The sequence below is a fragment of the Nostoc sp. FACHB-133 genome (genome assembly GCF_014698055.1).
Taxonomy (GTDB): domain Bacteria; phylum Cyanobacteriota; class Cyanobacteriia; order Cyanobacteriales; family Nostocaceae; genus Nostoc.
Window position 1 is genome coordinate 1 of record NZ_JACJSH010000015.1, and the last position, 57671, is coordinate 57671.

The window sequence follows — 57671 nt, forward strand, 5'->3', positions numbered from 1 at the left end:
CAGAGAAGGGAAAATATAGTACACAGCGTATAAGATTTAACTCCAATTCTTCTGCTTAATTTTTTGTTACATACTTATAAATTTTTCCCACGGCTTACTTATCACACAAAATCATTGACAGAGGAGATTCCTCTTGGGCAAGATTAATCCACTGAGTATTGAGATAATCGTCAAAGCGACGACGATTAGCCAAATCAGTTAAGCCATCTACATTGGCAAGGTGCTGCAAAGCTTGGTTTGCTGCCTCTAATTGTTTGTATACTTGTGCTTGCTGTAGCAGTCGGCGCAATCGTTGACGCAATACAGGCCAGTGAATTGGCTTAGTAACATAATCAGTCGCTCCTGCATCAAAAGCACGGTTTACAGATTCCTCATCGTCCAAGCATGTGATCATCAATATGGGAGTGCGCTCCCATATTTTGGAGATGACAGTATTGTTAAGAGCCGAGTCAGTATCAAAGGTTGCAAGGGCTGAGATTAAATTATTCCTGGCAATTTGGAGCAATTGCTTACAGCAGGTAAAGCCATCCATCACAGGCATTACAGCATCTAGCAAAACTATATCCGGTTTGATAGTCTCGTAAGCATCTAAACATTGCTTACCATCATTGACCTCAACCACTCGATAACCTTCTTGTTCCATAGCTTTACGCAACAACACTCGGATAGTCTTGTCATCATCAGCCACTAGAATCAGTGGTGGTTGTTTAGAAACAGAAAATGAGCTTATGCCTGACATGAGTTGCCTTCCACTTGCAGGATTATTCTGAAAAAGGCTGTGCAACTCAATCGCATGGGAGCGATCGCTCTTTTCATCAATGCCAGAATTTGCGGCAAAGGTGTGTCTGGCTTCACAATCAACTGTTTTTTGACAATAGACTGCTCAATGTTCTTGAGCCAAGCAAGCGGTAGATAACTAAGTTGCATAGACAATCTATAATTGGAACGCGAAGGCAATTTTTACCTTTTTGTTCGGCTATGGTTATGGGAGGAAGTGTTGCTTTTATATTTCCCCATTGTTAAAGTTAAATTGCAATTCTTTTGAAAATTGCAAATACGCACCTTAATTAATTAGTTTATAAACTTAGCGAAATAGAGAAAAGCAGTTGTCAAAGTACGTTCAGAAAATATAGCAGCCCTAAATCATTCGTGAGAGATAAAATCCCTGAAAGGCTTTAAAATACGCATTTTTAATCTACGTATTTTCTTACGTTTAAATTTTGATTGCTATAGCTAATATTAAATACTAATATCACTTGACTTAAATGTCTTTAGTCTATTGGAAAGTGGGGATAAAAACTCAGTATAATTACATAAAATGAAGATTTAACTTAGTTCAAAATTTTATTGTCTAATCACTTTGAGTTAATAAATTAAGTAAAAATTCTTATTTCATCCGATTAACTATATTTAGTTAAGTTAAAAATCGATTTTTTATTCTAAAAAACAGTAATTTAGTAGTTAAGTTTATATATAGATATACTAAATTAAGCTGGATATCTTAAAGAGCTAAATCCTATGAGTACTGCACAGAAAGCAGGTAAAATAGATAGAATAGCCATTCTTTGACTACAAAAATAACCCGACGTTATTACAAAAAAACAAACCCATTTGTATTTACAAAATCTTTAAAATGCCAGATTCATTAATGTATCAGCAAGATCACTTTGTTCTTTTAGAAACAAATAAGCCAGAGCAATTTTTGACCCAATCAGAGTTATTAGAAAAGCTCAAAACGACTCTCCAGCAACTTATAATTCAAGATTTACCGCCTGACTTGCAAAAGTTTGATACTGTGGAAGCTCAAGCACAATATTTACTCGACACCGGCTGTGAATTAGATATTGGCCCTGGGCAATATTTACAATGGTATGCAGTTCGTTTAGAGAAGTAACTTTTTGGTTAGTGGTAAAAGAACGAGTCAATGCTGTATATAGCAATACAATTGACTTAATGATCATCCGTGGCAATTTTTAGGCGTGTAGAGACGCAAAGTTTCGCGTCTCTACTTAGGTTGATGCTATCCCCTGTGAAAGTGAAAATTTCAGTTAAATTAAGTACAGAGAGGGTTTCTTTGTCGAGAACTTAAGTAAAATTTGGGTAACGACCAGCCATAAAGTTTTGGTAACAATAAGTTTTGTCCCTGACTATTGACTACTGACTAGTGACTCTTTTGGAGTATTAATCAGCGCTAACTCAATTGTATTTTCAGATGGCTGTGTTATTTGAACCTCCAATCCCGGCCCAAAATAATTAGTCATTTTTTCCTGCTTTTTTTGCCATACATCAATTGGTATTAGCGGTGAATCAAATTCTAAAATTAGGGCATAGTTACCATTAACTTCTACTTCTCGTAACCCTGTGACTGTTGGTCTTTCCTGGTCTGTGGGACTCAAACCCAGAAAAGAAAGTGTTGTATCTAAATGAGCATCTTGACCGTAACAATATCGGGTGATATCTTTGCGAATTTTATTTTGAGTATCAGTTGCTTGCTGTTCCCGCAGTTTCAATGCTGACGGTGATGTATTTTGGGTAAAGGGTACTGGCTTAAGTTCATTAGCTTTTAGTGCCAGTCCTCCCAACAATAGAGGAATACCGTAAAAAAATCCAACAAGATTGAGTGTGGCATTATTACCAGCATAGGCGACGAAGCCCATAATGGTTAATATGCCACCGACAGTTAAACCGAGTGTTCCCAAAGAGATTTGGCGTAGCATGAGCTTAAATTAGTATAAATTCTTAATACCTCAGTTTTATTATCATCGGCTATGAGTAACAAATTAGGGAAGAACATCATCCCCAGAGATTAGTAATTCAACCAATTCAAAATTGCCAGGTTAAGACTCACACAAGGGGAAGTCAAGAGCTTCTGGCTTACTTGGTTTAAAATTTCTCATATCAGAGACGCTACACGTAGCCTGCTTTTGAGTAGGGGTACGGGAGACATGAGGAGTTTCTAGAGAGGACAGTTAGTGTAGTGGACTACTAAGAGTATAGTGCCCCAAAATGTTGGATTTTGAGTTAACTTAAAATTTAAAGGTAGTTAAAAATGGAAAAAAATAATGGATCTACAGACTATAAAAGAACGAATTGTTGCAGTTCAAAGTAAACGGGAGTACCTATTAGGACTGCTAGAGCAACCAAACCTGGGAACATTGAGAGTTGACGTAAATCAGGCTTTGGAAGAACTAGATGAATTAATTGATGAATTTAAACGCACTATTCCGGTAGAGTAGAAAATAGCACAAATGCGTCGGTTTAACTGTCAACTTCAGCTAATACCGACGCTCCGTAGTACTATAATATTCTCAAATCCCCAAAATTTAACTAAGCCTGAGCTGGCGAAGCAGCATAGTTGTATCATTTACCCTGCAACTGAATCATCTTTTGCACGCTGACCTAAGCGCTTAACTAAAGCAATCAGTTCGCTTGTCGGTACATCTTTCTTGCAAACGTCATCAAAGCTAGACATTGCCTTAGTTCCTTGAAAATTTACGTCTTCTACTGAGGAGTAAGCAAGGATCTGGGTGTTCGGAGATATAGCTTTAATTTGGCTAGACGCGCTCCAGCCATCCATGACTGGCATTTGTAAATCTAGAACAATTACGTCAGGATGACAACGTTTAACCATTTCTATAGCTTCTTCACCATTACTAGCTAAACCTACTACTTGAATATTCTCCTGACAAGAAAAAACCAATTGTAAGGTTAGACGAGTCAGTTCATGGTCATCAACTACTAGAACACGCAAGGTAGAAAGCTCACAGGATAACATTAACATTGAGGGGAAAGACAAATTTATTCAGAATAACCTCTCTAGTCTATGGGAACACGTGCCAGCACTAACTCTATCCAATGGGTGATTGAAGAAGAATTCAGAATTTATAAATCAGTAATCTTGATGCTCTTTACGAGACGCTTTTGCTAGGAAGATCGCCGCAGGGATAAGCGGACTCGCTATCCCTATGCTATCTGCTTTTTGATCGGAATTCATTCTGAATTTGGAATCCTGATTCATGAATTCTGTGTGAACCTATGACAAATAACTTAGATAACTTTTAAAAATTATCTAAGTTTAGATAGTTGTCAAAATTAAAGGAACTTATTTTTTAATCAATCAAGTTTGAAATTACACCAGTTGAGCGTAATGCCATATTCATAAGAATTTTTTGTGAATTGGCTTCTGGAGAATCATCATAAGGACGGCGTTGAATGTAAGTGCCATCGGCTTGTAATTCCCAAGCTTGGCGATTATCTGCGAGCATAATTCCCATAATTTCTTGCAAATCTTTGGCAATATCTGGGTCTTTTACTGGGGTAATTACTTCGACTCGACGATCTAGGTTGCGGCGCATCCAGTCGGCACTGCCAATAAAGATTTCTTCCTGTGTATTGTTATGAAAATAATAAATGCGAGAGTGTTCTAAAAAGCGACCGACGATGCTGATAATGCGAATATTTTCACTAATATCTTTGAGTCCTGGACGCAAACAGCAAACGCCCCTGATAATTAAGTCGATTTGCACACCGGCACGAGAAGCTTCATATAAAGTGGCGATAATTTGCGGATCGACTAGGGAATTCATTTTGGCAACAATGCGTCCAGAAAATCCATTTTGAACATTTTCAATTTCGCGGTTAATTAGTGCCAAAAAGCGATCGCGCATATTCACAGGTGCAACCAGCAATTCTCGATAAGACTTTTGCAGGGAGTATCCTGTCAAGAAATTAAATAAATCTGTGATATCAGCACCTAATTCTTCACGGCAACTAAACAATCCCAAATCTGTATACAGCCGTGCCGTTTTAGGATTATAATTACCAGTGCCAATATGTACGTAGCGGCGTATTCGATCTTTTTCCCGCCGTACCACCATGACGGTTTTACTGTGGGTTTTCAGCCCTACTAAACCATAGACAACATGAACTCCAACTCTTTCTAGTCGTTTTGCCCAGTAAATATTATTTTCCTCATCAAATCGCGCCTTTAATTCCACGAGTACAGATACCTGCTTATCATTTTCGGCCGCGGCAATTAGGGCATTGACTATGGGCGAGTCACCAGAAGTCCGGTAAAGGGTCATTTTGATGGCTAAAACATTCGGATCGTAGGCAGCATGGGTAATAAAGCGCACCACTGTAGCCGAAAAGGATTGATAGGGATGGTGTACTAGCAAATCCTTTTCCCGAATCACAGCAAAAAAGTCTTTTCCTTCGTCCGTTTCCAGCGTATCTGGATCTAAACTCGGTTCCCTCAGCCTTTGCAAGCGTAATGGTACAACAGATTGGCGTGGTGGATCTTTGAGTTCCGGCAATGGCAAGGACATAAAAGACATCAAATCCCGCAGTCCCAAAAGACCGTCTACTTCGTAGAGATCGCTTTCTGTTAATTCCAAATCATGCAATAATCGCGATCGCACTATTTCAGGAGTCTGGGATTGAATTTCTAGCCGCACTGGACTCCCGCCTAGCCGCCGTTTTCGTAATTCCTGTTCAATCGCTAACAACAAATCATCTGCTTCATCTTCTTCTAAGACCAAATCGGCATCACGGGTAATGCGGAACGGATGATATTCTTGAATATTCATCCCTGGAAATAGAGATTCCAGGTTATGAGCGATCGCTTGTTCTAAAGGTACTCCAGTCCAGTGAGCAGGTTTGTCGGTATTTTGTCCCAACTCAGGCGGTATCGGTAAAAATCGTGGGAGAACACTGGGAACTTTAACTCTGGCAAAGAATTCTTCTTCGGTGTCTGGGTTTTTGACCACAACAGCCAGATTCAGGCTGAGATTAGAAATAAAAGGAAAGGGATGACTAGGATCAACAGCCAGAGGAGTCAAGACTGGAAAGACTTGTTCCTCAAAATAATTGTTGAGATGAGTTCGCTGTTTTTGATTCAAATCTATGTAATCCAGAATATGGATGCCATGATTTACTAATAGAGGACGAAGTACTTGTTCAAAATGTTGATGCTCTTTTTTTACATGAGGAATCAGGGTAGACCTAATATCGTCTAACTGTTGTTGTGGTGTCCGACCATCGGGAGTTAACAGGCTGACTTTCGCCTCTACTTGTTGCTTTAAACCAGCAACACGCACCATGAAAAACTCATCCAAATTAGAGTTGAAGATTGCTAAAAACTTGAGGCGTTCGAGAAGAGGCGTGCGATCGTCACAAGCTTCATGTAATACCCTGGCATTAAATTGTAGCCAGCTTAACTCTCGGTTAAGATAATATTGTGGATCGTTTAAGTTGATGGGATTGGCGCTTTTCTTCGATTTTGCCATAACGATCTTAGGGTAGCCAGATGTAGCCCATACAGATGGAGAACAATACACATAGTAAATTAAATTGGGCATCCAAGTGAAGCGGTTTGTCCCTAATTGTCGCTTTTAGAAAAATCCTAAAAACTTATTTTTCTTGAGTTTCTTTTTTCTCCTGAGTTTCCTTAGCGGCTGCGGCAATCGGTAATTGCAGATTTTGGTCGTATATAAACTCTTTATTAATTGCTATTTCTAATTTTGGTAAAGTGTTGCTGCTGGCGATGCCATCTTGAACAGGAACGCGCAATGTATAGTTACCAACGGGAACAGCATCTAGACGGTAAAGACCAAATTGATCAGTCACAGATGACACTACTCGTTTGCCTTGAGCATCAACTAGTTCTACTTCCACATTTGGTATTGGCTGACCTGCCACATCAGTAATTTTACCTGCCATGCCATATTCTAATCTAACGGGGAAATCTAATTGAGTTATAGCAGAGTTTGCCACTTCAGCAACTACGGTCGTTTTTGGCAGGGAAAGTTCCACAGGTAGCTGTTCTGGATCAAGTTCAACTATATATACACCTTCGGGCAAATTGCCGACAAAGAAATTACCTTGAGAGTCAGTTCTCGCGCCGCCTAAAAACTGGTTACGCTTATTGAATACTTGAACAACGGAGCCACTTAAGTCAAAGTTTTGTCTTCCTCCTTCTACGACAATTCGCCCACCAATCCCACCACGTTCTTTACCAACTGAGCTATATTGAGCAGGGGATACTCTACCGCCAGCAAATGATAAATCTGAGACTAAGGATATTGTCAGGCGATCGTCGCCAAAGCCGCCAAAAATACTTCTAGTTCTAGAGGGAATACCTTGATATTCAACTCTAGCAAATAGACCTGGAACTAGCTGCATACTAGCACCTACAACCGGCCCAACCTCTCCATCACTATAGGCCATTCCTAAGCGCCAACTCAGACCAGAAAGACTACGGGCGCTTCGATTGAGTGTCACAGTGTAGCGACTGGCTAAATCACCGCCAAATTCAGTCCCTAAAGATAGTTGATACTCTCGATTGAAATTATAACCAAAATCTGTTGTATAGATATCACCAAAAGTGTTAAAAGATAGCCTACTTTGCGGTGATACTTGGTAGAAAGCATTGAATAAATAGCGTCCTTGAAAATCCGGTCTACCGCTTAAAGATAGACTGGAAAAAGGACGGAATGAAAAGGTAGGAGAAATGTAATCATTTCCACTTCTTTGATCCTGGCGGCTACGAGCGACAACTCCTAAGTTAAAACTGTCACTGAACTTATATTTAAATTCCAAACTGTGATTGAAGCGATCGCGTGATTGACTACTAGATAGATACTGCGATGGATATAATTCAGAATTACCAATAACTTGTAAGCGATCTAACTGAACATCTAAATCTGCTGTATAGCCAATTTCACCACGAGAACTACCAACACTAGCAGCTAGAATTGCGGGAGATGCCAAGCGCCAAACAAAACCTGCTTGTGCTTGCGTTGTATCAGGTAATAATTGTACTGCCCCTTCTAATGTTAAATCATTGGAAATACCTTGACGTACCTGATAAAATCCAGCCAGTCTACCCGACTCACTGGAAGTCCCTATATCGTTAAATAAAGCATCTTGAATAAAGTTACCAGTCAATCCTAGACCCGCTAACTGAATACTTCCACCAGATGGTAGTAATAACTCAGAAGTATTGAACCTTAAAGAACGAATTTCTATTGGTGTATTCGGGTTGTTACGATCAAAAACCAATAGCTCAATATCATTACTTTGACCAGGAGGCAAATTGATATCAAGAAACTCGTATTCTCCAGTTAGTCCTACCTGCTGCTGGGCAATTACAATCCCACTAACTCTTAACTGCACAAAACTGGCTGGCGGAACTACACCCCGAAATGTTTGTAGAGGTTGCGAACGTCTGGGTAAAAGTTCATTTGCGCCGTAACTATAACTGTTACTAAACTTCTCTGGGGAAAGATTAGTATAACCAAATTGCGCTCCAGTTAAATTAATACCCGTCAATAAGGGATGTAACGCAATTTGTTGCCGACCTACTTGATAGAGAGATGGACCTGAACGCTTAAAGAAAAAGTATTCAGTCACATCTGGTTGGTTGACAAAGTTATTGTCTAGGCGCAGCCGCCAAGATCCACCTGCTAAACGTCCTCCTAAAAGAGTAGAACTACGCCAAAACGTATCTCTAGAAGAATTAGTAAACTGTAGCTCTTGCCGAAGATTTGACAATCCACTACTCGGAGGCCGAACTTCTGGTTGGAGTTCAGCTACTGGCGAACTAGCTTTTCCACTACCTCTACGCCAAGGCAAGTCAACAATCAAAGTTAAATCTGTAGAATTTAACTGAATATTTGTTGCTAATTTTTTTAGTAACAAAGTATCACTAATATAAGCAATGCCGTTAATTTGCTGAAGTTCATCTGCGGCAAGTATAACAGTTCCAGCCGGTGTCTTAAGCTGGTTTTTTTCGCCTATATTCTCAACTGTAAAGCCAGCAATTTGTGCAAAGTTTAATAATGGAATTAATAAAGTATTTCCTTCTTGTACAATATCTAAACTACCAACTTCTCGGTCATTAATAATAACCCCAAGTAATAAATTTTTTGCTGCTGCTATGGTACTTTCAGTAGCATCACTTGAGGAAGTATTGCTTATATTGACAGATTCTGCTACAGGTTGTACAGGAATAGAAACATTACTTGTATTGACAGATTCTGCTACAGGTTGTGCAGGAATAGAAGTATTACTTGTGTTAACAGATTCTGCTACAGGTTGTGTAGGAATAGAAGCATTGCTTGTATTGACAGATTCTGCTACAGGTTGTGCAGAATTAGTGGAGGTAGACTCTTGAGAGGGTGCTATTACTTCTGTACTTTGGGCAATTACCTGTTGATCTAATTGTCCTTGGTTACAGGTAGGCCGCAACCCATTTGTAGAAAATTCAGCTGGTAAAGTTTCTGGTGGAGCCAGAGATGCGATCGCTGCTGCAACTGCCTTACTTTTTTTGCTAGCATTAGCATCTAGTGGTAGTTTACAAGATATATTCTCAGACTGTAAAATAGTAACAGTGGGCGGGGCTGTAGGAGTTTGGTAGATCATAAAGTTAAGCAAACATATTCCTTTAGGTAGCCAAAAAACTTCCCAGCTACAAAACCATAATTGGGAAAAACAAAAATTAACTTACTCTGAAGATTTGGGCTTTTGACGCTGCCACAGCTATTTGCGGCGAAGAGAATTTCTCAGATTTCGAGAAGTAGGGGGGGTTTTAGCCTCAATGGTATTACCTAATGGAACTGTAAAAGGTATACCTTTATTTATAGATACACCACTTAATTCGCCATTGATATCAAACACATACTTGCCAGGAGGTAGCTTTGTAGTGATTGGTAGGCGGATTTGACGACGATTACTAGGTAATATCGGTGCAGAAGGTAATAAACCTGCGTCTAGCACATTCTCAGGAACTTTTGCTCCTGGCTTGCCAAAATTAGTTAGCAAACCTGTGGCTTCTGCTCCCGGATATTTAGTAGCAGGCCAAATAGCATATTGACCTTTCAGCCGCACGTAGGCATTACCTTGATTAGAAATATCAAATACCGCGTTGGGAGTATTCGGTTTAGTGTCTACAGTCACAGAATTAACTATACCGACCCTTTTCACATCTCCCACATAGCCGTATATCACAACACCTACCCGTGCGGCGACCCTCACACTCTTGGTTTTTGGCTTATTAACTTGATTAGCTTGATTAGCAGGGCGAACTTCCTCCAAATAAATCACAGCCCGGTGTTCACCTTGTTTGGGCTGTACCCTTGGACGAACTGCAAAGCGTATAGTTTGAGCGCCACCTGCTGGAATTTTAAATTGGGAGGGAGTGAAAACAATCCACTGCTCTAAAGATTGCTCACTGGGTGCAACATCTTGCAATTTATTATCTTCACTCATCGCCCAAGACCGCACAGAAGCCTTAAGTTCAACCGATTCGGAGGAAAGATTCAAAACGCGAATCGATTGGGAACGCGTTTTGCTACTAACTTCCATTTCAATCCGCGAAGGGGAAATACCAATATTAAGTGCTGTAGCAGTTGGCATTCCTAAGACTAATGCCCCAATTAAACCTAAGCCTATATTTCTAGATTTGTAAAACATCTGCATGAAATTTTTGACCTTTGCACAAACCAAAAAACAAAAAACTAGCGTTGATTGAGCGTTACCGTCACATCACCAGCGTATGCACCCGCAAACTCGGTAGACGAAATATCTATTTTTAATCGAACTCCACCCTGTATTAGAGCTGTATTGGTGTTCTGATCGCGAGAAATTTCTATAATAGGTAATGGTTCTAAAAGAACTTGAGCTGCTGAGTCAGAACGCTGCTCGTTACTAACTGCATTTCTGCGTCCATTTTCACCCCTGATTTCATAAGTGGCATAGAGAAGACCCACCTGCTCCACAGGAACCCGCATCTGCCAAAGAGCTGGCAATTCACGAATGATGACGGTGTTAAAACGAGGTGGAGTTAGCAAGTCTTCCTCATTAGCAACTGATTCGCTAGTCTTAGCAGCAGGTACAATTTCTGATGGCGCTAGGGCAGGAATAACTAATCTTTGGGGGGTAGATAATTGATTAATCTCTGTAGGCTCGGCATTCCCAAATACGAATTGAGCTGAGGTACGAAACTCTGTCAACACAAGAAGTGCTATCGTCATACTCAAGCAGCTAATGATTTTATTCGGTGACATATTTCTACATTATTATTGACATCAAGTTGACATCAAACTGATGTATGTTTGGCATTTTAGAAGTTTGATAAATATGACAAACTTCTAGAAGTAGAGGGAGGAGAATCTGCTCTCTATTTGAGATATATGAGGCAGATTCTTTTTCTCAATGCCAGAATGATGGGAGCTAAAAGCTATTAAGAATCTAGTGAGCAAAACCTTAATAGCCTTAGCGTTAACTTTAGAGGCGTTGCTGAGTAGCTGGAATGAAATAAGGTAAAAACTTCACTTTCAAATACCCTTCTATCCCTGAAATCAGCAATACTAATTACGGAGCAGTTGCTGTGACGCTAACAACACCACCTGTATAGTCACCTGCTTCAGAGATACCATTACCACCCAAGATCAAGCCCAAATTAACACCATCAGTGAAAGGGGTGATTAAACCAGGGACGTTAGCACTAGCTGTTATAGGAGCAACTGAGCTAATCGTGATTGTGGAACCACTAGCAGCTGTGGTATTGAGAGTAGGGGTTACTATTGCAGTAGTAACCGCAACTCCCTGACCACGGGGGCTATTAGACCATACTGCAAACACACTAGGTACTGACTTGGTGACTGTGACGTTTCCTGCTGACACAAAGAATGGTGATGTAGTGTCAACACCATTGGTGCCGTCTGCTGTACCAGTTGAATCCCCACCATAATACCCACTACCACTTGCAGTCAGTGTAGCTGCAGTTAACTCCGTAGGTAGAATATCGACAGTAATGTCAGCAACAGTTCTCAAATATAGTACTTCAGGTACTGTTACCTGTACGTTGACGTTACTAGCGGGTGTTGTGATTTGGGCTTGAGCAGGTGCTAAAAAAATGGCACTACCTAAAGCGGCGGTGCTAGCGGCAATAATAGCTACAATTTTGCTCTTCATGGTGAAAAATTTTCCTTAATTTAGTGTTTGAGTCAATTTTGAGAACGTCTTAGGCAAGTAAATTACCCAAGAATTGTTTGAAAAATAAAGGGAAATGAACCAAGTTTGTCTATTGCTTCGAATTTTTGTGTAAAACATCACCTCCTTGTTAAATAGCCCACAACTCTGTACCGTTAGTCCCGGTCGTGGCGATGAAGAACAGCCTATTACCAACGACAGTTAGCTGGGCAGGGTTAGCATTGCCTGTGGCATTAATATTGCTCACCTTGCTCGTACCTACAGCTGTGCCGTCACTGCTCCACAATTCCCTATTGTTGCTAGCGTCAGAAGCTGCAAAATATAAGGCGCCATTAAAACTGACCAGACTATCAGGAAAACTGCTATTAGGGTCACTACCAACCCAAATATCTTTAACTACTGCGGTGCCGGAATTATCACTCTTCCATAGTTCAAAACCATTTGTAGAGTCATAGCCAGTAAAGTAGAGGGTACTGCCGATCGCTCTAAAATTTAATGCACCAATACCAGTAATATTACTATTGACCTGTGTTGTTCCAGCGCTAGTGCCGTCACTCCTCCAGAGTTCTTGCTGAAAATCACTATTGCTATCTGTAACAAAGTACAAGGTACTGCCAACAGCAGTGAGATTAATTGGCCCAAACCCATTATTGCCAGGTGTTACATCTTTAACTAAACTAGCTACTCCAGCTTGGTATTTCCATACCTCAGAGCCGTTTGTGCCATCACTAGCAGTGAAGTATAACGTACTGCCAACAGCTGTGAGACTAGCAGGTGATGAGCTAAGTCCACCCGTCCTGACATCAATGACTTGCGTACCGCCTGTGGTGCCATCACTAGTCCAAAGCTCGTTGCCATAAGTCGGGTTATAAGCTGTAAAGTATAGCTGACCGTTAACGTTAGTGAGATTTGCAGGCTCAGAACTTCTAGCACCAGCGAAAATATCTTTAACTAATGTAAATGTCGAGCCATTATATGCCCATAATTCCCTACCACTTGAGGCATTATCAGCAGTAAAAAATAGGTTGCTACCAACAACAGTCAGGTTAGTTGGACTAGAACTGGCAGCATTGGGATTAATATCACTGATTCTCTGAACATTTGTGCCATCGTACACCCAAAGTTCTGTACCTGTTGTGCCGTCATTCGCAGTAAAATACAGTTTGCCATTGAAGACAGTCAAATTAGCTGGGTTAAAACCACTAGGATTAATATTGGTCACGCGAGTGTTAGTAGTGCCATTATTCCTCCACAATTGAACGCCACTAGTACCGTCATTAGCGGTAAAGTACAATGTGCTACCTAATGCTGTTAGGTTGCTAGGGTCAGAACTACCAGAACCTGAACGTATTTCTAGTATCTGGGCTTGTAGAGTAGCTGACAAACTCAGGGTGTAGAAAGCCTCAGCAGAACCAGATGGATAGACGCGAACGTAATAAGTACCTGCACTGAGGTTAGTGTTGATAGTTTCATTTGTAGTTCCCGTCAGCGCTGATGTTTGAATAACAGTTCCACCACTATTAATCAATTGGACATCTGCATTGTCAGTCAAACCATTGAGGGTTAAGTTCAATGCACCATTATTGACGAGACTGAAACGATACCAATCATTACTGTCAATAGTGCCAACAAAATCATTGAAAGTTTGATTACTGCTTAGTGTGCCAATGTTCTTAGCTGTTCCCTGAGTATTGGGTGCTTGGTCTGTGGCTATTGGCGTAGCTGCTGCACTGAGGGTGTAGTTAGTCACCGCACCTGTGCCAGGAGTCACGAGGATGTAATAAGTACCTGCAATCAAACTGCGCCTGATAGAATCTTGAGCAGTTCCCGACTGGTTAGAAGATGTAATACCGTTACCAGAGGAATTAAGTAATTGCAAATCCGCGTTTGCTGTTGCTGGTGTTAAGGTAAAGTTAACTAAAGCATCAGAGGCCAAATCAAAGCGGTAATAATCGAGGTTATCAGCAGAATTAACAAAGTCTGAGTAAGTTGCAGGGGTGGTATTTAAAGTATTAATATTGCGAGCCGCACCTATGGTGTTCCCCGCATTATCTACTGGGTCTGAAGTAAAGGTGAACTGCAAATTATAGTTGGTAAAACTTAATGTTCCAGGTGAGACTCGAACATAATATGTAGTAGCCGTGGCAAGACTGTAGGTGATAGACTCTGGTGTAGTACCAGTTTGAGGATCATTTTGAATGACTGCAGAAACGTTACGCAACTCTAGATTAGCATCGGCTCCCAGCCCATTGAGAGTAATGTTAATAATGCCCGTGTTGCTTGCAGTAAATTTGTAGTAGTCATTGGTATCTTGGATAGAACCGCTTATACCAGTATTTCCCACAAAATCAGTAGTGCTGTAGCTAGTGTTGCTGCTACTGAATGTGCCAATATCGAATGCGGTTGCCCTACTATTATCAGAGCGTCCACTTTCTAGAATGGTTTCTGCTGTAAGGCTGAGGTTATAGTTTGTGCTGCTTACACCAGCAAAAGAAACTTTGGCGTAGTATGTGCCGGCAACTAAGTTTGTGCGAAGTAATTCTGATGTAGTACCAGTTTGACTAGAACTATAAATAGAATTACCACCACTGTTTAGCACATTTAAATTCGCATTGTCACTTAAGCCATCTAATATTAAGGTGACAATACTAGAACTAGAACTAGAACTGCTGACAGTAAATCTATATAAATCTAGAGTGTCAGAAGTACTAACAGTATTTTGAAATATACTAGATGTGTTATTGAGAGAGCCACCAATATAAGATGCAGATGTCGTATCTAAAGCTGCGGCTGTTGTACTTCCTGGATCAGAGAATGCTGAATAAGTTGCCATATTTATTATTTTCTATAAAGCTCAAGCACATATACTGGCTGCAAATTGCTCAGAGCAATGCCAAATAAGTTTATTACTGTTAATCGGCCACCAATTTTAAGTACCAGATAATGAAGCTCTTGCAAATACCAATTTGCTAATTTTTTTCTACTAACACTTTAAAAATTTTGTAACAACTTTATAGCTTCATCTACAAAAGAGTTATGTATTAGCTGTTGCGATGAAATTTTTAATGTTCTTTTGCGTTTCTCCTTCAAACTTTACTGCAAATAGAATTTAACTCTTAGGTAAAAGATGATGCCTGCGTAAAAATACTTAATTCTATGAGATTAATCGTAAAAAATAAATTATTTTTCTAAAGAATTTTAGTGTAAAAATTTTACGGTTAGAGCCTGATTAATAATATTCTCAAGGAAAATAATCGATAATACATATCTGTTTTTTTCTTTGCTAACTCGCTTAACTCAAGCATTTTTCGCGGCATTACAATATGTTTCAAGCTACTCGTCGCCGTCTTGCCCTTTGGTATACTTCCGTCACTGCTGTATTACTACTACTGTTTGCTAGTGGCGTTTATTTATACGTCCGCAGTACACTGATTGAGCGCATTGACGATACCCTTAACCATGTAGTGGAAATAGTGGAGCGTTGTCTCACAACAAGCCCCTGTGCATCTAAGCTCATATTTGAGCCAATTAATGCTGATGCAGATCAATTTCGCATTAATAATCTAGAAGCCAGTTTTCCTGAGAATGCCGACACCGTAGAGGATGACCACATCGACCTTGAATGGTTTAGTCCAACTGGTGAATTACTTTGGTCAACGCTATCCGAACCCCTAAATATTCCCATTCATGCCAACCGCACTGGTGAAACTGTGCGCGTAGTTAAGGGAGAGAAAGAAAAAGGCAAAGATGATAAACTCCTCACTCCTAACTCCTCGCCCTTTACTGCCCACTCCCCATTGTTATTACGGCAAGTTACCCAACGGGTGGAAGTAGGGCGGCAAGTATTAGGATATCTGCGTGTTAGCCATCCCTGGTTTGAAGTCACTAAACCCAGTCGTGAGTTAATTTTTGATTTGGCGCTAGGTATTGGTTTAATGGTGGTTTCTGTGGGTGCAAGTGGCTGGTTTCTTTCGGGTAAAGCGATGGAACCTGTAGGAGAGTCTTACCAACGCCTCAAACAATTCACTGCTGATGCTTCCCACGAACTTAGAAGTCCGATTACTTTGATTCAAACAAATGTGCAAGTTGCCCTTGCTGACTTGGATTTAGCAGAGACAGAAGCAACCACTTCTTTGCAGTATCGGCAACAGTTAAAGGTAGTAGAACGCTTAACCCAGCGTTTGGGTAAATTAGTCAATGACTTACTTTTCTTAGCACGACAGGATAGTGGGATTAGCAAAGATATTTTTTCACCTTGTCCGCTAGATGCCTTGCTGATGGAAGTGGTTGAAGAACAACAATTGTTAGTCCCTGAAAAAAAAATCGCCCTTTCTCTAGACTTAGTTGATCCTCCTGCCTCTGAAACTAACCCTGAATTACTGGAAAATTGGTTTACCTTTGTGGGTAATTGGGATCAACTGGTGCGCCTGTTCACAAATTTGATTGCTAACGCCTTGCATTACACTCCATCTGGCGGACGGGTGAAAGTTGAATTAGCGCGGATAGAGGGAATAAATCGCGTTTCTGGACTACGTTATACCAGTGCCCAGTTGCAAGTTAAGGTGAGTGATACCGGAGTTGGCATCCCCGCAGAGGCACTACCACGCTTGTTTGACCGCTTTTATCGGGTAGATCCAGCACGCACTCATACAACAGGAAATACAGCTACAGCCAGTGCTACTGGTTCAGGATTGGGATTAGCGATCGCTCAAGCTATTGTCGAACATCATCAGGGTCATATTCAAGTTGAAAGCACCCAAGGTATTGGCACAACGTTTACTGTGACTTTACCGATAACTCTTGAGTCTTAAATCGCAAATTCAACAATTGTTTCCTGTGACAGATGCAGACAAGTGAATTTATTTACTAATATTAATAGCAACAATTGCAGATTTAACTATTAATTTGAAACTTTAGAATGGGATATTTATGTCTGCTAATCTATTATTTCTAAACCTCTAGCTAGAGAACAAAGCTTGACTATATTGTTAAAGTCTAGGTGTTTAGATAACAGATTAGCCACTAATTAAATTTGCTGGTTGAAAAATTTTTAAATAAAGAAAAATTCAGATCAGGAGCCAATAATGAATATGAAGCGTCAAAACTTTCGTAAGTCTGCTGAGTTATTTGGTGCTATTTGTGGTGGATTGATGATTAGTCTGCCAGTAATTCCTCAAGCAATAGCACAACAATCAGTAGGACAAGAATCTACTCCGAAGATTAACCCCTGTCCGAGAATTTTCTACGAGGAACCACATAATAGTCGGGTTGTGGTACCGCAAGGATGTCCTCCGAATGCGCTAACTCAAAGACTAGCTGCTCAAGGGCTTCTTCCCACCTCTCCTACCCCATCACAAGAGCAAACAAGATTGGGTGTCGGCGGTGAATCTCCAGAAACAGGTGTCACACCACCACGCCCAGCCCCTGGAGATCAAACTCAACAGCCCTCACCAGGGGCGGTTTCAACAGATCAACCACGACAACTACAACCACGGCAAACCCCCAGCGCGACGATCGCACTGGCAAATGGTACAGTTAATATCAGGTTAGTAAATGACACTGCGGCTAATGTAACTTTCCAAGTGATTGGCGATACGGCACCGCGATCGCTACAAGGTAAGTCAAATGTAATATTGCAAGGTCTAAGGGCACCAGTAACGGTGACATTTGAACGAGAAGATGGTGGACAGTTAATAGTGACTCCGCAAGCTTCTTCAGAGCCAGGAAACTTAGAAGTTAGATTTAACGAAGCCACCAATGCAGCACAGGGCAGAAGTGCTATGAGAATTGAACGAAATGGTTCAGTATTCTTGAATTAATCAAATTAAGTACGAAAGTAGGGGCATAAATTGCCCCTACTTTCGCTGAAGCATTTTAGTTAGCTGATCCAGCAATTGCACTTCTTGCTTACTGTCTTCCAATGTCCGCGCCAGTATAATCGCCCTTTCGTAAAAATTACGAGCAGTTAGATAATTACCTTGTTGTTTGTATAACTGAGCGTAAGACTCAAAAGATTTTAATTCTTCTCGCAAATTTTGCAATTCTTTAGCGAGTGCTAAACGTTGCTCTAGTAAATCAAAAGCCCGTTCATAGCGTCCAACAGCAGTGTGAGCTTTCACTAAACCGTCAATTGCACGTAATTCATTGGTGCGATCGCGGTTAGTTTTAGCTGTCCGCATCGCTTCACCATAGGTAGCAATGGTATCTTGATAATTTCCCGATGCTCGGTAGGCATCACCTAAATTATTCAGGGTATTTGCTTCACCAATGGCATCGCCAGTCTGACGGCGGAAAATTAAGGCATTTTCATACAATTTAATCGCCTTGTTGTAATCTCCCAACCTAGCAGTTACCAAACCCAAATTGCTCAAAGATAGTCCTTCCCCTTCAATGTTTTTGACACCGTGAGCAATTGCGAGTGCATCTTCAACTGTTTTACCAGCAGCAGAAACTTCTCCTTGTTGCAGGAGAAATGTACCAATATTATTTAGCACAAAAATCTGAGATTGGAAGTCTTTCGTATCACGAGCGATCGCTAATCCTCGTCGTAAAGCATCTTCTGCCTCTTTTGCACTATCAAGCTGGATATAAGCCTTTGCAAGCAAATTGTAAGTCAGACCTTGTGCTTTTAGGTCGCCAATTGAGTGATATAGTTCTAGTGCCTGCAAGCAAGATGCAATTGTTTTATCGGCATATCCTGAAGCATATTGTTGTTCACCGATACGTAGTAAGCTATCTGCTTCATCTCTTGATTGTCGCCCAACAGAACTATTTAAAGGACGATGGAGTTGTTGCGTAATATCAACCGCACCAGCAGCTATAGGACTCAGCAAAAAAGTAAACAGTAAAAAGCTGTGTAAAAGCACCTGGGGACGAGAAATTACACCTACACAAACTAATTGCCTTGGAAATACAAGCCGTTGTTTCATAAAAATTACCCGTAAAGTTGCGGGTTTAAGTAGAAGGTCTAAGAAGAAGTTTTAAGTTTATAAATTGAAGACAAACAATATACGCGTTTACACTTAAGCTAGGATTGAGCTAAATCTTCCCCAAAGTATATGGCGCGGATATCTGTGGGTAATTTGTCCTCTAGCATACGATAGCCTTCCTGAAGAAAATTGGCTACTTCGTTGGGAGCGATCGCTTCTCCTTCGGCTTGCAGATAGGCAGCGATTCTTGTTTCGCTCCAGTGGAAAGTTTGAGACATTAACACGATTAATCGTAAAACAGGGGGTAGTTGGTCTAATGCCTGTTGTACATAGCACCATAGCGGTGGTGAAGTCGCTTGCAGAGAATAATGAATTGCTTCTGTGGGTGGTAGCTTAATTTCGTTAATACAGAAAGCTGTCATATTAATTAACCAATTTTGCATGGTTAAGGCTGGCTCACCTGATTCAGGGCTGGTTAAATTTAGTCCACCGAGTTCGTAATAGATATGCCGCCAGGTGAGGGCAAACAGATAATCTGCTTGCACAGGCGATCGCGCCGAATGCCGAATTAAGGTATACACTATGGGGCTATAGCGGCAAAAAATCACCGTAAAATACTTTCCAGCATCTGGATGGCGCTGAAACAAAGTCAGTAGTTCATGGTCACTGTGATGAAATAGCGACTTTACCAGAGGATGATTAGCTTCAGGAAAATGAGGAATTTGCACAAGTCTTTGAGTTGATAGTTGTTAAAATAATTTTGGGAATTGCACTCCCGTAGTTAATCGCATAATATCTTGGTGTTGCCCAGTTTGTAGCCGAGACTCAGACAACTTGAGTTATTGATAAACTAGAAACAAGGACTTAATTTTAGTCTTAATCGACAATTATAAAATCGCTTCCCCTATAGAATCTTTATTTGTTCATGGTTATAGCAGTTAGTGTGATGTCGTTTCTCCTCAGCCCCCTTACTTTAGGCTCCTTTTTGCCTTCCTTACCTTTAGATAGCCTGTTTTCCACCCAAGGCATTATGGTAATGCTGCTAGCAGCTTACGCTGGTGCGATGTGGATGTTCCTCACCAGTGCCCCAAAAGTACACACTGTCATGGTGTCAGATTTGGAGATTGCCCGACAGTTGTATGAAGGGCTGCTAGATTTGCCAGCAGCTGAGGTGCCCTTGCACTATTACTACAACTACGAACAAACTATAGGCGCAACTGGGATTGATCCGCTATACATGTCTACAGGGCCGAGTTTGTCAAGCAAAATGATGAATAATGCTACCGAAGGGCTGTGGTATCAATTGAAGAAAAACACCCAGCTACACGTTATTACTGGTGCGAGTTTAGGTAGCAAAAATCAGCAACGCCACGTTTGTTTTGACCACGACTGCTTGGAAATGATTTTAATGCGAGTCGAAACGCGCGGTTTGAAATTCAAGATTCGTAACCAGAAGCCCCTAAACTTTTTGGTCAAAGACTATGAAGGGCGCGTGATTGAGGTGGCTGAGGTAGCGAATTAGTCATTATAAGATTATTTGAGATTGTGTGGTGCGTAGCTTGTCCTCGTAGGCATCGCACCACACAATATTTTTTTGGCTAGGCATAAACAAATTAAAGGGCGCACAAATAAATGTGCGCCACTATGATGGGATGTTTTTTACTTAACACCGCGAGAAGGCTACCACTGTAACGGTACTTTGTCCCCTGTGGAAACGCTTCGCGAACAGTAGCGAGATATAGTACTTACTAACTCAACTCAACTGTTCAAACTTAAATTTTCCTTTAATAAGCTTGTTAAAGTATTGACCTTTGGATGGGGCATTGTCTAATTCATCTTTGACACTGGGAGGGACTTTGAAATACTCGTAAACACTTCCACTATCAAATTCAATAGTCAGTGTTTGAGTTGTTGGCTCATAGCTAAATTGCTTAATAACACTGCCTTCAGGCTTCAGTAGAGGGAAGGCGATCGCATCCCGAATACTAGCACAATCAGTTAACAACATTACCAACCGATCAATCCCAATCCCTAAACCACCTGTAGGCGGCATACCGTATTCAAGGGCTGTCAAAAAGTCTTCATCTACACCTTGGGCTTCTAAGTCGCCAGCAGCTTTTCTTTCAGCTTGGGCTTCTAGGCGTTCTCTTTGATCGATGGGATCTGTAAGTTCTGAGAAGCTGTTTCCAGTTTCTCGCCCGACGATAAATAACTCAAATCTTTCCACCAAACCAGGTTGAGAACGATGGGGTTTTGCTAAGGGCGAAATTTCTACTGGGTAATCAATTACAAAGGTAGGTTGAATTAAATTAGCTTCTACTTTCTCTTCAAAAGCTAAATTTAGTAACTTTCCAATTGATTTGGCATCATCTATACCAGGAATACCAGCATTTTTACTCGCTGTTTTTGCTTCTTCCAAGGTTTGAAAAGAGTTGAAATCTAAGCCTGTAAATTCTTTAACTAAATCGTGCATTGTCACTCGCCGCCAAGGTGGTGTTAAATCTATAGGTTCCCCTTGGTAGGTAATTTGCAGCGTACCGAGTACGTCTTGGGCGACAGTGGTAATAATTCCCTCAGTCAGCGCCATCATATCGTTATAGTCGGCGTAGGCTTGGTAAACTTCAATCGTCGTGAATTCGGGATTATGTCGAGTCGAAATTCCCTCATTACGGAAAACCCGCCCCAATTCAAACACCTTTTCAAAACCACCGACAATCAACCGCTTGAGATGAAGTTCTGTGGCAATTCGCAGATACAACTCCATTTCTAAGGTGTTGTGGTAAGTGATAAATGGACGTGCATCTGCACCCCCAGTCTCACTTTGCAAAACTGGCGTTTCAATTTCCAGAAAATCTCGTTCTTCTAAATAACGGCGAATACCGGCAGTAATTTGGGCGCGACGGCGGAAAGTTTGCCGCACTTCCGGGTTAACAATCAAGTCAACGTAGCGCTGACGGTAGCGCTTGGCAACATCCGTTAATCCATGCCACTTGTCGGGTAGGGGCAACAGGGATTTAGTCAGGATAGTATATTGTTTAACGTAGACAGATAACTCGCCCTTTTCAGTCCGTTTAATAGTACCTTTAACTCCCAGGATGTCGCCTGCATCTGTGAGTTGTTTTAAGTGATTGAAGGCATCAGCATCAATATCTGCCATGCTTTCTTGGATGCGATTTTTATCCAAATAAAGCTGAATTGTGCCAGTTTCATCTTGCAAGGTGAAGAAAGCCAGTTTACCGAAAACGCGACGCGCCATAATGCGTCCTGCGATCGCAACTTCTAAATCAATTTCTTCACCACTGGCTAAATCAGCAAACTTTTCTTGCAACTGCGCTGCATGATGAGTAGATTCCCAACGATAGGCGTAGGGATTAGTCCCTAGCTGCTTGAGTTGTTCTACTTTCTCCAGCCTTGCGGCCCGGATATCTTCTTCCGACATGGTAACGAACTAAATAGGGCAAGATTAATTATAGATGCTGCAAAAGTTGAGAGGAAGAGATATTTGTCCTAGAGGGCACGTGCGTAAGCGTAGCCCAACCCAGGCATAATGATACAAACTAGAGTCCGCCTGTGGACTGTAAACGAATATCACCGGAGTATCAAAAGTTTTAGATCGCTCTAAATGCCCTGATAAATTGGGGACTTTGATTCTGGTTTCCCCCTCTTTTTAAGGGGGTTAGGGGGGATCTAAAGTGCCTAAAGTCACAATGAGATACTTTTCAAACACCCTCTAAAAATAAAACCTTTATTTCTGTACGATTTTTAGCGAATGTCTAGATAAAATAGCCTTCATTTTCAAGTTAGTAAATTGGACGATCGCCTTGACTAAATCTTGCTGTTCTGGTTGTAAATTTAGCTTTACTAGGGCTTGATTCATATTATTACCAGCCCGGAGATTGCGATTAAGTTGGGCGCGTTGTGATGTGTTTAAAACTGCCTCAATTTCTCTGTTTCTTCTTTGACGCACAGCCTGGAGTTCTTGGCTTTGTAAGGGAGTCAGATTAATATCCGACAAGGTGGAGTAACTTGCAGTTTTGGTAATTTGGGCGAAAATGACTCCAGAAGTAGTATGGAGTTGAACCGGTGTAGCTAAGGCAATTCCCGGCATGGAAAGGACAAGAGCTAGAATAGTAGCGAACACAGAAAGCCGTTTTGTCAAGTGAATTGCCATATTGATAAATGCCTACATCTAAATTTAATGCTCAGATATAGTTAAGCAATTTTCAAGTTTTTAATTTTGAATATTGAATTTATCCTACCCCAAAGAGTGCGTTAACGTGGTATAATCAATATTTTTCATCAATATTAAGTAGGCTAGGCACTATTTACTAATACCAGTGCCCGCCCTACGGTGATTGCTCCTTAATTACGAATTAGTATCAGGTCTTCTCATTCTGTTGATTTCCCGTCGTAATTCCTCAATTTGACGGCGCAAATTATCTGTTTCATTTGGGGAAGATTCTGCTGCAACATTTACTGAGCCAGAAGCAGGCGATCGCTGATAATTTCCTTGGCGAATTTGCTGGTATTCTTCGGATACTGCCCACGCCCGTAAGTAATGCAGGCGTTCAACTGGGAAAGGATGACTCAACATCGTACCCTGAGCGCCGTTGTAAATCAAAAATTTATATATCTGATTCAGTCCATCTTCATCCAGTGCCTGATAATTTTCTGACTGCTTGATAAATTCTTGTAAACTACATTCATTGGCATATTTGTGGCTACCGCCAGAGAGTTTCATCATGGTTGACATTACCGGATTCAAGTCATCCATTACCAGCAGTGCGGCGCGATCTGACGATAACTCGGCTTTGCGCCGCCACTCAAAAAAGGCGTAAATCAAGCCTTGTGTTACAAGATTACCGAGGCCAAAGGTCAATTCGCCCAAGGCAGAAGCAGCACTCATCGCCCACATCGCCATTTGAATTAAAATAGTATGACCACATTTAATATGCCCCAGTTCATGGGCTAGCACCGCCCGAATCTCAGCTTCGTCTAGTAAGTCTAGTATCCCTGTATTTATGACTATGTAAGGATTCTCTTGCCCCAGTGCATAGCTATTTGCTTGGGGATCTTGCGAGACAAACAGCGCGGGTTCTGGGTAAATGTCCAAATCTCGGACGCATTCCCGAAACATCTGGTAAATAGTGGAATACTGACGCGGCCCGACTTGGATGGTGTTACCCATTAGATAGACTAATTGAGGGCGTTCGTAGATAAATTCCACAAATTTACGAGCGATTAAATCAAATCCCGGTAAATTTCGTAAAGCTTGCTCGGCTTGGCGATCTAGTGGATGCCTGAAGGCTTCGCTGGAAATTCCTGTGTAAGTTGGCATAATTTAGAGAATTGGGAATTGGGAATTGGGAATTGGGAATTGGTCATTGGTCATTGGTCATTGGTCATTAGCAAAGGATAAAGGACAACTGACAAATGACAAAGAACAAAGGACAAATGACAAATGACAAGATAATAGAAATGGGGCAATTGGAAGTAAAAATCACTTTGTATGGAATTAAAAGCGTGTGATTGAGGCAGAAGTTCATTTGTCACTACATAACTTTTTGCGATCGCAAGCGGGGTTCCCTTCCTGGCCCCATCATTTGACGATGGCACGGTTGGTAGCACGCGCCTTGCGCCTGGGACGTAGTGCCCTAATTCAAGTAGGAGCGGTTTGTGGCTATCAAGGGCGGTATCGCACTAGTTTTGTAGCATCAGCCCTAATGTGGCACGGCCCTGTAATTATTGTTGCTCAAGAACCAGTGCAGCAACTTCTGCTGCGGATAGAAATTCCCCGTCTACAGCAGTGGCTACCAGCCAATAAATCAATTAGAACAGGTGACGCTTGGCCTGATGCTGAGTTCCAAGGGCTACTGTTAACCTCTCCAGAAGCTTGGTTAAGAGGACAATTTGCTGGTGGCGATCGCTTTCCCGAAGGCATCCCTACAATTATTGATGGGGTAGACGATCTCGAAGATTGGGTGCGCGATCAACTTACCCAAGATATTCAACCCCATGATTGGGACGAACTCATGTTGGCTTGTCCAAATCAAGCTGAGGCAATTAGCGAAGCACGGATACAGCTGACACACGAACTTTTTCAGCATCCTGTTAATCCATATCAGTGCTATCTAATTTCCCAGCCAGAAATAGATATTTTAAGCCGTCTCTATTTAGCTTTAGAGTCAGTACAATCACTGCCAGAACCCTGGAAACAATTCTGGAAACAATTTCAAACCCTTGATGAAAATCTTTCCCCCCCTGCCTCCCCTGCTCCCCCTCCTCTCTTCTGGGCGACTATAGCCCATAGACAAGGTTTATTTTCTTTGCACTATGCCCCAATGGAATTAAGAGAAATCCTCTTACCCTTATGGCAGCGACAACCAGTAGTTTTGATTGGCAGCGCTATAGAACCGGAAACTGAGGCTCCTCTTTTCCGACAGCGCCTTGGTTTGGAAGATTTAACTTGCCTGAAATTCTCCTCGGAGAGTCAAGCAGAAGCAATTCAACTGTATGTACCCTATAAATTGCCCTTACCTAACACGCCAGAATTTCAAGCGGCATTTATTCACAAAGTCCGCACACTGGTTTGTCTAAGTGCTACAGCACCAGGATTAACGGTTGTCTTGGTGGGAGATGTACCACTCAAATCTCAAGTGGCGACAATTCTGGCATCAGAGTTTGGTTCACGAGTGCAGGTAGAAAAAACTTGTTTAGATGAAAATGGTATTTTGATTAGCGGTTGGGAATTTTGGCGAGAACATCAGCGAGTCTTACCAGCACCCCATTTGTTAATTATTGCTACTTTACCTTTACCATCTTTAGAAAATCCGCTAGTCGCTGGTAGGGTAGCTCTTTATAAGCGATCGCATCAAGATTGGTTTCGTTTATATTTATTGCCAGCAGCCTTGAATGAATTACAAAGAGCGATCGCGCCAGTCCGAGAAAGTCAAGGCATTGTTGCTTTACTTGATAGTCGTGTAGTTAATCGTAGCTACGGCGCTCAAATTCTTACTGCCTTAAGTCCTCTGGCACGTATTAACTATCTCGACCCAAGTTTGTTTGCTAATACCGATGAGGAAAATTCTGCTTAAAGTCATTCTCATGCCCCATTTCCCATTCCCCATTCCCCATTCCCCAATTGTCTATAGCCATAATTCCTGGCAAGATAAATTTAGAACCTAAGTAAAATTTGAGTTGCTGATTATGGGTGAAGCAAAGCGTCGTAAAACCACACACGGAGAAACATACGGTCAAGAGACTCGCATCTTGTCTTGGGTTCCCATCACAAAAACTCAAGCTGAACAATTTGTCAGTTGGACAACTCGCGGTGCCTGGATAGGTATTGGTCTTATGGTTGTAGGATGGGCAACTATCCGTTTTATAGGCCCAGCTTTCGGTTGGTGGCAAGTAGTCTCATAATTCGTAATTCGTAATTCGTAATTCGTAATTCGTAATTCGTAATTCGTAATTCGTAATTCGTAATTAAGTTTTGCATTAGCGAGTCCGTGAGCGTCTGGGGATTTTAACTCCACGGCAAAACTTGTCGCGCAATATAAGTGAGGGACTTAGACCCCTCAAAAATGTTAAAAGAGAGCCAAGCGCGGTTTTTCCTAAAGAGAGAGGCTAGCGCCAAGGCAATACTTGTCGGGTTTTGGGGAATGGGGTTGCGGGAAAGGGGAAAGAAAAAACCTTTAACCTTTACCCTTTAACCTTTTCCCAAAACCCAATTTCGAGTTAAAAATGCAAAAACCGAGCAGTATTGAGCGCCAATGGGTCTTCCCCGCCGCAGGATGGGCCTTCACAAAGCGTTTCGCAGAGAAGCGCTTAGTGGAGCAACTGACATTAGAGGTGCAATAACTTTGGCAATCATAACTATTACCCACCGGACATGATTGCTACGAATTACGAATTAGACCGATCGCAATAAACTTCACCAAAGCTATGATCGGCATGGATCTCAATCACTAGATCAACTGCTGTTGCATCTTTTACCAAGGGCTTGATAAATAATTCCGGGTGAAGCGATCGCCAAAAATAATTGACAAATTGTTCTATCTCTGCATTGCTCATCCCCGACTTACCCGCAGCGATCATTTGCTGTTCTGCCTGTTTGCGCCACTCCAAAGAACAGCGATAATCGGTTGGATATAGCAAAATTAAGCTGTCCAATCGATCCCACAGTGGTAAATAATCGTGGAGACGAAGATTCATATCACGAGCAAATGCTCTATCTTCATTTGTGACAATTGGCGGTGGTGCAGTATCAAATACATCTGCATTAATTGGTCGTACACCCACAAACCAACCTTCAAATAGTACAATATCTATACCTGTAACCATTTCTGAATTAGTGCGATCGCCAGCGCCTTTGTATGCAGATTTATCAAAGCGGGGAACCATAACTGAACTTTGCGACTGACGAATGCGATCTAGTACATCTAAGCCTAAATCTACATCGTGGGTTCCTGGTGGGCCGCGCCAAATCAACCGGGGATCTTGCTGTGTTAAGACCAAGCGATCGCTGTAAGTTTTATATAAGTCATCCAAAGATAAACTCAGAGTCTGGTATCCCAACTGATTCAAAATCAAACTGAGAACTTTAGACATTGTAGTTTTGCCAGTGCCTTGTCCTCCTAATATTCCTTGAATCAGAGGGCGTTCCAACTGTTGGCGCTGCGATGCTAGTTTGATCCCCAAAGGCAGCCACAAGTCCCACAATACTTGTAACATTTTCTTGGGTTCGATTTGGAGGGTAGTTTGGCAGAATTGGCTAAAAGCTGGGAAGACAGATTTTAGTAAATGCGATCGAAAAGCGATCGCTTCATCGACATTTTCCGGCGTGATCCCAAAAGCTTTTGCCCTTAACCTATCTGCTAGTGCTGCTTCTCTTGCTTGCTGCTGCCAAGTTTCAGTTACAGTTTCTGAAATTAAAATTTCACCCAGCCACAAACTCATAATTTCCCCTTATGCCCCTCTGTCCCCCTGCCCCCTGCCCCCTGCTCCCCTGCTCCTCTGCTCCTCTGCCCCTCTGCTCCTCTGCCCCTCTGCTCCTCTGCTCCTCTGCCCCCTCCCTATTCTCACGATCCCAGCTTAAAGGCTTCGAGAAACAGGCTGTAGGTGAAACCAACTTTGAGGAGATTTAGTGAGTCTACAAAGAGCGATCGCTTGCTAAAAAAGCTCTGACTGTAAAATATCCTACTGGTAACTTCCGTTAACACTACTAAAAAACCAGCTACCACAATATCTAATTCTGCCCGTTGACCAGCTGTAGTGGAAACTGCGTTTCCCAGAAAAAAACCAAACAAAAAACTAATTATCAGCAACGATAATCGCCGCCAAGGATTTAAAAACCATTGCCCCAAGCGTGTAGCAATGGCATCCAACAAGTTATTCAGACGAGTGTTTTGCATCAGATAGACTTCTGGGAAAAAGTCAAGATATCTTGAAATATCTTTATATTATTAAAGAATATATTGGTTGTAGCCTAAGCTTATTTGTTAATATTATAGATATATGCTGGGTTTCCAGCGTTAATTGAAATTTCCACATTCTATTATCTTTAAGGAAGCACAAGCGCTTTCAAGGCTGCTTGTTCTAACCCAAGATGAAATATATTTATCATCTGGGCTGGCAAAAGACACTTTGTTGTCTCTGCTAGTATTTTCACGATATTTTTATTTTTCTATACAAATACATTGGCTGGTTCAGTATCGAATTTTATTGTTTTTATCCAAGCCTACGGTCAATACACAAAGCAATTAGTGTCTGTAACTGTTGTTTTTCAGTCATCACTGAAATAATTTCCTCCAAATATTTTCTAATCAGAATGATACTTATAATACATTGATGTGCATAATCTGAATAAAATATATCTTAAGCTACTTTTCATAATTGTCTTTCGTGATAATAGGCTACTATTTGGTCAAGCCTAGACAAAATATTTATTTCTAAAAACTATCAATATGAAATCTTTAGTGTATCGTAACGTCGGTGTTACAGCTTGTTGCTTGGGACTGCTTGTTGCTCTGGTGGGATGCTTTGGAGTGAGTGTATCCTTTGAGTCCGCAAACCCAGATACATCTTCACAACTGCCAAGTGAAACTCAAGAGTGGGAGACAACTTCCTCTAAACCTGTTTCATCTGAAAAAGGTATTTCCGTTAATCTATCTACTCCAAGCAATAAAGTAGAACATAGTAGTAAAGAGAATACTTATCCTGTCTTAGCAGAGCGTGATAAATCAGCAAACGTTGCTAAGAATCAAGGGACTTTGCGGATGAGTAATCAAACAAATCAACCTGTACGCCTGGCTCTACTGGCGCGACAGTCGGTAGCAAAAGGCTCTGGTACTAAACAGGCTAACTATGATGTACCAGCACATTGGGATTTTGCTCCTCAAGAAGGTAGTGAGAAGGGACTGGTTCTATCCCTACCTCAGAATAATTTAAAGCTGGAGAAGGGAGATATTTTAGTTGCCTTCGCACAAGATGGCTCCCGTCGTTATTGGGGCCCCTATGTTGTTGGTGAAACTCAATTACCTAAATGGAATTCTCAAAACAGAGAATGGCAACTAGTACTTAGTCCATAATCTATAGCAATCAGAATTGAATTTTCTGTTTGAAAATGCGCTTATTAAGAGTTATGAAAAACTACAACCTGTAGGAGCAATTTATGTATTGCCCTACGTAAATCAAGCACGGCTTCAAATAGAATCGGTATTAGGATTGCTAAATAGTTATCATAGATAACTTCTGCATTTAGCCTTGTAGATTGACTTTTGTTTCATTTATTTTTACTATTAAACCCCATTATGGTATAGGGCTAGAGTAAATACGCTCATCTGATGTTGCTAATAAATAGAGCAATAGGGGCAATCTCGGAAAAACGACTTATTAAGCGTGCTCATTACATTGTTTGAAGTTATGTAGCCTTTTGATTACGGCCTATCAAACACTGCGGTAAACTATGCGTTGATTATGATTCTTTCGCAGAGAAGAACACTCGAAAGGAGCGGTTTTTTCAATGTCTCACACCGTAAAAATCTACGATACCTGCATTGGCTGCACCCAATGCGTCCGCGCTTGCCCTACTGATGTACTTGAGATGGTTCCTTGGGATGGCTGTAAAGCTGCTCAAATTGCCTCTTCACCCCGTACAGAAGACTGTGTGGGCTGTAAGCGCTGCGAAACCGCTTGTCCCACCGACTTTTTGAGCATCCGGGTTTACCTGGGCGCTGAAACAACTCGCAGTATGGGTCTGGCTTACTAAAAAGCTGGTGCCGAGTGCTGAGTGCTGAGACAAAAAGAAGTAAATCAAAAAAGCTAATTTCTTGATTCTTCACTCAGAACTCGGAACTCGGAACTTAAGACTTTGAAGTGTGTCAATATCAAGCACCTTTAGCATCGTAGAGTGGACACTACCTGCTTTACGAAATTTTAATTTTAGATTGGGGATAAAAATCTCTGGGTACTTAAATCCTAGAAGCGTATTTGTACTGTCAGGTCAAAAGCCGACTGTGAATCTGCTTTAAAAGCCCAAAATCCATAACAATACCTAGTGGTAGAGGGAGTAATATTACTCCCTTTTTTCTTTGCAAAACGTCGAGTTTGTGCTAAACACTATACTGGATTTAATTATCCTGAAAAAAAGCGGTGTGAACAATGTGCGGAATCGTTGGATATATAGGCACTCAAGCGGCGACAGACATTTTACTGGCTGGGCTGGAAAAACTAGAGTACAGGGGCTACGATTCTGCTGGAATCGCCACTGTTTGGGAAGGTGAAGTTAATTGTGTGCGGGCAAAGGGCAAACTGCATAACCTACGCTCTAAACTAGAACAAATAGAAGCCCCCGCCCAGATTGGTATTGGTCATACTCGTTGGGCAACTCATGGTAAACCAGAAGAATACAACGCCCATCCTCATTTAGATACGGCAAAGCGAGTGGCGGTGGTGCAAAATGGCATTATCGAAAATTACCGCGACTTACGCGAAGAACTCAAAGCAAAAGGACACCAGTTTGTTTCTGAAACTGATACTGAAGTAATTCCCCATCTCATAGCCGAATTTTTAAAGAATATTCCCCCCTCATCTTCCTCATCTCCCTTCTTAGAGGCAATTCGCCAAGCCGTTAACCATTTGCAAGGGGCATTTGCGATCGCAGTTATTTCTGCTGACTACCCCGATGAATTGATTGTTGTTCGCCAACAAGCGCCTTTGGTAATTGGTTTTGGGCAAGGGGAATTCTTTTGTGCATCTGACACACCTGCGATCGTTGCCTACACCCGTGCGGTGCTACCTTTAGAAAATGGCGAAATTGCCCGTCTCACTCCTTTAGGCGTTGAGATTTACAATTTTGCTGGCGATAGGTTGAAAAAACAACCCCGGCTGCTCAACTTCAATCCTGCAATGGTAGAAAAGCAGGGATTCAAACACTTCATGCTCAAAGAAATTCATGAGCAACCAGGGGTAGTAAGAGCTAGTTTAGATGCTTACTTTAATCCAGCCGAATCTACCGAATCGCCAATCAATCTTGGCTTACCTGCGGATTTATACAACAATTTAGAACAAATTCAGATCCTCGCCTGTGGTACCAGTTGGCACGCAGCATTAATCGGAAAATATTTAATAGAACAATTAGCAGAAATTTCAACTCAGGTACATTACGCTTCTGAGTATCGCTATGCACCATCACCCGTGACGGCTAACACGTTGATTATCGGTGTTACCCAATCAGGCGAAACTGCCGATACCTTAGCAGCTTTGACAATGGAAAAAGAACGTCGCCAAGGGAGAGAACCTAAATATCAAGCGCGACTACTGGGTATTACTAATCGCCCCGAAAGCAGCCTTGGTCATCTAGTACCGCATGTTATCAGTACCTTAGCAGGAATTGAAATTGGGGTCGCGGCGACAAAAACTTTTACTGCTCAACTGATGGCGTTTTATGCTTTGGCATTGGATTTAGCCGCCCGTCGTCAGACTGTTTCAAAAGACACATTAGATAAAATTATTAATGGGTTGCGTCAGATTCCCAAAGAAATTGAGGCAACTTTGGAAACTCAGGAACGTTTAACTGAACAGCTAGCTCATGAATTTGCTGAAACCCAAGATTTCATCTTTGTGGGAAGGGGAATCAACTTCCCCATTGCTTTAGAAGGTGCATTGAAATTAAAAGAAATCAGCTATATTCACGCCGAAGGGTATCCGGCTGGAGAGATGAAACATGGCCCGATCGCACTTTTAGATGCGAAAGTACCAGTAGTTGCGATCGCAATCCCTGGTAGTGTGTACGAAAAAGTTATTTCTAATGCCCAAGAAGCGAAAGCCAGAGATTCTCGGTTAATTGGCGTGACTCCTGTTAACGATGGCGAAGCTGCGGAAATTTTTAACGATCTTCTTCCCGTCTCTCATGTGGAAGAGTTACTTTCTCCAATTCTGACAGTAGTTCCTTTGCAATTATTGGCTTATCACATCGCTGCTCGTCGCGGTTTGGATGTCGATCAGCCTCGTAACCTTGCTAAAAGCGTCACCGTAGAATAGTATAATTTTATACCTAAATTTAAGGTATAATGGCTTCTGAAGAAGTTCTATGGCTTGCAGAAGCCATTTTTATGGCAATGATTATAAGTATAATATATTTGTTAATACTTAAGTAAGTATTCGCTGGATTTGCAGTAAGGGGTAAAATTATCCAAATGCGATCGCGGAAACTTGAATGTATATTTTTAGAACGTGTTTATACTACAGACAAGCGTGTAAAAATTTGATCCGATAACATCAAAGTTAATTAAATCTACCAACATTATGAGTGAAATCCACCTACGTCAAATAAAGTCATACCTTCAAAAAACATTTAATGGTTTGATTGACTTATCAGATTATCAAAATAAATCTGAAACAGATAGGGAGTTAATTTTCTTAACAAGAAGTCTAGCTGCATTTACTTTAATGGTTTTAGCTGATATCTCTCCTCAAGAAGCATCAAAATCGATAGTTGATGGTGGACAGGATAATGGAATAGATTCGCTTTATTTTGACAGGCGAGAAAAAATAATGTATGTATTACAGTCTAAATGGAAACAAGACAGTAAAGGTAGTGTTAAAACAGATGAGGTAATGAAATTTACTAGAGGTTTTAAAGACTTAGTAAATGCTAGATATGACAGATTCAACTCAAAATTTAATAATAAAACTCCAGATATTGAAGAAGCGCTGAATGACGCAGGAACAAGATTTGAAATAATTCTTGTCTATTCAGGTCAAACTCCCTTAGCAGATGAACCAAAAAGAGAATTGGATGATCTATTAGGTGAGATGAATGATTCATCAGATATTGTTAGCATGAGAGTTTATAATCAGGCAAATATATATAACATAATATCTCAAGGAGCATCTGGCAATCCTATAAATTTAGATGTTTGCCTGTTTGAGTGGGGACAAACAAAAGAACCCTATCAATCATATTATGGGCAAGTATCTGCTAGGGAAGTAGCTGATTGGTGGACTAAACATTCTCCTAAATTGTTCTCTTCAAATATTAGGCTTTTTGTAAAAGATAGTGAAGTTAATGAAGGTATTATCAATACACTAAAAAAAGAACCGGAAAAATTTTGGTATTATAACAATGGCATAACAGCTTTGTGTTCTAGTATTGGAAAAAAACCACTTGGCGGTAGTGGAAGAGACACGGGAATATTTGAATGTAAAGATGTCAAAGTAGTCAATGGCGCTCAGACTGTTGGATCGATAGCAAGAGCATATCAAAATTCTCCTGAGCAAGTTGAAAAAGCAAGAGTTCTTATTCGTTTTATCTCCTTAGAAAATTGTCCTGAAGAATTTGCTACAGAAATTACTCGATTCAACAATACTCAGAACCGAATTGATCGTCGAGAATTTGTAGCTCTCGATCCAGAGCAAGAAAGAATAAAAAATGAACTTCACTTAGAAGGAATTATTTATACTTATAAGTCAGGTGAATCAATCCCAGATGGAGAAAAAGGTTTTGATTTAAATGAAGCTACGATCAGTCGAGCGTGCAAACAGAATGAGGTTTCTTTCGCCACGCGAGTTAAAGATAAAATTGGTGTTTTATGGGAAGATATAGAAAAACCTCCATACAAAACTCTCTTTAATAGATCAGTAAATGGTTCTAGCCTTTGGAAATTAGTTCAAATCTTAAGAGTAGTAGAGAATAAATTATCAGAAGTACAAAAACAACGAGATGGAAGAGAAAAGTTATTTGCTACTCATAGTAATCGTCTCATATTACATCTAGTTTACAAAGCCTTACCAGAGAATTTTTTTAGCATATCATCTGATTTAACCTCAGTACAAATTGATGATATTCAATCTATGACCTCAAAGTTTTTGGGTAGTATTATGAGTGAAAGTAGCAACCTTTTTCCAACTTCCTATCCGGCAAATATCTTCAGAAATGTCACAAAATGCCAGGAAATTGTGGAAAAAATTTTAAATTGAGGACAATACTGTAGGAGTCCCAGTAATTCGAGTTGGTACAAATGAGGCTTTTCCTATTCTTCAAGGAAATTTTAGAAATGCTATGAGAGGAACAGAAGAAGGAAGTGTAATTTGGGACAGAATGATAAATACTCATAGGTATGCTTTAGTCATTCGCTCACAAGGTGCTGTTATCTACAAATATCAATATAATCCTTGTAAACTTTCTTACAACATCCCCCACTTTTAAAACATCCTCTCAAAGCGCTGGGGGCAATAAGCCTGTGAAGTCGCTCGTACCTAGTATCTTAGTGGTTTAAAAACTATTTTTAATTAGGAACACACAAAGACACAAAGAAAAGAATACATAATTAAAGTTCATCTGTGGTTTTTTGCCTTAAGTCTCATGAATCGTCAGCTAGCTATTGAAGAACCAATATTTTCCCATCTACCAGTGTTACCGCAAGAAGTAATTGCAGGTCTAGCGGTATCTCCCGGAGGTCATTATCTTGATACGACGGTAGGCGGTGGAGGTCACAGCCGTTTAATTTTAGCAGCCGCACCAAATGTAAAATTAACGGCAATTGACCAAGATGAGGATGCTTTAGCAGCAGCGAGGAAAGAATTGGCAGAGTTTGGCGATCGCGTACAATTTATTTACAGCAATTTTGCTGACTATAAGTTTCCCCCCAATACTTTCGATGGTATCTTAGCGGATTTGGGGGTAAGTTCTTACCATTTAGACCAAGCAGAAAGGGGTTTCAGCTTTCGCCAAGCTGCAAATTTAGATATGCGAATGGATCGAGGGCGATCGCTAACTGCTGCTGATGTCATTAATAATTGGGATGAAGCAGAATTAGCTGATATTTTCTTTAAGTACGGTGAAGAGAGATTATCCCGGCGCATTGCTCGTCGTATTGTAGAACGGCGGCCGTTGCACACGACTACAGAATTGGCTGATGCGATCGCTTCTTCAGTTCCCCCGAAATACCGTTATGGGAGAATTCACCCCGCTACCCGGGTTTTTCAAGCTCTGCGAATTGTCGTCAACGATGAGTTAAAATCCCTAGAAACCTTTTTGGATAAAGCCCCAAATGCCCTTGTCCCTGGTGGCAGAATTGCGATTATTAGTTTTCACAGCCTGGAAGATCGCCCGGTGAAGCATGGTTTAAGAAATTCACCTTTATTAAAAGTCTTGACAAAAAAACCAATTATTGCACAAGAAGAGGAAATTAGTAAGAATCCGCGATCACGATCGGCCAAACTGAGGATAGCTGAGAGAGTTCTGAATATTGAGTAAGGGGAATGAACCGATAAATAGACAGGGGCGTAGAGGCAATACGGTTCGGATAAGGTTTTTTGATGACACGCCGCTAATTGCAAAGCGAAGACGCGATAAATCGCCGTCTTTACAATAATCAGTCCTTTGTAGAGACGGCGATTTATCGCGTCTCTTGCCTTAACTCCAATGCCCAATTCCCAATTCCCAATTCCCTAAAACAACAATCTGCTAATCTAGCGTTGTTGAAGAGTTAAAAAATAATAAATGGAAATTAGTAATCTGTTTACAGCAGGTGGCGTGGTCATGTGGCCTCTGCTGGCGTTCTCTTTGTTAGGGGTGGCGCTGATTATCGAGCGGATCATCTTTTGGGTAAGAATAAATAATCGGCAAAATAAGGTAGTGCGAGAGGTGCTACAGCTTTATCGCCTTGATAATGTAGTTAGTGCTTTAGATAAGTTGCAAAAAAATACTGATTTACCCATTGCTCGAATTTTTTTAGCAGCTTTAGAGTTAGAAGAGCCGACACCAGAGGAATTTCGTTTGGCATTAGAAAGTGAAGCACAAGCCGAAATTCCCTTACTTAAGCGATCGCAAAATATTTTTGAGACAATTATTGGTCTTGCGCCGTTGTTGGGACTTCTCGGCACTGTCTTAGGATTAATTAACTCCTTTGCATCTCTAAATATTGGAGATGTGGGAGGTACTAAAACAACAGGTGTCACATCTGGGATTAGTGAAGCTTTAGTATCCACAGCATCAGGATTAGTAGTAGCAATCTTTACACTATTATTTGCTAATACTTTCCGGGGACTCTATCAGCGCCAGATAGCTTGGATTCAAGAATATGGTGGACAGTTAGAATTACTCTACCGCCGTCGCTACGAAAGAGGCGATAAATCCTATGCGCCTACCAGATGAAGTGAAACTGGATAATTGTAAATTAGCAATCGGTAATTGGGATTAGTTTACTAGTTGTTACCAATTTTGCTCTACAATTTTTGACTCTAATAGTGTTCTAAAATAACAAATAGCCTTTTTCGCTACACTTTTCGAGGAAATATTCCATGACTATTTGGGTAAATGAGCAAATTGATCCGTCTGGGATGATTCATGCCTGTATTGCCACTTGTAATGAATCTCAAGCTAAAGAGTGTCATGATTCCTTTCAGAATAATTTGACCGAGAAGCAAAAGGCAGCAGGTTGGGTAGCGCAATTGCGGACAGTTGATTCTTGGGATGAAGTGCCGGTGAATTCTTTAAAACTCAATTAATTGGGTGAGATAGAGTTAATTTTTTGGGGTTTTAATCGAACGGATTTCAGGAACGTAGGCGTAGCCCGCCAGATGCATCGCTTGTCTACACTTATGCTAATGCCTACAGCGATCGCAACAAATTCCATGACAACAGGTTAATAAAGGATAAAATTCGGATTAAAATTCTCAAATTATTAGCAAATGCTTCTAAAAAAAGTAACATAAGAGAGGAAAATGATGATTTTTCTGAACTTTTAAGAGCTATCATCTATACCGTAGATTAAATTAAAAAATTTGCATAAGCCGAATCAATTTAGTGAACTATCCCAAAGTTTACACTTCGGAGCAAGCCTGTCCCATTAATTTAGTTGGCGAAACAGGACAAGCGGTTCAAATTTCAATTCATGCTCCCAGTCAATATATCTGTGCCAACTGCGAACGGATATTACCGGATTGGAAACGGCAACCGTTTTTACGAGTAGTGATTGTCTTGCAGCAATCGCGTTATCAATTAGTCAAAAAGACGGCAGAAGTTGAGTCAGAAAAAGAACGCTTACGAGAAAAGTTTATGCGATTTGGCTGTGATTTAGCATTTAATCTACGCGATCGCGGTTATTTAACTGACCTAATCGACCCTCGTACAGGCTACCCTTTACTATCTCATCCCGGAGCAATTCCCCATGATGACACAGCAGTTGTCAAAGCTTTGCTCAACTATCCAGTGATTAAAAATCAATGCCGTGTACTAGTGCATCCCGAATGGGGCGCAGCAGTTTATCCTAGCATCTTGATATCAGAAGCTCCCCCAATTTTGATCGAATGGGTTACTAAAGGTATAGCAGCTATGCATGGGTGGAAAGAAATTGGTCATTAGTCATTAGTCATTGGTCATTGGTCATTGGTTATTTCTACTTACAGCCGCAATCAGAAGATTTAACAGCCATTTGTAGATTTTTGCAATGGATACTGATTGGTAAATAAATCGCCAGGAATAAATCAAATTATGTGTTTTACAATCTTCAGAAATCTCTGTATCGTTGGGGATGTCTCGCTACTGCGCCAAATCATTGCAATGGCAACTTTTGGGCTGACTGGCTCGATATTTTTATAAACTACCCCAGTTCGTTGCAAATTTTGTAAAGATGTCGGCACAATTGCAATACCTATTTCGGCTGCCACTAGGCTAACAATTGTTTGCATCTGAATGGCTTGTTGACTTACAGAGGGACTAAAACCTGCTTGCTGGCAGAGACTAATGATTAAGTCGTAGAGTCCAGGCGCTAATATTCTGGGAAATAAAATAAAGGGTTCATTAGTAAGCGATCGCAAACACACATAAGATTGATTTGCTAGTAAATGTGATTCAGGTAATGCTACTATCAGCGACTCTTGAAAAATTATTTCCCAGCTAAATGTATTTTCCTCCACAGGTGGACGAACAAACCCTACATCTATCCGACCTGTGCGTAACCACTCTAACTGTTGATCTGTAGTCAGTTCATGTAACTCTAGACTCACACCAGGGGCACAATTCCGAAAGGTTCGCAAAATAGTTGGCAAAATATTATACGCGGCAGAACTGACAAAGCCGATCGCTAATTCTCCGAGTTCACCGCGACTAGTTTGTTGCCCGACTTGGATTGCCTGCTGCAATTGCCTAAGAATTTGTTGGACTTCATCCAGAAAAACCACCCCTGCTTCTGTTAAATGCACACTTCGTTTTGTGCGGTGAAACAGTTCAAAGCCCAATTCCTTCTCTAGCTGGCGAATTTGTTGACTTAAGGGAGGTTGGGCAATGTGCAATCTTTCTGCTGCCCGTCCAAAGTGCAGTTCTTCTGCCAAGGTGACAAAGTAGCGCAGGTGTCGTAGTTCCATCTGTTACCTGAACTTATATCTTTTAAATATTAGTTAAGACCAAAACATATATTGGACATAATTAATAATATTTTTTATTGTGATGAATATGCAGTCATCAACCTACCGAACTTGGTTGACGACTAGCAAACCAATACTCTGCAATGTAATTTCATAGTTTATGAAGAATCTTCCATTACTCGACAATAATTGGAACACAGACCTGTATGAGGATAAACACGCCTTTGTCTGGCAATATGGCGAGAACTTGCTGAAAGTACTCAATCCCAAGCCGGGAGAATCAATTTTGGATCTTGGCTGTGGGACTGGGCAACTAACAGAAAAAATTGCTCAAGCCGGGGCTGAAGTGACTGGAATCGATCGCGCATCCTCGATGATTGAGACAGCAAGACAAAATTATCCTCATCTACGCTTTGATGTTGCTGATGCCAGAGATTTTCAAGTATTGAAACCATTGGATGCTGTATTTTCCAACGCTGTTTTACATTGGATTAAAGAAGCAGATGCGGCGATCACTTCCATACATCAAGCGTTAAAACCTGGGGGGCGTTTTGTCGCAGAATTTGGTGGTAAGGGAAATGTTCAAGTGATCGTCACAGCTTTGTACAGTGCTTTAGAGGCGATCGCTATCTCTCCGCAAGCACTGAATCCTTGGTATTTCCCTAGTATTGGTGAGTACGCTACCCTATTAGAACAACAAGGCTTTGATGTTACTTATGCCACCTTGTTTGCTCGTCCTACTCCCCTAACAGAAGGCGAAGCGGGGATGGCGAACTGGCTTGAAATGTTTGCCGATGCTTTTCTAGCAGGACTGTCTGCTGACCAAAAAATACAAATAATTCGCACCGTGGAAGAGTATCTTTTGCCGACACTGTATCAAGAAGGTAATTGGACAGCCGACTATCGGAGAATTCGCATCGTTGCCATCAAACTTTAGATTGCTGACAATCAGAGTATGCAATTACACTATACAAAGCTTACTTAGAATTTGGTATGAGAAGTAATTAAGGAAAAATAAAATCAGCTATTTTTCGGTCGCCGCAGTTCCTTGGAATTAATCGGGCCGAGAATTTGGTTAAGGCTACGCAACTGTTCTGCTGTACCCATACCAATTAGCCGATCGCCCGACATTAAGACTGTATCGCCAGTGGGGCCACCAATGAGATCCCCATCAGCGCGGCGAATTGCCAGAACTAATGCCCCAGATTGCGATCGCAATCTCGCCTTTTGCAAACTTTGACCGACAAAGGGACAAAAAGCCGGGTCGAGTAAAAATTCTTCCATATACAACTGACGGTCTGCACCTGTCAAAATCCCGTCTACAAAGTCCAAAACCTGGGGTCTGAGTGCCGCAGCAGCCATCCGCTTCCCACCAGTAATATAGGGGGATATCACCTCATCTGCACCACCGCGTCGTAACTTCTGCAAAGCTTCTTCTGTACTTGCGCGGGCAATCACCCGAATTCCCGAATTCAGTGTTTTTGCTGATAAAACTATGTATAAATTTTCAGCATCGGAGGGGAGGGCTGCAACAATACATATTGCCCGTTCAATACCAACTTTCAAAAGTGTGTCATCTAGGGTAGCGTCACCTTGGAATGCTGTGTAACCTTCTGTCTGTGCCCTTTGCACAGATTCCATATCTGAATCAATCACTACAAAAGGTACGCCTTCTGCTCGAAATTCCTTGGCAATTTGACGACCAGTCCGACTAAATCCACAGATGATGTAATGTTCTGTTAGGGATTCCATTAACCGCCTCTGTTGTTGTAGCCGAATTCCTTGTTGAAAGTAGCCTTGAATGATCGCTTCTGTAAATCTGTTGACAATGTAACCAATATTGACTACACCCAACAAAATTAGGGCAATCGTAAACAATCGTCCTCGGCTACCCAGTGGATGAGTCTCACCGTATCCCACAGTCGCTAGAGTGATGACTGTCATGTAAGCCGCATCTTCCCATGTCCAGCCCTCCACTAATGAGTACCACGAAGTGCCAATGAGGAAAACACCGCCAAGAGCGATCGCCCCGGCCATTAACTCCTTTTGGATACGTTGATATTTTTGCTCAAGTGTTGAAAATGACGTAACAATAGTACTTTTAGCCTACTTTTTCTAGTTTTCTACTAACTTTATAGCATTAGTCTTTTTTAGTACACTTAAACTACAATTTATCCAAACTCAATACTCCTAATACTTAAAAATATTCATCTTTAACTTTACATGAAGCTCTAATCCCTAGAAGCCTGAATGGGCAGGTAAACAATCTGCTCGTCGTCAACGTACTCGTTAGCGATCGCACCAACATCGATTAGGCGGTTCTGGTGCTTGTACCACTCGACATATTAGAACCCCTAAAATTATTTTACAAAAATGGCTATAAGCGTTCCAAATGACCCACTACAATTTTTTTGCAACTAATAAAGAGTTTGAAGTTTTACCCAAGCGTTGAGTAGTAGAAAGAACATTCGGCTGGTTTAACCAATACCATCGTTTGAGTAAGGATTACGAACGTTTTCCGGAAATGAGTGAAGCTGCCATACATGCCGTTATGACTCGTATTATGTTACGCCGTCCAGCCGTCTAAAGATTTACTTTATAAATTGTCTCTTAGGGCTATAAGGCAATACAGTTCAGATAAGACCAAAACACTTGTAGAGACGGCGATTTATCGCGTCTCGAAAACCCAAAATTTTTGCCAGTAGCTCTTAACCCAAGCGTATTAGGCTATAAGGCTCGTAAAAAAATACTAAAATTTTCTCTTCACTCCCCCTGCTTCCCCTGCTCTTTTCACGATGATCTCACTTTTTCGCGTTCCTCCCCCCTTAACTCAAAAGTATTGGGACGCAAGGCTTTGTACCCCTACAAATTTACAAATAATTTTGAATAATTTATTTTTTGTAGTCCCTTATGAATCAATCAATACAAGTTTACGAACTTCAGAATTGTTTCCCTGAGAGCGACGTGATGAGGCAGCAGTGAGCAAAAACTTCCAAGACTTAGGAGAAAATATAGATGGATCTATCATTGAAAAAAAGCTCTTGAGGTTTTTTTGCTTCAGTGATACTAAAATCCAATGGAGTTTCAGGTAATTTTTTATATCTTGAAAGCCGGGAATTTTTGAGCGATGTTGCTCATTTACCAAGGCATAAATTTTTTCTTTCATCAAAATATTTGTTGCCAACCGCCGAGACAAAGAAAACTTTTGATTATATGCACCGGGCCAAATAGTTCGGTACGCAAGACACTGGTTGAAGAAAATAGCATCTCCAAACTGAGCAATTCTAATCCACGAATCGATGTCATCACAGTTAGCATCAAGTGTGGAATCCCAACCACCAGTTTGTAAGAAAGCATCACGTCGGCAAGCCACTTGTACAGGTGTGCCAAAGGGTACAAGCTCTAAGAGCATACCGTAATGAATATCGGCTTGGGGGATATAAAAAGCTAAACCAGGGCCAACTTGCGGGGTGCGACTGAGTTCAACTTCATTGCCATCTACCTGAGCCGCGACACAAGAACAGATTACAGCATCGGGATGAAGTGCGATCGCCTTAGCCATCTCTTCTATGCAGTTGGGAGCTAAATAGTCGTCATCATCTAAAAACTTAATCCAGTCGCCGCTAGCTTTGGCAACTCCAGCATTTACTGTTGCTGCATGACCAAGGTTCACTTCATTCCGATGGTAAACAACCTTGTCCCCTAAGCTTTTGAGATATGTTTGGGTATCATCAGAAGAACAGTCATCGGCAACAACCACCTCACACTCAATGGTTTGGTTCCGAGCCGACTCAATTGCTCTTTGCAGCAAGTTCAAGCGATTATAGGTACTGATGACGACACTAAATTTCATAGATTTACACCTTTGGTACGGCATTTTGCAATATAGCTTCGATCTAGCGAGTCTTGTCTCAGTAAAATTATCAATCTCCAATAAGTAGAAGTAGACTGAAATAGGATTATCGATTTATGATTGATGATCGTGGGTTTTTTTTAAGCAGACAGAAAGACTATGAGCGCTCAAGAGATTATCCGCTCCATTGAAGCGGAACAGCTAAAATCAAATTTGCCCGACATTTATGTGGGCGACACCGTAAAAGTAGGTGTGAAAATTAAAGAAGGCGAAAAATACCGGGTACAACCCTACGAAGGAGTAGTGATTGCCAAACGCAATGGTGGCATCAACGAAACTATTACAGTCCGTAAGGTTTTTCAAGGTGTAGGCGTTGAGCGCGTATTTCTGTTGCATTCTCCCCGGATTGACAGCATCAAGGTATTACGTCGCGGTAAAGTCCGCCGTGCTAAACTGTATTATCTCCGCGATCGCGTAGGTAAGGCAACCCGGATTAAGCAACGGTTTGACCGCCCTTTGTGATTCGTGCTTCTTTCATTATGGGAGAAATCTCAAGCGGCATCTGCCGCTAACTTGTTTTCTCATCGAAATTGAAGTATGATAGAAATCGCGTGTTGCGTTAAGCTAAAATTTAGTTCAGCGCAATAAGTGAATAAAAACAGCTTGTGCGCTCTTAGTTCAGTTGGTAGAACGCAGGTCTCCAAAACCTGATGTCGGGGGTTCAAGTCCTCCAGGGCGCGCTCAAGAGCAAAAAATAAAGCCCGAAATAATTACGCAGCTGCCATATTAGCAGTTAGTGATAATAATTTCGGGTAAACTTATTGTATTTGCAGTTGTTTTGCTTTCAATTAAGTAAAATAGAGTCGAAACTGCAAAACTGGAAGAACAAATTTTAGATTTTAAATTTTAGATTTTGGTGAAGCAGCCCGGTCTTCTCTACGAAACGCTTAGCTAAGGGGTTTTCCCCCATGAGTGACTGCTGAACCCGAAGGAGTTGACAAAAAATCAAAATAAATGCACAACCCAGAATCTGAAGTTGAGTACCTTTGCCTTAAAGCATAGGGTAAATCTAAAATCCAAAATCCAAAATTGAGTAAGAAACGGGGGAATAAAGGGTCGTGTCCAAAAAAAGTGAAGCAGAATTGCCAGAAAACACAAATGGTTTTAGCTTAGGCAACTTCATACAGGGAACCAAAGAAGAACTTGACAAAGTAGTTTGGCCCAGTCGGAAGCAGATAGTGAGCGAATCCGCCGCTGTATTGTTAATGGTGGCACTCTCCGCATCTTTGATATACTTGGTCGATGGATTGTTTGGTTGGGCAGCAAAACAGGTGTTCTGATGACTTTTGCAACAGACGAACCTCGCAACTCCACGTTGCAGTCGGAGGAAACAGGAGAAACAGCAGAAGCAGCGTCAAAAGAAGCACGCTGGTATGCTGTACAAGTAGCTTCAGGCTGTGAAAAGCGTGTAAAGACTAACTTGGAGCAACGCATTCAAACTTTTGATGTGGCTGACAAAATTATCCAGGTAGAAATTCCGCAAACGCCAGCGGTGAAAATCCGCAAAGATGGCAGTCGCCAGCATACAGAAGAAAAAGTTTTTCCTGGCTATGTGCTGGTGCGGATGATGATGGATGATGATACCTGGCAGGTGGTACGAAACACCTCTCATGTAATTAACTTTGTCGGTTCAGAACAAAAACGTGGTAGCAGCAAGGGTCGCGGTCATGTCCACCCCATACCACTGAGTTCTTCGGAAGTTGAACGCATATTCAAACAAACCAGCGAACAAGAAGCTGTTGTCAAAATTGACATGGCTACTGGTGATAAGATAATGGTGCTTTCTGGTCCATTTAAAGACTTTGAAGGTGAGGTAATTGAAGTGTCTCCAGAACGGAGTAAACTTAAAGCCTTGCTCTCAATTTTCGGCAGGGATACACCAGTAGAATTGGAATTTAATCAGGTAGAGAAACAGAGTTAAATACAAATGGCGAAGAAAGTAGTGGCGGTCATTAAACTGGCCCTGAATGCTGGAAAAGCCAACCCAGCACCGCCAGTTGGGCCCGCCTTGGGTCAACATGGCGTTAACATCATGATGTTCTGCAAGGAGTACAACGCCAAAACAGCAGACCAAGCTGGAATGGTAATACCTGTAGAAATTTCGGTTTTTGAAGACCGGAGTTTTACGTTTGTACTCAAAACGCCACCAGCATCAGTGCTGATTCGGAAGGCGGCAAAAGTTGAAAAAGGCTCGAATGAACCCAACAAAAAGAAGGTTGGGTCAATTACTAAAGCCCAATTGCAAGAAATAGCCCAAACGAAACTCCCCGACCTCAATGCCAACGACATCGACGCGGCAATGAAGATTGTGGCAGGAACGGCTAAGAATATGGGTATAACAGTCAAAGATTAGTCATTGGTCATTGGTCATTAGTCATTAGTAAAAAATTAACAAATGACATAGACGCGCCAGCGGCTTCCCGCAGGGTAGGACAAATGACAAAGGACAAATAACAAAAAATTATCGGGGGAGAGGCGAGGCTTCGGAATTACCCCAGGAGAAAAAAATGGCAAAAATATCGCGTCGTTTGCAGACGCTGCAAGCAAAAGTAGAAGATAAGGATTATCATCCTTTAGAAGCTTTAGCCCTTCTCAAAGATACAGCAACAGCTAAATTTGTTGAAGCTGCGGAAGCGCATATCCGGTTGGGAATTGACCCCAAATATACAGACCAACAGTTGCGGACAACGGTAGCACTGCCTAAAGGTACAGGACAAATTGTTCGGGTGGCGGTGATAGCCAGAGGCGAAAAGGTAAACGAAGCCAGCAACGCTGGGGCTGATATAGTCGGGTCAGAAGAACTGATTGACGAAATCCAGAAAGGTAGAATGGATTTTGACAAGCTGATTGCCACACCAGATGTGATGCCACAGGTGGCAAAGCTGGGTAAGTTGCTAGGTCCCCGTGGTTTGATGCCATCGCCCAAAGGTGGAACCGTAACATTTGATATAGCAAGTGCGATCGCAGAATTCAAAGCTGGTAAATTAGAATTCCGAGCTGACAGAACTGGTATTGTTCATGTTATGTTTGGTAAGACAACCTTCTCGCCTGAAGATTTGTTAGTCAACCTGAAGGCATTGCAGGAGACGATTGACCGTAACCGTCCTTCAGGAGCTAAAGGTCGTTATTGGCGCACATTTTATGTGTCAGCCACAATGGGGCCATCGATTAAAATTGATGTCACTGCCCTACGAGATTTAAAACTGAGCGAAGTAGGTTAATTTTTAGTCATTAGTCATTTGTAAAAGCAAAAGACAAAGGACAAATGACTAATCACAAAATCGAATAGGCAAAGCCGGAGACAGCAGGTGCTAATAGCTTAAATACCCTGCCGAGGTTAAAACTCTAATTGTCAAAATTACCACCCCTAAAGGCGTGATAACTATGGCATCACGAGTCTTAATACTCAACCCCGGCTAAATTAGCCGGGGTTTGTTGTTTCGGTTCAGGTTTAGAAGAAACGTACAAGTAGGGCACTTCCCCGATTATTTTAAGGAGGTGAGATTGGAATGGGTAGAACACTAGAAAATAAAAAAGAAATAGTAGCTGACCTCAAAGAAACTTTGAGTGCGTCAACTCTGGCACTGGTAATTGACTATCAGGGGCTAACAGTTTCGGAAATCACAGACTTACGGCGGCGGCTACGTCCTAGTGGCACTGTTTGTAAAGTGACGAAAAATACCCTGATGGGCATTGCCATTGAAGGTGATGAGAAATGGCAGCCTTTGTCGGAATTGCTCAATGGTTCTTCCGCTTTTTTGCTGGTAAAAGATGATTTTTCCTCGGCAATTAAGGCATACCAAGAATTCCAAAAAGTTACCAAGAAGACAGAACTTCGTGGTGGTGTCCTGGAAGGTCGCCTACTTAAAGAACCTGATGTCAAGGTACTGGGAGACTTGCCATCTAAGGAACAACTCATCGCGCAAATTGCTGGGGCTATCAACGCCTTGGCTACCAAGATTGCTGTGGGTATCAACGAAGTTCCTGGTTCACTGGCTCGTGCTTTGAAGGCTGTAGCCGACCAAGAACAAAGTGGTGGTAGCACCGAAACTGCTGCTGTACAAGATAGCAGCGCCCAAACCGCTACTGAAGATAATAGCAGTACTGAACCCGGTGCTGAATAAACTTTGTGGTTCATCAGTCAAGAGTCAAAAGTCTATAGTTCAAGACCAATGACCCCTGACAAATAAATAATCAAAATTACAGGAGTTATATCAATGTCTGCTGCAACCGATCAAATTTTAGAACAACTAAAAACCCTTTCTTTGCTGGAAGCTTCTGAGCTGGTCAAGCAAATTGAAGAAGCTTTTGGCGTAAGTGCTGCTGCACCTGTTGGCGGTATGATGATGATGGCTGGCCCTGGTGGTGCTGCACCGGCTGAAGAAGCTGTTGAGCAAACCGAGTTTGAAGTGATTCTCGATTCAGTCCCAGCTGATAAGAAGATTGCTGTGTTGAAGATTGTCCGGGAATTGACCGGTTTGGGTCTGAAAGAAGCGAAGGACTTGGTAGAAGCTGCACCCAAGGCAGTTAAAGAAGGTATTGCTAAGGATGCTGCTGAAGATGCTAAGAAGCGCATCGAAGAAGCTGGCGGTAAGGTGACTATCAAGTAGTCACAATTCTATTACCAATCTTTATATTAAGGAGTCTGAGTCAGGCTCCTTTTTTTTATCGAAACATAATTGAGACTTGTAACCAAAAAATCGTTAGAACTCTGCCAAGTGGACAAGATAATGTTAACTTAGCAGCCGATTGATGCGATCGCGCTTTACATTCAAGGATGGTAATAAATTTCTATTTAAAGAAGGGTTAAGGATGTAAAACAATCATAATTTACACCCAAACTCCTAAGTTCTAAATTTTATGCTTCTTCTGAATTTTCACTCTTACGTCCTGGGGATGCTTCGTAAAGTGCATCAAGATGTTGACGCGCATCTTCAACGTTAATCGAACGCATTACCAAAAGCGGCTCTTTAATTAAGTTACCCGCGCTATCTAATAACTCTGGATGAGGTACAAACTGTTTTTTTGATGAATAATAACCGTATTTACCTTGATTATTTATTGGTGAGGAATTCGTTGGGTAAGTTCGCTCGCGATCAAAACTGAACATGATCAGGTTACGAATTAAGTTGCCAACAGCCATAAATGCAAGGATTGTAAAAGCAAGAATGTAAAGCAGGTGTAACATTAGATTTTCCTCCAGAACAACAATTTTTAAAACTTTATTTTGTAACGCTTTGTTTCGCCGACACTGTGACTCACAGTTAAGATGACTATTTGACGCACTTTTGTGCGCTTACATTTATATGAAGCTATTTGTCAACCGTTATTTCACTTACGGTAGCATAGGATACATTATCTTGTTAATCCAAATAATGTTAAGAAATTGTTAAGCTTTTTCTACTATCTCTTTGATGACTGGTTTAGCATCTTGTCGTTAGACATTGCTAAATAGTCTGCGGAAATTTAACAGATGCTCACATCTATTTAGACTTCACGCTCTTGACGAAAGCGCATTGCAACATTCCAGCATTCTGTTACTAATTGATGCCAAGGCATTAACGTTGCCATATCAATCCCGACTTGTTTATCGGTAGCAGCAAATAGCATTTTAGCTGTACTTAGTTCTTCTTGCGCTTGTTTAACACGTAAGAGCAAATCAGATTGTTCTTGGTCACTCATAAATGATAGCTGCTCAGTTTCGAGTAAATGGCGCGATCGCGTAAACCAATGCTGAAAATCTTCTAGCAGTGGTTCTAAAACCGTTTTCAGCAACTCAGTCCCTGGTAAATTTGAGTCTGACATAAATAAGAAGGATTTTTCCAACTTTCTTACTAATATTAACGTTATTTACGTTTCTTAATATTCTTTTTATTTATTATAATCTACTAATTTCAATAAATATAAAAAAATGTAACAAATAGTACAGATTTTATTATATAGTCTTGCTAATGGGTCTGTACAGTTCCTTTGGAAAGACCGTATATATATATCGAATGGGGGATTAGCTGACACCGAGTTGCAATTCATAAGATAATTTAGCGATGTCTACGACGGGCTACGCCTACGCCTGGAATCCTGAATTTAATACTCAGCTAACCGATCAAAAATTTATCTTTATCCCCGGCGAAAAATTAATTCGGTAGTTGGAAGATAAAGCTGAAAAAAGCAAAAACCAAAGTCGTTATAGTTGAGTAAGTCTACAGATTCAGATAAATCACCTTTTGTAATCACCTCGCCAACGGTTCAGCAGCCAATGTCGCCAAATTCATCAAATCAATCACAACAGTCAGAACAAGTTGAAAAAATCTATTTACCGCGTACCAGCGAATCAGAGAACTTAAAAAAGATTCGTCACACTGCTTCCCATGTAATGGCAATGGCGGTACAAAAGCTGTTTCCCAAGGCGCAAGTTACAATCGGCCCTTGGATAGAAAACGGTTTTTACTATGACTTCGACAGTCCAGAACCATTTAGTGAAAACGATCTCAAAGCCATCAAAAAAGAGATGGCGAAGATTATCAATCGCAAATTGCCAGTAATTCGGGAAGAAGTCAGCCGCGAAGAAGCCGCACGCCGGATTCAGGAAATTAACGAACCTTACAAGCTAGAAATTCTGGGAGATATCAAACAGGAACCAATCACCATTTACCACCTAGGGAATGAATGGTGGGATTTGTGTGCGGGGCCTCATCTGGAAAATATCAGTGAATTAAACCCGAAAGCAATTGAATTAGAAAGTGTTGCGGGCGCTTATTGGCGTGGGGATGAAACTAAAGCCCAATTACAGCGCATCTACGCCACCGCTTGGGAAAGTCCAGAACAACTCGCTGAATATAAGCGGCGCAAAGAAGAAGCACTACGGCGAGATCATCGGAAACTTGGGAAAGAACTGGGATTATTTATATTCTCTGATTTAGTAGGGCCGGGTTTACCTTTGTGGACACCCAAAGGCACTTTGTTGCGGAGTACCTTAGAAGACTTCCTGAAGCAAGAACAATTAAAACGGGGTTACTTATCTGTAGTAACACCTCACATTGCCAGAGTAGATTTATTTAAAACCTCTGGACATTGGCAGAAATATAAAGAAGATATGTTTCCCTTAATGGCAGATGATCAGGAAGCTGCTGCACAGGAACAGGGCTTCGTTATGAAGCCAATGAACTGCCCCTTCCACATCCAAATATATAAGAGTGAGTTACGCTCTTATCGGGAACTACCGATGCGCCTGGCGGAATTTGGTACTGTTTACCGCTACGAACAATCAGGCGAATTAGGCGGTTTAACGCGGGTGCGCGGTTTTACTGTAGATGATTCTCACCTGTTCGTTACTCCAGAACAGCTAGATAGCGAATTCCTCAGTGTAGTGGATTTGATTTTGTCGGTGTTCAATAAGCTGCAACTGAAGAACTTTAAAGCTAGACTCAGTTTCCGCGATCCTGCTAGCGATAAGTATATTGGTTCTGATGAAGTTTGGGACAAAGCCGAAGGTGCGATTCGCCGTGCAGTTGAAACCTTGGGGATGGAACACTTTGAAGGGATTGGAGAAGCCGCATTTTATGGGCCAAAACTTGACTTTATCTTTAGTGATGCCCTGGATCGGGAGTGGCAATTAGGAACTGTGCAGGTAGATTACAATTTGCCTGAACGCTTTGAGTTGGAATACGTCGCTGAAGATGGGGTTCGTAAACGTCCAGTGATGATTCACCGTGCGCCTTTTGGTTCACTAGAAAGGTTGATTGGGATCTTAATTGAAGAATATGCAGGTGATTTTCCTTTGTGGTTAGCGCCAGTGCAAGCTAGATTATTACCCGTGGGTGATACACAGCTAGACTTTGCTAAAGATGTGGTTGCAAAGATGAGAGCGTTGGGCATCCGTGCAGAAGTTGATACCAGTGGCGATCGCTTGGGTAAACAAATTCGCAATGCAGAGAAAGAAAAAATACCCGTGATGGCAGTGGTGGGAGCCAAGGAAGTGGAAACCAACACCTTGAGTATCCGTACCCGCGCCTCTGGGGAATTGGGAGTTATCCCTGTTGATGAGGTAGTGGAAAAGATGAAGGATGCGATCGCTAAGTTCGAGAATTTCTAAAATCTAACCGCAGACGCACACTAATTATAATTGGTGTGCGTTTTTTTTCGTGGATCGGAGCATTGACTAGCTGCTAGGTTTCGCAATTTATCGCTCATGTAGAGACGCGATTTATCGCGTCTTGAAAGACCAATTATCTACACCAATAACCTTTAACCCAAGCGTAGTGAGATATAAGGCAATACGCTTGGGTTAAGCGCCACTTGTACAAAATCGTGGGTTTTGAGACGCGATAAATCGCCGTCTCTACAAGTGTTTTGGTCTTATTTGAATTGTATTGGGTTTTGGTAAGGGTGCGATCGCGTTCTACTTGTAGGCTGAAACCCTAATTTTCTGGTTGACGGAGATAAAAGGTGGATTCATCCGGTTCAAATACTCGTTAACGGAGATAAAAGGTGGATTCATCCAGTTCAAATACTCGTTGACGGAGTTCAAAGGTGGATTCATCCAGTTCAAATACTCGTTGACGGAGTTCAAAGGTGGATTCATCCAGTTCAAACACTCATTTTAATTTTAACTTTTCATGAGATTTGAAAGGTCAAAAAGTATCACAGACAACAAAAGTTTTCTCAATCACCGCACCTAAGAAAACTTTCTGATTTATTCAAGACTGATAGCATAGATTTAAAGACTTGTGGAATCTGCTCTTCCTAAACAGACTAGACTTGCATAAATTAATGTCAATAATTTTTGACTAACATTATGAACCGCTTTACCTCTATTTTGCTGGCTGGCTTGGTAGCATCTGCATCAGCTTTGGCTATTTCTCCAAAAGCTGAGGCTAATACACCAGCGTCTTATCTTGTTGAGTTAGATAGCTACGGCTATCAATATAACAATGATGGTAACTACGAACGTCATAGTCGTCACTACAGAAATGGTGATTATGACCGCCAGAACGACCTTCGCAACATTCGTGACAATGATCGCCGTTATGACCGCGATAATTATCGCCGCTTTGAACGCGACAATAACCGTCGCTTTGAACGCGACAATAATCGCCGCTTTGACCGCGATAATAACCGCCGCTTTGACCGCGATAATAATCGCCGATATGACCGCGATAATGATCGCCGATATGACCGCGATAATGATCGCCGATATGACCGCGATAATGATCGCCGATATGACCGCGACAATAACCTTCGTAACATTCGTGATAATAACTTTCGCTATGAGCGCGATCGCAACTGGGGACGTGATTAATCCTTCCGCCGAACTATCAAGTTAAAAGGGCGGTTATAAACCGCGTCTACACCGTGGGTTCCAGACAAGGGGCTTAAGCCCCTTGTTTCCTTAGTTTGCGTTGGCGGAATCCCATGATTCATAAATTGTCTCTACAGCCTGTAGTTTTGCGTAAATCCTAAAGAATTGACCCTCAGCCTAGAAGTCTCTTTCTTAATTACGAATTAATATCACGCTCTTGGCCGCAACAATTGCACAAAGGTATCACTCACAGTATGGTCTTTGGTATCGGCGGCGTATTGAACTAATTTTTCCTTCAGTTCTTTGGCTGCATCTAACGGGAGTAAGGTTGCTAGCAAAAAGTAGACACCACGAAAACGGGGGTCGTCCATGTGGTCAAGGAGCCGATTTTTAGCTTCTTCACTCTCGCCGAGAAAGTTCTGCACTAAAAAGAAATCCATAATCTTATCGTGGCGGAAATACCATTCTCTTTTGGCTTCGCCTTTTTCGTCTTGCCACTGACGGCTGACAACCATTTTATATTTATCGTCTTCCAATGACTGTAATACCTGATAAAATTCATCCGCAGGTAACGCCTGTTCATCATTCAGCCGCATTTGATAGACAGCATCGGAGAATTTTTTCAGGGGAAATTCCTGGTTCCACTCTTGCAAATATTCTCTTGCCATCAATTGATATTGATGTTGTTGCAAGTGAAACAAATCGGGGTATTCGCCTTGGGATAGCATCAGCGCTACCACAGTTAAATCCATTGGATTAGAGAGAACCTTCTCAATGGCGGTTAATTCTTGTAGTGATTGCTGATTAGTGAGGGCTTTGGTTAAAAAACTAGCAGTGGCTTGCTCATAATCAGTACCTTGAACTTTGGCATTTTTGGGTAGTCGTGGCTGACGAGAAATCAGAAATTGCTGAATTTGCGGTTCCTCAAGGGGGAGCAATTTATATATTTTGGCTGTTGAGGGTGGTGTCCACTCAAGCGGCTGGGTGGTCATGATAATGTTACCCCGGAAATAGCTTTCGGCAAACTGACAGATTTTTGCCCTAGTGTCGGCGGTAACTTCATTGAGTCCGTCAATGCAAATATCTAATGCGCCACTGTAAATTAAATTCTTGAGAAAATCAGCATCTTGTGCTTGGCCGTGCAGCTTGGCTTGAATTGCCTCAATTACCCCTTTGTCACACTTCTGGGCAGGTAGATAAACCACAAGCCGCCCAGAAGTTTTTACCAAATAGCGCAGAAACATTGACTTACCCAAGCCAGAATCACCTTCTAAAATGACTTGTCCTTTGATGTTAGGTAGCACTTGGGTAATTGGTACGGGTTCATCTACACCCGGAACTTTCACTTTAGAATTTGGGAAGTAAGCTTCGGGGTTAAAATTATCTAACCCGGCATCAGCTAGTAGGGAAGGTTTGAAGGGTTCAAATAACTTTTCGCGGAAAAAGGGAACCCAGGTGAGAATTAAGCCGACGTAGCCGACACCGAGAATACGCCTTACCCAAGGATTCCAGAAGAAGATGGCTTGAACTTGCGGAAATTTGGGGTAAGCGAAGATGAGGGCTAGCCAAAAGGCAGCATGAATCAAAATAGTTGTTCTGGCGTTGAACAACCACTGCCAAGTTTTGAGGTTAACTATTACTGATTGCAGCGAATCAGCTTCGTTGTAGCCGGCGTTTTTGAGGTTGTTATAGTGAGTTTCTAAAATAACAATATCTTGTGGTTGCCAAGAGACTTTTCTCCCAACTACGGCAATTTGCTTTGCTAAGTCTTCGCGTAATCGTGTTAAACCTTGGCTAGGTTCCCAGGCTTGGGCAAATATTTTGAGAGTTTTATCACCGCGATCGTGGGTTAATGAAGCAGGAATTGTTTTAGTGTCAGGAAAACCCAGCCATGTGAGCAGTGTTTTGACTTCATCAGTGCCGCCACCCAGAAAATATGTCAAAAATCGCCACTGTTCAAATTCTGATTGACCTGCGTAATAGATGCTATCCAGAATTACAACAATATTATTCAGGTTGAGTTGTTCTATCTTTCCCAATGCCTTTGCTACACCGGAACGAAAATCTTTGTCAACGGTTTTATCCTTGAGGATGTCGAGAATATCTTTGATGTAGGGTTTGGCAAGCTCCCCCAGATTTCCCAATGCCGATGCTGCATTGGAACGAATATAAGGTGCAACGGTTTTATCCTTGAGGATATCGAGGATGTCTTTGATATAGGGTTTGGCAGCCTCCCCCAGATTTCCCAATGCTACTGCTGCACTTCTACGAACATCTTCATCAACAGTTTTTTTCTTGCGGATGTCGAAGATGCCTATATCTACGTCCCTCAGATTTCTCAATGCCGATACTGCACCCTGAGTAATGAAGACTTCATATTCAACGGTTTTATCCTTGAGGATGTCAGCGATGTCTTTGACATAGGGTTTGGTAGCCTCCCCCAGATTTCCTAATGCCTCTGCTGCGCTGGAACGAATATAAGGTTCAACGGTTTTATCCTTGAGGATGTCAGCGATGTCTTTGACATAGGGTTTGGTAGCCTCCCCCAGATTTCCTAATGCCTCTGCTGCACCTCTACTAACATCTTTATCAACGGTTTTATCCTTGGAGATGTCAACAATCTCTTTGACATAGGGTTTGGCGGCCTCCCCCAGATTTGCCAATGCCACTGCTGCACCTCTACGAACATCTTTATCAACGGTTTTATCCTTGAGGATTTTCGCAGCTTTCAGCGCAATATCCTCTGGTTTCTGAACCACCGAGTTCAAATTTTTTAGATCATATTCATTGAATTTTTCAAAAGCGAGTTTCTTAACTCCGTCATATCCATCATCAAGAGCAGCAACGATACCGTTAATCTGCCACGCTTCTGGCTTCGGCTTCAGCGATTCTTTCGCGCTTACCCAAGGCAGCGCGAGGAGGAGTGTCAACAGCAGGATAAAGGGAAAAAGGAAAAAGGGCGACGATCGCTTTTTAATTATGTGCAGATACATTTGTATAATTCGTAATTCGTAATTCGTAATTCGTAATTCGTAATTTTTTTAGAAATAAAGGCTGTTTCTGCCCTTTGCTTGGTAGGGAAAGAGAAGGGAGTTAGGTTTTTTACTAGTCAAGCAGGAACCGCTACAGTTATCTTTTTACCGTCTGATAACTCAACCTAGCCAGAAATGGAATATTAATGTAATTATTACAGGAATTTCAAAAGATACGCTCAGAGTATAATACTGAGCTTGCCTGAGTGATGGTGCGTAGGCGTAGCCCGCACTTCTCTACGAGGCGCTGCGCGAACGACAAGCTCAGTGACCATCGTAGACATCGCCTACTCAAACCACTGCACGAGATAATAACAATACCTCGTTCAATTGTTAGCGATCGCTAATGTCCTTTGATAACCTCTGCAAACTCCTGTCCGAAAAACATCCTGCTACCTTTGCCAGTTGGGTATTAGGAACACCGCAAACTTCCGTCACAGTTCTCAAAACCGAATTGAGCATTGAACCGATTCGCGCTGATTATGTAACATTTTTACAATTACAAGGACGCATTCTCCATCTGGAATTTCAAACCAAACTAGAATCTACACCGCCACTACCCTTGCGGATGCTAGATTATTGGGTACGCTTGTATCGTTTGTATCGTCTACCAATAACGCAAGTTGTCGTATTATTGCTTCCCCCTGCACCAGGAACAGTAATCGAAACTGTCTTCTGTGTCGAAACTACCCGTCATGAATATCGCGTGATTCGCTTATGGGAAGAAAATTCTGAACTATTCCTCAATGAGCCAGCTTTGTTACCATTAGCACCACTGGCCGCAAGCACGCAACCCCAAGCTTTGTTGCAACAAGTTGTGGTCAAAGTTAATCAACTTGAGCCAAGACAACGACCAGAAATTTCCGCGTATACCCAAATCTTAGCGGGGTTAAAATACAATCAAGATTTAATTCGACAATTATTTCGGGAGGGTATGATGCGCGAGTCAGTAATTTATCAAGAAATTCTCGCTGAAGGTGAACAACGTGGACGGGAAGAAGGACGGGAAGAAGGACGAAAAGCAGAAGGGCAATTGCTCATTCTCCGTCAACTTACTCGACGGGTGGGAGAATTACCCCAAGAGATGCTAGACCGGATTGAAACTCTCTCCTTAGAACAATTAGAAAATCTCGGTGAAGCATTGTTGGATTTTCAGGCGATCGCGGATTTAGAAGCCTGGTTTGCCATATTAGAGTTCAATTAACTTGAATCCCCAAGGTTTGAGAGCCGCTAGAGCTATTTCTTCATTTACACCTTCATAAGCTTCCCATTCCAACGGATGCTCTTTTGGATGCCCGTCGCCGACATTACCTGCAACTTTAATTATTGGACAGTTGGCGATGCGATCGCGCTCTAGCCCTTTTGGAACTACTAGTTGGACTTTATGACCGATAAACTTGGCTGTACTTTCTTCAGCAATCGATTCACGGATTAAACAAATATCACCAGCTGTCCCCCAAGTAGTTTGGTAGATGTGGAGGAATGATATATAAGGTGCTGGTTTGATGGATCTTTTTAGAACATGCATTATCTGTAATCCTTACACTATGAATCAAAAATCATAAATCATATAAGTATTTTCTATCACGTTCGTAGGGAAGAAGAATGTTTTTAACTCACTTTTTGCACTTAGTCTAAGTGATTAGAGACTTCTTGGTGGAATATAGTGGTTTTCTAGTCATAATACAGACCTAACCCCCAGCCCCTTCCCTTGTAGGGAAGGGGAGTAAGATTAGAGTGGAATGGCATACAAAGGAGCGATTGCTAGAACACGATAATTGCCCACAAACTAGCTGCCAAAGCGATCGCGGTTAGGTGTTGCCCAAGGAGCGATTTCACTGGTTGCTTGGCAATTTTTTGAGTTAATAACATAGTCATTAACACTGAGAAAATTATCGTTGCACCCTGCAAAAAAGCAATCACAGCCGGGTGAGCAACCAATATTGGCAATTGTTCTCCACTCAAACCAAGAGTAGCAAAGGTAACAGGTAAAATCCGCCCGCCTTCGCCTAAGCCCAAACGCAAATAGTGAGCTAAGTTTCCGCCCAACACCAATGGTAAATAGCCATAAGCAAGTTCTACAAATGATTTTGGCTTTCGGTTAAAGTTCAACAATTTCAGCAAGCCATAAGCCCCAAAGGTAAAGATCGCTGGGATAATTAACACTAGCAGCGATAATCCGAAGTGCTGCCAAAACTGAGTTAAATCCAGTTGTAAACCCAACCAAGATTGTAATTCTGGCAAGCGATGCAGATATATCCCACCCAACAGCAAAAACAATAATGCTACTTCATAAGTACGCGGTACATGAGTTGTCCACAATTCAATTCCAGGGGGACGCAAGTTGAATTCAACGGAACGATGGGGACAAGCTTTGAGGCAAGTCATGCACAGTACGCAATCTCTGTTATCTTCTAACTGCGCGGGGTGGGAGTATAAAGGACATCCATTAGTTTCCATCCCTTCGCCCTTTTGTGGCCCACCTTTATAGCACTGATAGGTGGTGCAACTGGCAGAACAGATTCCTTGCTGGGCGCGGAGTTCCGTCATTGAGAGTTTGGCAAATAAACCATTCATCCCACCAATGGGGCAGAGATATCGACACCAAAACCGCCGCTCAAAAATGGCGGAGAAAA

Annotated in this window: 51 protein-coding genes, 1 tRNA gene, 2 pseudogenes and 1 other annotated feature (1 of these 55 running past the window's edge); of the genes and pseudogenes, 28 read left to right on the forward strand and 26 right to left on the reverse strand. The window is 41.6% G+C overall.

Features of this window, described 5'->3' with window-relative positions; genetic code table 11:
* Positions 1-100: 100 nt before the first annotated feature.
* Both H6G86_RS14100 and H6G86_RS14105 read right to left on the reverse strand, forming a co-directional pair.
* Positions 101-739: pseudogene (locus H6G86_RS14100) on the reverse strand (GGDEF domain-containing response regulator); the annotation flags it as partial.
* On the reverse strand, positions 727-927 hold the full coding sequence (locus tag H6G86_RS14105; RefSeq protein ID WP_041565700.1) for a hypothetical protein: 201 nt from the start codon (positions 925-927) through the stop codon (positions 727-729). The gene H6G86_RS14105 and the pseudogene H6G86_RS14100, both read right to left, overlap by 13 nt.
* A 706-nt stretch (positions 928-1633) precedes the next feature.
* On the opposite strand from H6G86_RS14105, the gene H6G86_RS14110 reads away from it, so the two are divergent.
* On the forward strand, positions 1634-1894 hold the full coding sequence (locus tag H6G86_RS14110; RefSeq protein WP_190934855.1) for a CRR7 family NDH-1 assembly protein: 261 nt from the start codon (positions 1634-1636) through the stop codon (positions 1892-1894).
* Positions 1895-2147: 253 nt separating this feature from the next.
* On the opposite strand, the gene H6G86_RS14115 is transcribed toward H6G86_RS14110, so the two are convergent.
* Positions 2148-2717, reverse strand: a complete 570-nt coding sequence (locus H6G86_RS14115; protein WP_190934856.1) for a DUF2854 domain-containing protein — start codon at positions 2715-2717, stop codon at positions 2148-2150.
* Between the two features lie 345 nt (positions 2718-3062).
* Here H6G86_RS14115 and H6G86_RS14120 point away from each other — a divergent pair, with 345 nt between their 5' ends.
* On the forward strand, positions 3063-3236 hold the full coding sequence (locus tag H6G86_RS14120; RefSeq protein ID WP_012412001.1) for a hypothetical protein: 174 nt from the start codon (positions 3063-3065) through the stop codon (positions 3234-3236).
* Positions 3237-3364: 128 nt separating this feature from the next.
* On the opposite strand, the gene H6G86_RS14125 is transcribed toward H6G86_RS14120, so the two are convergent.
* From H6G86_RS14125 to H6G86_RS14155, 7 genes are all read right to left on the reverse strand, one after another.
* The gene (locus H6G86_RS14125; RefSeq protein WP_190934857.1) at positions 3365-3781 is read right to left on the reverse strand and encodes a response regulator; all 417 of its coding nucleotides are present in this window, start codon (positions 3779-3781) and stop codon (positions 3365-3367) included.
* A 328-nt stretch (positions 3782-4109) separates the two neighbouring features.
* Complete coding sequence (ppk1, locus tag H6G86_RS14130) at positions 4110-6287, reverse strand: polyphosphate kinase 1 (RefSeq protein WP_190934858.1); 2178 nt, start codon at positions 6285-6287, stop codon at positions 4110-4112.
* Between the two features lie 124 nt (positions 6288-6411).
* Positions 6412-9423, reverse strand: a complete 3012-nt coding sequence (locus H6G86_RS14135; protein ID WP_190934859.1) for a carboxypeptidase regulatory-like domain-containing protein — start codon at positions 9421-9423, stop codon at positions 6412-6414.
* A 117-nt stretch (positions 9424-9540) separates the two neighbouring features.
* Positions 9541-10473 (reverse strand): fimbrial biogenesis chaperone, encoded by a 933-nt coding sequence (locus H6G86_RS14140; RefSeq protein ID WP_190934938.1) that lies wholly within the window; start codon positions 10471-10473, stop codon positions 9541-9543.
* 44 nt (positions 10474-10517) lie between these two features.
* A complete protein-coding gene (locus H6G86_RS14145) occupies positions 10518-11066 on the reverse strand; it encodes a hypothetical protein (protein ID WP_190934860.1) in 549 nt (182 codons plus the stop codon).
* Between the two features lie 307 nt (positions 11067-11373).
* Complete coding sequence (locus H6G86_RS14150; protein ID WP_190934861.1) at positions 11374-11976, reverse strand: hypothetical protein; 603 nt, start codon at positions 11974-11976, stop codon at positions 11374-11376.
* Positions 11977-12124: 148 nt separating this feature from the next.
* Positions 12125-14827, reverse strand: coding sequence for a pre-peptidase C-terminal domain-containing protein (locus H6G86_RS14155; protein WP_190934862.1), 2703 nt, complete (start codon positions 14825-14827; stop codon positions 12125-12127).
* A 490-nt stretch (positions 14828-15317) separates the two neighbouring features.
* On the opposite strand from H6G86_RS14155, the gene H6G86_RS14160 reads away from it, so the two are divergent.
* Both H6G86_RS14160 and H6G86_RS14165 read left to right on the forward strand, forming a co-directional pair.
* On the forward strand, positions 15318-16805 hold the full coding sequence (locus H6G86_RS14160; RefSeq protein ID WP_190934863.1) for a sensor histidine kinase: 1488 nt from the start codon (positions 15318-15320) through the stop codon (positions 16803-16805).
* A 273-nt stretch (positions 16806-17078) separates the two neighbouring features.
* Positions 17079-17813 carry a hypothetical protein gene (locus H6G86_RS14165; RefSeq protein WP_190934864.1) on the forward strand — a complete coding sequence of 245 codons (735 nt, stop codon included), beginning with the start codon at positions 17079-17081 and terminating at the stop codon, positions 17811-17813.
* Between the two features lie 36 nt (positions 17814-17849).
* Here H6G86_RS14165 and H6G86_RS14170 read toward each other — a convergent pair whose 3' ends face one another.
* The gene (locus H6G86_RS14170; RefSeq protein WP_190934865.1) at positions 17850-18923 is read right to left on the reverse strand and encodes a tetratricopeptide repeat protein; all 1074 of its coding nucleotides are present in this window, start codon (positions 18921-18923) and stop codon (positions 17850-17852) included.
* A 98-nt stretch (positions 18924-19021) separates the two neighbouring features.
* The gene (locus H6G86_RS14175) at positions 19022-19651 is read right to left on the reverse strand and encodes an RNA polymerase sigma factor sigma-70 region 4 domain-containing protein (protein WP_190934866.1); all 630 of its coding nucleotides are present in this window, start codon (positions 19649-19651) and stop codon (positions 19022-19024) included.
* A 197-nt stretch (positions 19652-19848) separates the two neighbouring features.
* Between H6G86_RS14175 and H6G86_RS14180 the strand changes: the two genes are divergently transcribed.
* Positions 19849-20445: a hypothetical protein gene (locus H6G86_RS14180; protein ID WP_012411481.1), complete on the forward strand. Its 597-nt coding sequence runs from the start codon at positions 19849-19851 to the stop codon at positions 20443-20445.
* A gap of 231 nt (positions 20446-20676) precedes the next feature.
* Here H6G86_RS14180 and lysS read toward each other — a convergent pair whose 3' ends face one another.
* The 3 genes from lysS to H6G86_RS14195 all read right to left on the reverse strand — a co-directional run bounded on the left by lysS (position 20677) and on the right by H6G86_RS14195 (position 24261).
* Positions 20677-22362, reverse strand: coding sequence for a lysine--tRNA ligase (gene lysS / locus H6G86_RS14185; protein ID WP_190934867.1), 1686 nt, complete (start codon positions 22360-22362; stop codon positions 20677-20679).
* Between the two features lie 306 nt (positions 22363-22668).
* Positions 22669-23094 (reverse strand): hypothetical protein, encoded by a 426-nt coding sequence (locus H6G86_RS14190; protein WP_190934868.1) that lies wholly within the window; start codon positions 23092-23094, stop codon positions 22669-22671.
* Between the two features lie 195 nt (positions 23095-23289).
* Positions 23290-24261, reverse strand: coding sequence for a M48 family metallopeptidase (locus tag H6G86_RS14195; protein WP_190934869.1), 972 nt, complete (start codon positions 24259-24261; stop codon positions 23290-23292).
* A gap of 187 nt (positions 24262-24448) precedes the next feature.
* Here H6G86_RS14195 and H6G86_RS14200 point away from each other — a divergent pair, with 187 nt between their 5' ends.
* Positions 24449-26017 (forward strand): ATP-dependent DNA helicase, encoded by a 1569-nt coding sequence (locus tag H6G86_RS14200; protein ID WP_190934870.1) that lies wholly within the window; start codon positions 24449-24451, stop codon positions 26015-26017.
* Between the two features lie 112 nt (positions 26018-26129).
* Positions 26130-26345, forward strand: coding sequence for a DUF2839 domain-containing protein (locus tag H6G86_RS14205; protein WP_190934871.1), 216 nt, complete (start codon positions 26130-26132; stop codon positions 26343-26345).
* Positions 26346-26828: 483 nt separating this feature from the next.
* Here H6G86_RS14205 and H6G86_RS14210 read toward each other — a convergent pair whose 3' ends face one another.
* Positions 26829-27881: a glycerate kinase gene (locus tag H6G86_RS14210; RefSeq protein WP_190934872.1), complete on the reverse strand. Its 1053-nt coding sequence runs from the start codon at positions 27879-27881 to the stop codon at positions 26829-26831.
* Between the two features lie 122 nt (positions 27882-28003).
* Positions 28004-28336, reverse strand: coding sequence for a DUF565 domain-containing protein (locus H6G86_RS14215; protein ID WP_114081443.1), 333 nt, complete (start codon positions 28334-28336; stop codon positions 28004-28006).
* A 552-nt stretch (positions 28337-28888) separates the two neighbouring features.
* On the opposite strand from H6G86_RS14215, the gene H6G86_RS14220 reads away from it, so the two are divergent.
* The 8 genes from H6G86_RS14220 (at position 28889) to H6G86_RS14255 (ending at position 37791) form a co-directional block, all read left to right on the forward strand.
* Entirely contained in the window at positions 28889-29512 is a 624-nt protein-coding gene (locus H6G86_RS14220) for a hypothetical protein (protein ID WP_190934873.1), read from the forward strand.
* Positions 29513-29946: 434 nt separating this feature from the next.
* Complete coding sequence (gene psaC / locus H6G86_RS14225) at positions 29947-30192, forward strand: photosystem I iron-sulfur center protein PsaC (RefSeq protein WP_012411495.1); 246 nt, start codon at positions 29947-29949, stop codon at positions 30190-30192.
* Between the two features lie 392 nt (positions 30193-30584).
* A complete protein-coding gene (gene glmS / locus H6G86_RS14230; protein WP_190934874.1) occupies positions 30585-32465 on the forward strand; it encodes a glutamine--fructose-6-phosphate transaminase (isomerizing) in 1881 nt (626 codons plus the stop codon).
* A 264-nt stretch (positions 32466-32729) separates the two neighbouring features.
* Positions 32730-34403 (forward strand): AIPR family protein, encoded by a 1674-nt coding sequence (locus H6G86_RS14235; protein ID WP_190934875.1) that lies wholly within the window; start codon positions 32730-32732, stop codon positions 34401-34403.
* A gap of 385 nt (positions 34404-34788) precedes the next feature.
* Positions 34789-35682 (forward strand): 16S rRNA (cytosine(1402)-N(4))-methyltransferase RsmH, encoded by an 894-nt coding sequence (gene rsmH / locus H6G86_RS14240; RefSeq protein WP_190934876.1) that lies wholly within the window; start codon positions 34789-34791, stop codon positions 35680-35682.
* Between the two features lie 246 nt (positions 35683-35928).
* The gene (locus tag H6G86_RS14245) at positions 35929-36582 is read left to right on the forward strand and encodes a MotA/TolQ/ExbB proton channel family protein (protein ID WP_190934877.1); all 654 of its coding nucleotides are present in this window, start codon (positions 35929-35931) and stop codon (positions 36580-36582) included.
* A gap of 146 nt (positions 36583-36728) precedes the next feature.
* Positions 36729-36935 carry a glycogen debranching protein gene (locus tag H6G86_RS14250; RefSeq protein ID WP_114081438.1) on the forward strand — a complete coding sequence of 69 codons (207 nt, stop codon included), beginning with the start codon at positions 36729-36731 and terminating at the stop codon, positions 36933-36935.
* A 298-nt stretch (positions 36936-37233) separates the two neighbouring features.
* The gene (locus H6G86_RS14255) at positions 37234-37791 is read left to right on the forward strand and encodes a methylmalonic aciduria and homocystinuria type D protein (protein WP_190934878.1); all 558 of its coding nucleotides are present in this window, start codon (positions 37234-37236) and stop codon (positions 37789-37791) included.
* A gap of 122 nt (positions 37792-37913) precedes the next feature.
* Here H6G86_RS14255 and H6G86_RS14260 read toward each other — a convergent pair whose 3' ends face one another.
* Positions 37914-38792 carry a LysR family transcriptional regulator gene (locus H6G86_RS14260; protein WP_190934879.1) on the reverse strand — a complete coding sequence of 293 codons (879 nt, stop codon included), beginning with the start codon at positions 38790-38792 and terminating at the stop codon, positions 37914-37916.
* 160 nt (positions 38793-38952) lie between these two features.
* On the opposite strand from H6G86_RS14260, the gene H6G86_RS14265 reads away from it, so the two are divergent.
* Entirely contained in the window at positions 38953-39729 is a 777-nt protein-coding gene (locus H6G86_RS14265) for a class I SAM-dependent methyltransferase (RefSeq protein WP_190934880.1), read from the forward strand.
* 83 nt (positions 39730-39812) lie between these two features.
* On the opposite strand, the gene H6G86_RS14270 is transcribed toward H6G86_RS14265, so the two are convergent.
* Complete coding sequence (locus tag H6G86_RS14270) at positions 39813-40829, reverse strand: potassium channel family protein (RefSeq protein WP_190934881.1); 1017 nt, start codon at positions 40827-40829, stop codon at positions 39813-39815.
* 379 nt (positions 40830-41208) lie between these two features.
* Here H6G86_RS14270 and H6G86_RS14275 point away from each other — a divergent pair.
* Positions 41209-41379, forward strand: a pseudogene (locus tag H6G86_RS14275) (transposase); the annotation flags it as partial.
* A 321-nt stretch (positions 41380-41700) separates the two neighbouring features.
* Here the strand turns inward: H6G86_RS14275 and H6G86_RS14280 are convergent.
* Entirely contained in the window at positions 41701-42645 is a 945-nt protein-coding gene (locus H6G86_RS14280) for a glycosyltransferase family 2 protein (RefSeq protein ID WP_190934882.1), read from the reverse strand.
* Between the two features lie 159 nt (positions 42646-42804).
* Here H6G86_RS14280 and rplS point away from each other — a divergent pair, with 159 nt between their 5' ends.
* The 8 genes from rplS (at position 42805) to rplL (ending at position 47315) form a co-directional block, all read left to right on the forward strand.
* Positions 42805-43167: a 50S ribosomal protein L19 gene (gene rplS / locus H6G86_RS14285; protein WP_012412089.1), complete on the forward strand. Its 363-nt coding sequence runs from the start codon at positions 42805-42807 to the stop codon at positions 43165-43167.
* A 145-nt stretch (positions 43168-43312) separates the two neighbouring features.
* Positions 43313-43385 (forward strand) — tRNA-Trp (locus H6G86_RS14290).
* A 378-nt stretch (positions 43386-43763) separates the two neighbouring features.
* Positions 43764-43985 (forward strand): preprotein translocase subunit SecE, encoded by a 222-nt coding sequence (secE, locus tag H6G86_RS14295; RefSeq protein ID WP_163932353.1) that lies wholly within the window; start codon positions 43764-43766, stop codon positions 43983-43985.
* On the forward strand, positions 43985-44626 hold the full coding sequence (gene nusG, locus H6G86_RS14300) for a transcription termination/antitermination protein NusG (RefSeq protein WP_012412091.1): 642 nt from the start codon (positions 43985-43987) through the stop codon (positions 44624-44626). Before secE ends, nusG begins: the two co-directional genes overlap by 1 nt.
* A gap of 6 nt (positions 44627-44632) precedes the next feature.
* Entirely contained in the window at positions 44633-45058 is a 426-nt protein-coding gene (gene rplK / locus H6G86_RS14305; protein WP_012412092.1) for a 50S ribosomal protein L11, read from the forward strand.
* A gap of 154 nt (positions 45059-45212) precedes the next feature.
* Complete coding sequence (gene rplA, locus H6G86_RS14310; protein ID WP_012412093.1) at positions 45213-45926, forward strand: 50S ribosomal protein L1; 714 nt, start codon at positions 45213-45215, stop codon at positions 45924-45926.
* Between the two features lie 56 nt (positions 45927-45982).
* Positions 45983-46151 (forward strand) — a sequence feature (ribosomal protein L10 leader region).
* Between the two features lie 63 nt (positions 46152-46214).
* A complete protein-coding gene (rplJ, locus tag H6G86_RS14315) occupies positions 46215-46829 on the forward strand; it encodes a 50S ribosomal protein L10 (protein WP_190934883.1) in 615 nt (204 codons plus the stop codon).
* Positions 46830-46922: 93 nt separating this feature from the next.
* Positions 46923-47315 carry a 50S ribosomal protein L7/L12 gene (gene rplL / locus H6G86_RS14320; protein WP_012412095.1) on the forward strand — a complete coding sequence of 131 codons (393 nt, stop codon included), beginning with the start codon at positions 46923-46925 and terminating at the stop codon, positions 47313-47315.
* A 248-nt stretch (positions 47316-47563) separates the two neighbouring features.
* On the opposite strand, the gene H6G86_RS14325 is transcribed toward rplL, so the two are convergent.
* Positions 47564-47893: a DUF2973 domain-containing protein gene (locus H6G86_RS14325; protein WP_163932347.1), complete on the reverse strand. Its 330-nt coding sequence runs from the start codon at positions 47891-47893 to the stop codon at positions 47564-47566.
* 299 nt (positions 47894-48192) lie between these two features.
* Complete coding sequence (locus tag H6G86_RS14330; protein ID WP_012412097.1) at positions 48193-48510, reverse strand: DUF2605 domain-containing protein; 318 nt, start codon at positions 48508-48510, stop codon at positions 48193-48195.
* A 451-nt stretch (positions 48511-48961) separates the two neighbouring features.
* Between H6G86_RS14330 and thrS the strand changes: the two genes are divergently transcribed.
* Positions 48962-50797 (forward strand): threonine--tRNA ligase, encoded by a 1836-nt coding sequence (thrS, locus tag H6G86_RS14335; RefSeq protein WP_190934939.1) that lies wholly within the window; start codon positions 48962-48964, stop codon positions 50795-50797.
* 379 nt (positions 50798-51176) lie between these two features.
* Here the strand turns inward: thrS and H6G86_RS39525 are convergent, their stop codons facing one another.
* On the reverse strand, positions 51177-51299 hold the full coding sequence (locus H6G86_RS39525) for a hypothetical protein (RefSeq protein WP_277883596.1): 123 nt from the start codon (positions 51297-51299) through the stop codon (positions 51177-51179).
* Positions 51300-51487: 188 nt separating this feature from the next.
* Between H6G86_RS39525 and H6G86_RS14340 the strand changes: the two genes are divergently transcribed.
* Positions 51488-52003 (forward strand): hypothetical protein, encoded by a 516-nt coding sequence (locus tag H6G86_RS14340; protein ID WP_242064814.1) that lies wholly within the window; start codon positions 51488-51490, stop codon positions 52001-52003.
* A 209-nt stretch (positions 52004-52212) separates the two neighbouring features.
* Here H6G86_RS14340 and H6G86_RS14345 read toward each other — a convergent pair whose 3' ends face one another.
* The gene (locus H6G86_RS14345; protein WP_190934884.1) at positions 52213-54996 is read right to left on the reverse strand and encodes a HEAT repeat domain-containing protein; all 2784 of its coding nucleotides are present in this window, start codon (positions 54994-54996) and stop codon (positions 52213-52215) included.
* A 385-nt stretch (positions 54997-55381) separates the two neighbouring features.
* Here H6G86_RS14345 and H6G86_RS14350 point away from each other — a divergent pair, with 385 nt between their 5' ends.
* Positions 55382-56239 (forward strand): DUF4351 domain-containing protein, encoded by an 858-nt coding sequence (locus tag H6G86_RS14350; protein WP_190934885.1) that lies wholly within the window; start codon positions 55382-55384, stop codon positions 56237-56239.
* On the opposite strand, the gene H6G86_RS14355 is transcribed toward H6G86_RS14350, so the two are convergent.
* Positions 56225-56563: a hypothetical protein gene (locus H6G86_RS14355; protein WP_163932338.1), complete on the reverse strand. Its 339-nt coding sequence runs from the start codon at positions 56561-56563 to the stop codon at positions 56225-56227. The two genes, H6G86_RS14350 and H6G86_RS14355, sit on opposite strands and share 15 nt — an antisense overlap.
* A 236-nt stretch (positions 56564-56799) precedes the next feature.
* Positions 56800-57671, reverse strand: partial view of an AAA-type ATPase lid domain-containing protein gene (locus tag H6G86_RS14360; protein WP_190934886.1) — the 3' end only. The gene runs 1654 nt beyond the window's last position; only the last 872 of its 2526 coding nucleotides appear in the window; its start codon lies beyond the right edge, outside the window; its stop codon occupies positions 56800-56802.

What these genes read in the sequence shown, in the direction of transcription:
- H6G86_RS14250 (WP_114081438.1), top strand. Translation starts at nt 36,729, where the DNA reads ATGACTATTTGGGTAAATGAGCAAATTGATCCGTCTGGGATGATTCAT.
- H6G86_RS14150 (WP_190934861.1), bottom strand. Translation starts at nt 11,976, where the DNA reads ATGAAGAGCAAAATTGTAGCTATTATTGCCGCTAGCACCGCCGCTTTA.
- H6G86_RS14235 (WP_190934875.1), top strand. Translation starts at nt 32,730, where the DNA reads ATGAGTGAAATCCACCTACGTCAAATAAAGTCATACCTTCAAAAAACA.
- H6G86_RS14205 (WP_190934871.1), top strand. Translation starts at nt 26,130, where the DNA reads ATGGGTGAAGCAAAGCGTCGTAAAACCACACACGGAGAAACATACGGT.
- H6G86_RS14120 (WP_012412001.1), top strand. Translation starts at nt 3,063, where the DNA reads ATGGATCTACAGACTATAAAAGAACGAATTGTTGCAGTTCAAAGTAAA.
- rplA (WP_012412093.1), top strand. Translation starts at nt 45,213, where the DNA reads ATGGCAAAAATATCGCGTCGTTTGCAGACGCTGCAAGCAAAAGTAGAA.
- H6G86_RS14265 (WP_190934880.1), top strand. Translation starts at nt 38,953, where the DNA reads ATGAAGAATCTTCCATTACTCGACAATAATTGGAACACAGACCTGTAT.
- H6G86_RS14160 (WP_190934863.1), top strand. Translation starts at nt 15,318, where the DNA reads ATGTTTCAAGCTACTCGTCGCCGTCTTGCCCTTTGGTATACTTCCGTC.
- H6G86_RS14145 (WP_190934860.1), bottom strand. Translation starts at nt 11,066, where the DNA reads ATGTCACCGAATAAAATCATTAGCTGCTTGAGTATGACGATAGCACTT.
- H6G86_RS14210 (WP_190934872.1), bottom strand. Translation starts at nt 27,881, where the DNA reads ATGAGTTTGTGGCTGGGTGAAATTTTAATTTCAGAAACTGTAACTGAA.
- rsmH (WP_190934876.1), top strand. Translation starts at nt 34,789, where the DNA reads ATGAATCGTCAGCTAGCTATTGAAGAACCAATATTTTCCCATCTACCA.
- ppk1 (WP_190934858.1), bottom strand. Translation starts at nt 6,287, where the DNA reads ATGGCAAAATCGAAGAAAAGCGCCAATCCCATCAACTTAAACGATCCA.
- rplK (WP_012412092.1), top strand. Translation starts at nt 44,633, where the DNA reads ATGGCGAAGAAAGTAGTGGCGGTCATTAAACTGGCCCTGAATGCTGGA.
- H6G86_RS14170 (WP_190934865.1), bottom strand. Translation starts at nt 18,923, where the DNA reads ATGAAACAACGGCTTGTATTTCCAAGGCAATTAGTTTGTGTAGGTGTA.
- H6G86_RS14135 (WP_190934859.1), bottom strand. Translation starts at nt 9,423, where the DNA reads ATGATCTACCAAACTCCTACAGCCCCGCCCACTGTTACTATTTTACAG.
- H6G86_RS14155 (WP_190934862.1), bottom strand. Translation starts at nt 14,827, where the DNA reads ATGGCAACTTATTCAGCATTCTCTGATCCAGGAAGTACAACAGCCGCA.
- H6G86_RS14115 (WP_190934856.1), bottom strand. Translation starts at nt 2,717, where the DNA reads ATGCTACGCCAAATCTCTTTGGGAACACTCGGTTTAACTGTCGGTGGC.
- nusG (WP_012412091.1), top strand. Translation starts at nt 43,985, where the DNA reads ATGACTTTTGCAACAGACGAACCTCGCAACTCCACGTTGCAGTCGGAG.
- H6G86_RS14355 (WP_163932338.1), bottom strand. Translation starts at nt 56,563, where the DNA reads ATGCATGTTCTAAAAAGATCCATCAAACCAGCACCTTATATATCATTC.
- H6G86_RS14220 (WP_190934873.1), top strand. Translation starts at nt 28,889, where the DNA reads ATGAAATCTTTAGTGTATCGTAACGTCGGTGTTACAGCTTGTTGCTTG.
- H6G86_RS14350 (WP_190934885.1), top strand. Translation starts at nt 55,382, where the DNA reads ATGTCCTTTGATAACCTCTGCAAACTCCTGTCCGAAAAACATCCTGCT.
- rplS (WP_012412089.1), top strand. Translation starts at nt 42,805, where the DNA reads ATGAGCGCTCAAGAGATTATCCGCTCCATTGAAGCGGAACAGCTAAAA.
- H6G86_RS14215 (WP_114081443.1), bottom strand. Translation starts at nt 28,336, where the DNA reads ATGCAAAACACTCGTCTGAATAACTTGTTGGATGCCATTGCTACACGC.
- H6G86_RS14180 (WP_012411481.1), top strand. Translation starts at nt 19,849, where the DNA reads ATGGTTATAGCAGTTAGTGTGATGTCGTTTCTCCTCAGCCCCCTTACT.
- H6G86_RS14270 (WP_190934881.1), bottom strand. Translation starts at nt 40,829, where the DNA reads ATGGCCGGGGCGATCGCTCTTGGCGGTGTTTTCCTCATTGGCACTTCG.
- H6G86_RS14345 (WP_190934884.1), bottom strand. Translation starts at nt 54,996, where the DNA reads ATGTATCTGCACATAATTAAAAAGCGATCGTCGCCCTTTTTCCTTTTT.
- lysS (WP_190934867.1), bottom strand. Translation starts at nt 22,362, where the DNA reads ATGTCGGAAGAAGATATCCGGGCCGCAAGGCTGGAGAAAGTAGAACAA.
- H6G86_RS14125 (WP_190934857.1), bottom strand. Translation starts at nt 3,781, where the DNA reads ATGTTAATGTTATCCTGTGAGCTTTCTACCTTGCGTGTTCTAGTAGTT.
- H6G86_RS14325 (WP_163932347.1), bottom strand. Translation starts at nt 47,893, where the DNA reads ATGTTACACCTGCTTTACATTCTTGCTTTTACAATCCTTGCATTTATG.
- H6G86_RS14140 (WP_190934938.1), bottom strand. Translation starts at nt 10,473, where the DNA reads ATGTTTTACAAATCTAGAAATATAGGCTTAGGTTTAATTGGGGCATTA.
- thrS (WP_190934939.1), top strand. Translation starts at nt 48,962, where the DNA reads ATGTCGCCAAATTCATCAAATCAATCACAACAGTCAGAACAAGTTGAA.
- glmS (WP_190934874.1), top strand. Translation starts at nt 30,585, where the DNA reads ATGTGCGGAATCGTTGGATATATAGGCACTCAAGCGGCGACAGACATT.
- H6G86_RS14110 (WP_190934855.1), top strand. Translation starts at nt 1,634, where the DNA reads ATGCCAGATTCATTAATGTATCAGCAAGATCACTTTGTTCTTTTAGAA.
- H6G86_RS14260 (WP_190934879.1), bottom strand. Translation starts at nt 38,792, where the DNA reads ATGGAACTACGACACCTGCGCTACTTTGTCACCTTGGCAGAAGAACTG.
- H6G86_RS14165 (WP_190934864.1), top strand. Translation starts at nt 17,079, where the DNA reads ATGAATATGAAGCGTCAAAACTTTCGTAAGTCTGCTGAGTTATTTGGT.
- psaC (WP_012411495.1), top strand. Translation starts at nt 29,947, where the DNA reads ATGTCTCACACCGTAAAAATCTACGATACCTGCATTGGCTGCACCCAA.
- H6G86_RS14195 (WP_190934869.1), bottom strand. Translation starts at nt 24,261, where the DNA reads ATGCCAACTTACACAGGAATTTCCAGCGAAGCCTTCAGGCATCCACTA.
- rplL (WP_012412095.1), top strand. Translation starts at nt 46,923, where the DNA reads ATGTCTGCTGCAACCGATCAAATTTTAGAACAACTAAAAACCCTTTCT.
- rplJ (WP_190934883.1), top strand. Translation starts at nt 46,215, where the DNA reads ATGGGTAGAACACTAGAAAATAAAAAAGAAATAGTAGCTGACCTCAAA.
- H6G86_RS14330 (WP_012412097.1), bottom strand. Translation starts at nt 48,510, where the DNA reads ATGTCAGACTCAAATTTACCAGGGACTGAGTTGCTGAAAACGGTTTTA.
- H6G86_RS14245 (WP_190934877.1), top strand. Translation starts at nt 35,929, where the DNA reads ATGGAAATTAGTAATCTGTTTACAGCAGGTGGCGTGGTCATGTGGCCT.
- H6G86_RS14105 (WP_041565700.1), bottom strand. Translation starts at nt 927, where the DNA reads ATGCAACTTAGTTATCTACCGCTTGCTTGGCTCAAGAACATTGAGCAG.
- H6G86_RS14280 (WP_190934882.1), bottom strand. Translation starts at nt 42,645, where the DNA reads ATGAAATTTAGTGTCGTCATCAGTACCTATAATCGCTTGAACTTGCTG.
- H6G86_RS14190 (WP_190934868.1), bottom strand. Translation starts at nt 23,094, where the DNA reads ATGGCAATTCACTTGACAAAACGGCTTTCTGTGTTCGCTACTATTCTA.